Raw genomic sequence first — 57,671 nt, forward strand, 5'->3', positions numbered from 1 at the left:
GCTCTTCGGTGAACTTCGACTTCTTCATGGCAAAACCACCTCTCTGCTTGGGGTTAGTTTCGCCGAATTTCTCTACTTTTGGCTGGCTCAAAAAGCTGGAAGGTGGTCACTGGCACGGGAATTCCTCGGCGACGTGTCAGATGATGAGTTGCTGCATCTGATCCATTATCTAAAAGTGCTTGAGGAGGTGCCGAATATCCGTGCAGTCGATAAACGAGGATGGCGCGATCTGCTATCGCAGCGAGGAAACGAGCATCCCGGCTTTTTGAAAGCGTAGAGTGAGAAACTATCAGTGTCAGCTAAGCGTGCTTTCATTGAGCCAAATCACCGTGTCAGTTCTTGAATGGCCACGACGGCTCGATTCCCAGTTGGTGCTATTCACTCAAACCGGATGGCGGGAGGGTGGATAAGGGCTGGCCGCCGTGAGTCCTAGCTTCGTCCTAGGGTGCGGATGGTATGGGCCACAGTAGGCGTCGTACCTGATTCTTTTCCTAGACTTTGACGCGCCAACCGAGTGTCTGCGGTCAACGAATTCGACCAGACTCTCGTCGCCCGGCCAGACAAGCGCAAAGCGGGTTGAGGGACACCAATGGGCGGTCAAACGCCACGACTGAAGAACCGGACGGTTGCAGGGTCCGGCATGGAAGGTGCTACTGGGATCATTTTTGCAGATAACGGGGTTGATAACCCTAGCAATGAATCCCTGCCCATGCGGCTGGGCCGGCGACAGCAGCGGCCGTTGTCGGTGTTCGACCGAAAACATACGTCGCTATCGCGCACGCATCTCCGGGCCCTTGCTGGACCGCATTGACCTGCATCTGCAGGTGCCACGTCTGGCGCCGAGTGAATTGCGTGGAGATGCTCCTGCGGGTGAAAGCAGCGCCGAAGTGCGTGATCGGGTAGCGCGTGCAAGGACGCGTCAATTGCAGCGTGCAGGCAAGGCCAACGCACATCTTGGCCAAGCGGAAACCTTGCGGGACTGCGTGCTATCCGCTGCCGACAGCGACCTGCTGGAACAGGCGATGGAGCGATTGCAGCTGTCGGCGCGCTCGATGCACCGGATCCTGCGGGTGGCGCGGACGATTGCAGATCTTGCCGGGGAGACGGTGATTCAACGGGCGCATCTGACCGAGGCGATTGGCTATCGGCAGTTGGATCGGGGTGGTGTTGGGGGTGAGGGCTAGGTTGTTGGCGATGAGGAGAAACTGCAACCGCAGAAGCTCCCCTCTCCCCAACCCTGCCCTGCGCTGTGCGCAAGGGAGGCGGCAGAGCTTGGCTCCCTCCCTTTGGCGCAGCCAAGGGGAGGGCTGGGGAGGGGTGAGCTCTTAAAGCACCACATTCAAGACAAATCCCAAAAATCCGTTCACCATCGCCAGCAGCCCCCGCGGAGACCGGCCATGGAACGTATCGAACGCCCCTACTTCCCGATCATCTACGTGCGCGGTTATGCGATGACCCGCGATGAAATCGTCGAAACCACCTCAACGCCGTTCATGGGCTTCGAGGCCGGTTCCACCAAGATGCGTCAGGCGCAGGACGGCAGCATCGTCAAGTTCGTGTTCGAGTCGCCGTTGGTGCGCTTGATGAAGGACTACAACTACCGCGATGTCTACGAGTTCGGTGCCGAGCGCCGCGACCGCATCTCACCGCGCTGCATCGTCATCCACCGCTACTACGACCCGGCCGACCCGGCCTTCGGCGATGGCAAGACGCCATCCATTCCCGATGCCGCCGCCGCGCTGGGCAAGCGCATCGAACAACTGCGCGACAGTATCTGCGGCAACAACACGGCCATGCGCAAGGACTTCCGCGTCTATCTGGTCGCCCATTCGATGGGCGGGCTGATCTGCCGTTGCCTGCTGCAGAACCCGGACGTGGCCAGCGCCGAAGTGCGCGCGATAGTCGACAAGGCTTTCACCTATGCCACACCGCACAACGGCATCGAAGTCGGCGGCATCAACCTGCCGAATCTGCTGTCGATCAACGACATGAACAATTTCAACCGCAGCAACATGGGCAAGTACCTGAAGGTAGCCAAGGACAAGGTCAATACCTTGGGCAACTCCGGCTTTCCACCGGAGCGGCTGTTCTGCCTGATTGGCACCAACAGCCGCGACTATGCTGCGGCGCACGGGCTTTCCTCGTTTGCAGTCGGCGCGCTGAGCGATGGGCTGGTTCGTATCGCCAACGCCTACGTCGAAGGCTCGCCGCGCGCCTTCGTCAATCGCAGCCATAGCGGCTACTTCGGCATCGTCAATTCCGAGGAGGGTTACCAGAATCTGGTGCGCTTCCTGTTCGGCGACACCTGCGCCACTGCGCAGCTCGATATCAGCGCCCTGCCCTTCCCGCCGGAGATCGAAGCTGCGCGCAAACGCGGCAAGAAGATCGAGTCCTCGTACTACATCGAGGCCACCGTTGCCCCGCGCGGCGCTTACACCTATGAACTGACCTCGCGCACCCAGGCCAACCAATGCGCCATCCGCCGCGAGTACGGCGACATCTTCGACGCGCAGGGCAATCTGCTGAAGGACAAGCGCTCCACCGTGCTGTTTTCGGTATTCCTGGACAGCAGCAAGATCCAGGCCGGCAGCGAGATCGCTTTCTCCATCGACCTGGCTGTCAGCAACGCGGGCTACCAGGTGGACGGTGCCTTGTTCCTGAAAAACCATATCCCGGGCGAGTATCTGTTCCGCAATACCCTGGTGGTTTTTGCCAAACCCGGTGACGCAGGCGGTTGGCGCCTGCGCTATGTCTGGAGCGACGACCAATGGGCGGGCGGACCGAAGAATGAGGCCGAACTGGATACCGCGCGCATCAAGGCCATCGGCATCAACCAGCAGGCACCAAACATTTTCGCAATACCACTGCAGTCAGCCAAAGGCTTCAACGCCGAGCTGAAGCTCTCGCTTTCGGACTGGCGCTGAGCGCTCACACTGCATCACGGTGCTGGGCGCTCAGCTAGCGGCAGCCCCCCCCTCATCAGGCCAGCGCCGCGGCCTGGTCCATCTCCTCGCGAAGACTGTCCATGAAGACGCTGTCATTCAAATAGGCGACGTTCAAGCGCGTCCACGGCGATACCTGCTCCGAGTCAATATTGAAAAACGCGCCTGGTGCAAGCACAACACCGCGCGACAGCAAGCGTGCTGTCAGCGCGCGGGTGTCGTCGATGCCATCGAAACGTGCCCATAGATACAGGCTTTGCTCCGGTGTTGCGTAGACAGTTGCATCCAACCGATTCAGCACCTCCAGGCCTTCGGCAGTGGCAGCACGTACCCGGTCCTGCAAACGGCCGACATGGCGCAGGAAATTGCCTTCGCGCAGGATCGCCTCAAGCACGCGTTCGCCGTACTCGCTGCTGCCGATGTGCAGCAGCATCTTCAGGTCTGCCAGCTCTTCGATGTGCGCGTTCTCACCGGCGATGAAACCACTGCGCAATGCTGCCGAAACCGACTTCGAGAAGCTTCCCACGTACAGCGTGTTCCTGAACTGCGACAACGAGGACAGGCGAAACGCCGAGTTCGGCTTGAAATCGGCCATGGCGTCATTCTCGACAATCAACACGTTGTGCGCAGCCGCCAGCTCCAGCAGGCGTTTTCCGACTTCTGGCGATACATCCGTTCCGGTCGGGTTGTGCGCGGTGCTCTGCATGAAGAAAACGCGCGCTTTGCTGGTCTGCAACGCCGCCTCGAACTCCGCCAGATCGGGACCATCCACCCGCCGTGTGATTGCAATCGTATTCGCGCCCTGCAGTTGCAGCTTACCGAACAAAGGGTAGTAGCCAGGCTGCTCCACCAACACCGTGTCACCTGGCGCCACGTAGCGCCGGATGATCAGATCAAGCGCATGATTGGCACCAAACGTGGTCACCAGCTGGCGCGGCCCGAGCTCCATGCCATGCATGGCCAAGCGCCGGATCAACTGCTGCCGCAGCGGCAAATAGCCGTAGCGATTGCCATAGCGGAACAAGCTGCCTATCCCAGTGCGCGCGACCTGTCGATGAAAGCGGTCAAGCCGCATGTAGGTCAGCCAATCAGCCGGCGGAAAGCCCTCGGCCAGATGTGACCGACCCGGCTCGCGAATCGCCTGCTGGCGCATCATCCACAAGGTGTCGATGACCCTGCTGTACCCCACAGGCTCTTCATCGACGTCGCGCTCTGGCGGCGCTTCAACACCGCGCACAAAAAAGCCCTTTCCGTGCTGTGCCTCAACCAGTGCTCGCTCACCAAGCAGGTCGAACGCTGATATCACCGTGTTCTTCGAGTAGCCATTCAATCGTGCGTACTCGCGCAATGACGGCAACTTGTCTCCTGGCTTCAGCACGCCGGCCAGTATCTGACGACCGATGTCCATGGCAACTTTTTCCGCTAATGAAATCTTCCGTGGTTCAGAGCGCATAGGAATCCATACAAATTTCTTCGGGCGCTCACTGTATCTACGCCTCAGTACGTGCCGTAAAGAGCATAAATGGACATTTTGATATGAATTGGCAGATACGCATCGGCACCGTGTCTGTTCGAAAAAACTGTACCTTTCGCCCGCATTCGCGGGAGCACATTGTTTGCTTTGCTTTGCGCAATCCTTGTCGTCACGCACTTGGGCGAAGCACGCCACGGTAAACACAATTCATGCACACGCCATGCACGTGCCACGATCAGAGCCGGCGCTACCAATGACATCGATCCTGCGCAAACCAGCGGATGGCGCCGAGCCACGCATGCGATCAGCAGCAGGCACATCAAGCAGCGTCACCGCGCCCTGCCTTGATCACAGCGGTACCGGCTTGCCAATCGCGTTCGTCGACGGACTACTGGTGAATGACCGGGACCTGCGCATATCGATGGTGGAGCACAAACCAGGACAGGCCAGCCTCATCCAGCGCATTGCCATCCTCGCGCGCGCCGCGGGTGGCTTCCACACCTTTGGCGCCGGGACCTTGATACGGGCGCGCATCCAGTTCACTGCAATCGACGACGTCTACAGTGCTCGCCTGCAGGTGATGGAGCTGCGCAACCAGCTGATTGGACTGCTCAACAGCATGAACCCGACGCTATTGGCGGGTGGCGGCGGCTGCAGGGATATCGAAGCACACCTGCGTCAAACCAGCGGAACCGCTGCGCAGCTTGAGATAGATGTGATCGTTGAAGTTCCTGATCGGTCCGACACCCGGGCCGTGGAAGGCGTCATCTGCACATTGATGCCGCTTGTGGAGCAACTGACACATGGTGCAAGAGGGCACGCCTCAATCAGTGACCTTGTCGATCGTCAATTGCTTTGTGCGCAGGTCACTTTTGACGCAGGCAGCTTCTCGCTCGCGCCCGCCCCTGCCTGCGCGCTCGCCGGGCGTATCGTCGACCTGCACAACTACACCTGCATCAATGCAGACCGGGTCAACGCTTGCAACGCAGCGATTCTGGCAGCGGCAAATGCCGTGCATGGGATAGCGCGAAGTACCGGGGGCGACGCGGAACACCAGCAGCATGCGTGGAAAGCACACGCTGACCACGGCGCACCGCTGGCTATCTGGTATCGCGATCATCGTGGCCATCTGGCCGGCAGGGTTGCGCTTCCGTTGCAGGTCGAGCACGCAGGCATCCTCTCCATTGCGGCAACCGATCATGCCGGACGCAATGCCCCAAACGCAGTCATGCGCACTCATCTCCTCAATCACGCTGTCGCCGCAGTCGCTTTGGTCCAGAGTCTGGCCTGTCTGCATGCAAACGCTACGGATTTCATTGCACAGAACAACCCTGCACAGCATGCACACGATCTGGCGTTGATGGTGGGCGCCCGCGCCAGTGAGATCGAGCACGTGGTGCAAACCCTGGTGTCGACAGGCAGCGTCCGCTGCGACAGCGCGACCACTGCACTTGAGCAGGCCCGTGGACGATGATGGACGTTCGGGATGACTCGCCCGCCGATCACATCCGCATCGTCGAAGTCGGCGCACACAGGGGGCTGGAACAACAGGCCAAGGTGTTGCCGGCTGTCGTGCGGGCGAATCTGATCGAGCTGCTGGAATCGGCCGGCATCAGCGAAGTCGAGCTTGGCGCATTCACATCACCGCGGCAAGTGCCACAGATGGCCGATACAGCGGCGGTATGCACACTGTTGGGGCCGGCACCACTCAGTCGCATCCGCTCGGTGCTGGTCTCCGACATGAGGGGACTGGAGATGGCAATCGCCAATGGCTGCCGCGATATCACCATCGCTTCAGCTGCATCGGATGCTTATTGCCGCGCAAATCTCAACTGCAACGTCACCGAGAGCCTGCGCCGCGCCGATGAGATCACCGAGCACGCCTTGACGTTGGGCATCCAGGTGCGGGCCACGCTGGCCACGGTTATCCACTGCCCGTTCAGCGGAGCCATACCAACAGCCGACGTCATCCGTGCCGTCCGCATGTTCTACAACATGGGCTGCCGTGAGATCAGCTTATGCGACACCACCGGCGTCGGTACGCCCGCCTCTGTTGGTGTGCTGCTGCGCGCCTGTGCCACCGAAGTTCCAATGCACCGTTTGGGCGCGCATTTCCATGACACCTACGGCCTGGCCATCGCCAATGTCATCGAAGCGCTGGAGCACGGTGTGCGCACATTCGATGGAGCGATCTCCGGGCTTGGCGGTGACCGCCATGCCCCAGGCGCAGCAGGCAGTGTGGCCACTGAGGATCTGGCCTATCTGTTCTCGGAGCTTGGGGTCAACTGCAATGCTGATCTCGACGGACTGCTGCTGGCTGCCGACTACATCGACTGTGTACTTGAGCGCAGAACCGAGTCGCGCGTCGGCCGGGCGCTACGGGCGAGAAGAAGCCAATGTCAGAGCACTGCCAGAACCTGGATGGGATGAGCGACTCCGGTTGTTCCAACGGCGGCTCGGCAAGCGGCCAGCTCGCCGGTCGCCATGGTAGCCGGTGCTGGCCCGTGGTCAGGCGGATGCATGGCGCTTCGGCGTAAACACGGTAGCTCCAGATCAGCCCACATACTCACTCAGTTGCAACTGACAACCGACGCGCCGGGGCAGCGCCTGCTTGCGACGGTGCCAGGTCAGCCACACAACTGACATGCCGTCAGCGATGAAAGTATGATGTGGAGGTCAGCGAGCATAGCGGCCAGCCGACCACCCAACGCCGGCGCTTGGCGCCGTGGAGCCCCCCATGCCGCTGCTGTCGAATCCTTGGCCCTGCTGGCGGAAGCCGCAGCGCCATGCGCCTGCACTTCCCCAAACCACGCCGGCCAGCATGTCACGGCTGCTTGCTGCCAGCGGCTGCCAGCACTGATGACTGCGCCCAGCTCACGCCTGATTGATGCCTTCCTCAGCCTGTACGGTGAGTTGAAACGGCACCTGCGGCGGCGCACCGGCGACAGCAGCCGTGCCGAAGAGATAATGCAGGAGACCTACCTGCGCCTGCTCGAGACCGACAACCGCCAGCAACAGGAGCAGATCCGCGACCAGCGCGCTTTCATTTTCCGTGTCGCCGGCAATCTCGCCATCGACGTCGCCCGCCGCGAGCAGCGCGCAAGTGGCAGTGGCGAGCCCGATTCGCAGCAGGCCGACCCTGTTGCCAACCCGGAGCGCAACGCCATTGCCCACGACCGCCTCCGGCAGCTCGATGGCGCGTTGCGCGAGCTGCCGCCCAATGCCCGCCTGGCCTTGCTGTTGTTCCGTGTCGATGGCCTGTCGCATGCGCTGATCGCGCGCCGTCTTGGCGTATCGGAGAGCATGGTGGCCAAATACCTGGCCCAGGCGCTGCGGCATTGCCGCGACCGCCTGGGGCCATCGTGAGGATGTCGATGGAAGATGATCGCTGCCGCCACTGCAACTTCGGCCTTGGCGAAACGTCTTATAGCTAGACACCCCTCTCTCCCAGCGCAGCCCCCCGCCACGCCACGATGTTCGACCGCTTCCGAATCCGCAACAACGCGCTCAACGACGAATCCATCCAATGGGTGGTCCGCCTGGGTGCGCGTCCATCTGCGGCTGACAGGGCCGCGTTCGAACGCTGGTGCCGACGCTCCCCGGCCCATGCCGAAGCCGCGCGGCAGGCATTCGCACTGCTCGACGGCGTCGGCCACACCGCGCTTGCGGCCGAGCACCGCCATTGGGTGCAGGTGCTGGCACCGGCGCCACGACGGATCAGCCGTCGCGCGGTATTGGCCGGCGGGTTGTCGGCGGCGGCGCTGGCGGGCGTGGCCGGTACGGACATGTTGGGTCCGGCCAGCGGCGTCTTCGCCGACCACAGCACCCGCATCGGCCAGCGGCGGCAGGCATCGCTTGGCGACGGCTCGACCGCCTGGCTCAACAGCGAGAGCGCGTTCTCGCAGACATTTTCCAATATCCACCGCACGGTATCGGTGGCCGCCGGTGAACTGTTGTTCGATGTCGCACCCGACCCGCAGCGGCCCTTCGTGATCGATGGCCGGGATGGCAGCGTACATTGCAGCGTCGGTCGCTTTGCCTTGCACCGCCAAGCACGCAGCAGCACGCTGACCGTGGTCTCCGGCCTGGCCGAACTGCGCAACCGAGCCGGCGCCAGTATCGAAATGATCCCCAATCAGCGCGTTGCCTTCAGCGCCGACGTACTTGGCAAGGCTGAGAACGTTGACGCGGGTGCATTGACGGCCTGGGTGCGCGGCAAGCTGATCTTCAACCAGCAGAGCGTGGCTGCCATTGCAGGCGAGCTGCAGCGCTATGTGCCGGGACGTATCGTCGTGATTGGCGAGCGATTGCAGCAACTGCAGCTCACCGGCGTGTTCGAGCTGGACGACCTCGATGCACTGCTGCGCAACATCGCCGCGCTGGCCGGGGCGGAACTGATCCGTCTGCCGCTGCTGACCGTGATCCGCTGAGCCACTGAGCCACTGAGCCAACGGCAAGTGCTGTAACCCTGCATCAGCCGCGACACGCAGGAACACGAAGCGCCAGGAAAAATTTTTGCTGCTGACGCTGCAAGTTTCGCCCGCGACGGTCGTCTATAGGAATGAGACTTATTCTCATAAAGTCAACGCCGGTACATCCGCGCGTCCTCTTCCTAATCGCCCGTCGGATCCATGAGCCCTTCCAGCCCTCCTCGTCGTTCTTCGCGACTGCCCGCCCTGCTCGCCGTCAGCATCGCCCTGGCACTCAACGCACCGTTGCATGCCGCCGCACAGAGCAGCAGCACCAGTGGCCCCAGCCAAAGCATCGCATTCGATCTCCCCACACAGCCCCTGGACAGCGCATTGACGCGTCTTGCTGACCAAGGTGGCGTGCGTATCCTGTTTGTCTCCAGCGATGTTGATGGCCTGCAGGGCACAGCCATCAAGGGCCAATTCAGTGCTGCGCAGGCGCTTGACCAACTGCTGGCTGGCAGCGGACTGGTGTGGCAATGGCGCGAGCCCGGCACCGCCGTGGTGACGCGCAGCGGCGCCGCTGCCACTGGCGCAAGCACCCCGATCGTCACCGGCGCCCTGAGTGTGACCGGCCAGCAAGGCATCGAGGCCACCGGCGCGCAACGCGATCTGCGTGGTCAGGACGAGGTCTACGATCTGGACTTGTCCACGGCGTACCTCGGCCGCACCGAAATCGAGCGCTACAAGGGCGCAACGCCCTCGGATCTGCTCAACGGCATCGCCGGCGTCTTCAGTGGCGATGCCCGCAACAGCGGCGCGCTCGATGTGAACATCCGTGGCGTGCAGGGGCCGGGACGCGTGCCGGTCACCATCGATGGTACCGAACAGGCGGTTACCGCCTGGCGCGGCTACAACGGCATCGGCAACCGCAACTACGTCGATCCCAACCTGATCGGCGGCATGCAGATCTTCAAGGGCCCATCGCTGACCCGCAACGTCACCACCGGCATCGGTGGCGGCGTGGTGATCAAGACACTGGACGTTGACGACGTGGTGCCGGAAGGCGAGTCGTTCGGCGGCGAGTTCAAGATCGAAGGCAGCAGCAATGCGGTGGCACCACGTTTGCCGGGCCGGTTGTACACCGGCATGAACCACCGCGACGTGCCGGAACTGGCCACCGGCAGCCCGGCCAATGACCCGACCCTGCGCGTGCAACCGCATACCGGTGGCGGCGGTTACAACGTCTTCGATGGCGAGGATCACGCCTATCGGCTGGCGTTGGGCTGGAAGTCGGACACGCTGAGCCTGTTCGGCGCCTACGCTTACCGCGACCGTGGCAACTACTTCGCCGGCAAGCGCGGCGCCGGCTACTACTCGCAGCCGGTAGAGAACATCGGCGCCGGTGACTACATCATCACCATGGCCAACCGCCTGCGCCCGGGCGACGAGGTAACCAACACCTCCAGCCAGATGGAATCGTGGCTGTTCAAAGCCACCTGGAATCCGACACCCGACCAGGTGCTGCGCTTCGGTTACCGCGACACGCTCTCGCACTACGGCGAGATCATGCCCTCACGCATCAACCGTACCGCGCTCGGCCTGCCGCAGTGGTCGCTGAGCCGGGTCGATTCCACCGCCTACAACCTGGAATACAAGTGGCAGCCGCTGGACAGCCGCTGGATCGACCTGTACGCCAACCTGTGGCGCACCGATACCGACAGCAACGCGAACACAGCAGGCAGCTACCCAAATTACTGGAATGCGGTGACCCAGCCGATCGTCATGAACGGCGCGCTGGATGATTCCACCAATACCCGCAACGGCCTGACCCTGAGCAATCTGTTCCGGCTCAGCGATACGCTGGACCTGACTGTCGGCGGTGACTTCCAGCACGAGAAGCTGCGCTCGCATGATGCCTACATCGGTCCCTCGGCGGCGTGGCGCATGTTCCCGCGCGCCGGCCGCCGCGAGGAATGGAACGCCAACTTCAACTTTGAATGGCGACCTGCAGATTTCCTCAAGATCAATGCCGGTGCCCGCTACTCCTCGTACTGGGCTTACGACGATTTCCTCGCTGACCATCCAAACAAGTTCCTGGCCTCGGTATCCGGCTATCAGGCCACCTACCAGACCATGTCTGCGGAGGAGCGCAGCAATGCCGAGGCACAGAACCGCAATATCTACCAACTGTGCATGGCGATGCCGTTTTACTGCCAGATCTTCAACATTCCGGTGGGGATAAGCGAAGCGGACTTCGTCGCCGCCAACATCAAATATGCTGCCAAACAGAAAACCATCGAATGGCTCCCTGACGCCCAAGGTAGATTCCACCGCGCAGACAACCCCTGCAGCAACGGCGCGCTGGCCGGCGTAGCCGATCTGTTCGAGGGCGGAAACTGCAGGATCGGCAACACCGCCAACCCGATCGCTTCCAGGTACGCCGTGGCAAAGAAGCGACGTGATGGCGGCTGGGCACCGTCGCTTACCGTTACCGGTCTGTTCTCGGACTACAGCCGCGCCTATCTCAGCTACAACGAGGCACTGCGCTACCCCAATATGTTCGAGAGCGTCATCGCCTTCGGTGCCAGCGTCAGCCCATTCCGCGACCTGAAACCCGAACATACCTACAGCTACGAGCTGGGTTATATCCAGGAGCTCGGGCATCTGTTGGGCGATGACACGATTGCCGACGTCAAGCTCAGCTATTACCACCGCCGCACCGATGACCTGATCGAGCGCGACAACAACTTCCTGTTCCGCAACATCGACAAACAGCTCGTGCAGGGCGTGGAGTTCCAGGGCCGTTATGACAATGGCCGCTTTTTCACCGACCTCGCCGTTGCGCATACGTTGAAGAACGAGGTCTGCGATGAACACACCGCCATCACCATCGACCCCAACGTCATCGGCACACCTACCTGTGTCGACCAGGGCTTCATCGGCAGTTGGCTGCTGACCCAGGCCTCGCCGGAGACCTCGGCCAATTGGTCGCTGGGCGGGCGCTTCCTGGACAAGCGGCTGGAACTAGGCACGCGTGTTGTCTATTACCAGCGCCGCAAACCCAACCGCGACCTGGAGGCATTTGCCGCGGTCACCAACCAGAACCTTGCCGTGTTCAACGTGCCGTTCTCCTGGGATACCACTTGGCTGTTCGACGCCTATGCCAGCTACCGCGTCAACGACACCGTACAGCTTGAACTGATCGGCACCAACCTCAGCGACCGCTACTACGCCGACCCGGCCACCCGTTCGCTGCTGCCCGCCCCTGGCCGCACGCTGAAGCTGAGCGTGACCGCGCGCTTCTGATCATCCCGTAGCAACAAGGAGTCCGCCGCAACCCAAACCATCACTGCAGTTCTGCTTTTTCCTTCATTACATCAAGAGAAACATGATCATGAAAATGCACAAGCGCATCTCCCAACTCGCCCTCGCCCTGACTGTGGTTTCCGTGGCGGGCACCGCCGCGGCTGCCAACATCGTCGGCACCCAGTCCACGGGGACCGGTGCGTCGTACATCACGGTCGGTGCGTCACAGGTACCGTTCGGTCCGCATACCGCCGGCATCTCCGGCGTGGGCATTTCCAGCTATGCCGGCGGCGCCAAGGTCGACTTCCAGGGCCTGACGCCGTCCAGTGCCGCCACCGTGCTGCACCCGGGCACGGACAAGGGCATGACCGTCTACAAGCTGCACGACCCGATCACCACCGGTACCCCGGGTGATCCGAACAACCCGGCGCACGCAGGCCTGGGCAGTTTCAACTTCGTCAAGGTCGGCACCGGCGATGTGTGGTTCGGCGAATGGTCGACCAATGGCAATACCGGCAGCCCCACCTACCAGAATCGTCAGGTCTATTACGTCGGTGACAAGACCGGCTATACCGCCGCCACCGGCACTGCGGTTGGTTACACGCTGACCGGTCTGCACCAGTACGGCGCCAACACCAACCTGACCGGCAGCCTGACCGCCAACTTCAGCAGCCGCACCTTCCACGGCGATCTGTCGATCGGCGCAACGCAGATCCGTCTGGGCAGCAGTGGCAGCCAGATCGCGTTCGACACCAACGGTCATTTTGATGCAGCCAACGCCGGTCAATGGGTGATCCCAGGCAACTTCGTATACGCCACTGGTGCGGTGAAGGGGGACTTCTTCGGTGCGGGCGCGGCTGCCGTCGCCGGCATCGTCGATTTCGGCAATCCCGCCCTCAACATCGCCTGGGGCGGCACCAAGAACTGACGGATAAGCCTTTCCGTCAACCGCTGTAATTCGACTGCTACCGGCAAGGACCAGCCAGTGTCCGCCAATCCTTGCCTCCCTCGATGGCCATTGCATGCTTTCTTGTTCTTCAACCGGTCGCCGACGCCGGTCCCTGTTCGCACTTCCCGCCGCACTGCTGCTGGCAGGATTGTTGCTGCCCGTCGCGAGCTCCGCACAGGAGCAGGCCGATACCCGCCGCCTGCTTGACCAGCATATCGACCAACAGGCGCAGGCCCGCGAGCGCGAGCTGCTCAAGGACGAACTGGATGCCGAGCGCCCGACGCTGACCATCGATGGCGAGCGTCATGTCATCGGCCACAATGCCGACGACCTAGGCCGCGCACTGTATCTGGCACTGCAACAGCGGCAGTGGAGCCTGGCAGCAAACTTCCTCAACGAATACCTAACCCTGCCCGATCACGACAAGCTGTTGGTGCACTACGCACAGGGCGGCTTGCTGCGCATGCAGGGAAAGCACGCGCAGGCGATCGCCGAGTACCGCGCCCTGCTCGCCTTGCAGCCGGACTTCATGCCGGCGCAGCTGGAACTGGCCCGCACCTTGTTTGAAGACCAGCAGGATCGTGAAGCCGAGGCGCTGTTCGCCGACGTCGGTACCAGCATTGACGCCAATGACCCGAAAACCGAGGGCGTGCGCACCACCATTGCCAGCTTCCGCCAGGCCCTGGCCCAGCGCGAGCGCTGGAGCGGCTCCTACGCGGCCGGACCCAGCTGGACCGACAACGCCAACCGCACCTCGGCCAGTCGCACTTGTCTATTGCTGCTGATCACCGGCGATTGCCTGATCGAACGCAAGTTACCCGAGGCCATCACCGCCACCGGCATCGACTACGACGCCACCCTCAACAAACGCCACGCACTGCGTGGCCATCACGGCGTCTACCTGCGCGCAATCGCTTTTGGACAGAACTACCGCGACAACAGCGCCTACAACGAACTCAATGCCGCGCTGCAAGCTGGCTACAGCTTCCGCAGTGCGCGCCACACGGTGGCGCTGGCACCTTCGTTCGATTACTACGCGCTGGGCAATAGCGCCTTGTTTGGCGCGCCGGGCGTGCATGCGGAATGGAGCTGGACGCCAGGGAGGCTGTCGATGCTGAAGCTGGAGGCAGATTGGAAGGACTTTCGCTATCGCCAGCGCGACTACGCACTCAATCTCGACGGCGTGCAGCGCACCGCCTCCGCCACCTACTTCCGTAGCCTTGGCAGTCATTGGATGGCCTTCGGCGGCATCGATGCACTGGACAGCGAATCGCGCGACCGCAGCAACAGCTACCGCTCGACAGGTGCGCGTATTGGCGCATCACTGCAGTGGCCGGAAGGCTTCAGCCACACCTTGTTCGCCTCCTATCGCCGCCGTAGTTACGACCTCTACAGCCCAATGCTCGGCGTCCGCCGCGATGACGACGAACGCAACTACACGCTGATCATCAAGGCCAATCGCCTGGCCTTCGCTGGCTTCACGCCCTTGCTGAGCCTTCGCTACAACGTCGTCTCCAGCAATGTCGACTGGCTCTACAGCTATGACCGCAGCACCGCCAGCCTGAAGCTGGAGCGCAGTTTCTGACCCCACCACTTCCTGCACTTCCGGGAATTGCATATGAACGACAACAGCACCGTCATCTCGCGCAGCCAGCAACTCAAGGCGGCAACCCACAACACCCATGACAGCCTGGACAAGCGGGTGATGGCCGCAGACATCTTCGCCAATCGCGACAACTTCGCGCGTTTCCTGCGCGTGCAGTACCGCTTCCACCGCGATATTGATGCGCTCTACGCCCATCAAGGGCTGCTGGCCTTGATTCCCGACCTTGCCGAACGCCGGCGTCTGCCGAAGATCGCACTCGATCTGCAGGATCTGGGCAGCGATATTCCAACGCACAGCGCGCCGCTGGTGGACGCTGATATCGCCCTGCCCAATGCCCTGGGTTGGCTATATGTTGCCGAAGGCTCCAACCTCGGTGGCACCGTGCTGTTCAAGCTTGCACGCGACCGACTGCAGCTGCATGCCGACTTCGGTGCACGTCACCTCGCCGCGCACGCCGACGGCGCCGCGCGCCACTGGCGCAGCTTCACCGCCGCGCTAGATGCGGCGCCACTGGTGCCCGAGCATGAAGCCTTGGTGGTGGAAGGCGCACGCAGGGCCTTCCAGAGCGTACGCGGCTACGTCGAAGACGAGCTCCATACCGACCCGGTGCCGGTGCCCTGATGCGTTGGCTATGGTTCTGCGCAGGCTGCTGGATGCTGGCACTTGGGATCATCGGCGCGCTACTGCCGGTGATGCCGACCACCATCTTCCTGATTCTGGCGCTGGCCTGCTTCGCGCGTTCCTCACCACGGCTGGAACGCTATCTGCTGCAACACCCGCGCTACGGCTACAGCCTGCGGCTATGGCGCGAGCAGGGCGCAGTCAGCAGCAAGGGCAAGGCGTTCGCTGCACTCGGCATGGCCGTGGGTTACCTGGTTTTCTTCTGCACAGCGCACCCCGGCTGGAAACTTGCGCTGGGCGTCGGCCTGTTCTTCATTGTCAGCGCCGGCTACGTGCTGTCGCGTCCCGCACCGCGTGCGCTCATCCACTGAGGATATCGATCATGTCCCTGACAACACCGAGCGGTCTGCCGCTGCCGAACCGCAACATCCATTCGGCGATACTGCGCGGCGCCGGCATCCGGGTGACCTCGGCGCGGATTGCCACCTTGCGGCTGGCGCCGTTGGTGTTGGCCGCACACGGACGCCTCAGCCCGCAGCTGTTGCATGCCGCGGCCCTGGAGCAGGGAGACATGCATGTCTCCACCAGCGCCTTCTACAACACCTTGTCGGCGCTTGGCGCAGCTGGTCTGCTGCCATCAATCCAGCAAACAGACCTATCGCTGGCAGCTGACAGCGCGACCATCGAGGAGCACCCATGACGACCCACCTGCCCAGCAATCTCAGCCCGTGGCAGATGTTCCTGCATGCCGACTGGGTGGTACAGGCGGTGATGATCGGCCTGGCCATCGCCTCGCTGGCAACGTGGACGGTATTGGTGGCCAAGCGCCGGCAGCTGCAGCACGAGGCGCGCAGCATGCAGAACGCACGCAGCGCGCTCGCGTTGGCGGAGAACCTGCCTGCAGCATTGGCGACGCAGGGACAGGAAAGCAGCATCGCTTTAGCCTTGCTGGCCGAGGCACAGGACGAGTTGCAACGCTCGCCGAGCGCTGGCAATACCGATGGCATCAAGGAACGGGTCGGTTCGCGCCTGCAGCGCACCGAACTTGCGCATGCACGCCAGCTGCGCAGTGGCACCGGGCTGCTGGCGACCATTGGCGCCACCGCGCCCTTCGTCGGCCTGTTCGGCACCGTATGGGGCATCATGAACAGCTTTGTCGGCATCGCCCAGGCCAACACCACCAATCTGGCCGTGGTCGCACCCGGTATCGCCGAGGCCTTGCTGGCCACCGCGCTTGGGCTGGTCGCGGCAATTCCCGCGGTGGTCATCTACAACCAGCTGAGCCGGCAGCTTGCAGCGCTGCGTGGCGACAGCGGCGACCTGTCAGCCAGCGTGCAGCAGCTGGTCTCGCGCGACCTGGACCGCCGTGCCTTCAAGCCCTCCGGAACGCCTTGAGCATGGCGATGAGGACCGACGAGCAGGACGATATCCCCGATGAGAATCACGAGATCAACGTCACGCCTTTCATCGACGTGATGCTGGTGCTGCTGATCATCTTCATGGTCGCCGCGCCATTGGCCACCGTGGACGTCGCCGTCGATCTGCCGGCATCAACGGCGCAGCCGCAACCGCGAGCCGATGAGCCGGTATACCTGACCGTGCAGCAGGACCTGTCGCTGCGCTTGAACCAGGACCCGGTTGCTGCACCGGCCCTGGCCGCGGCACTGGATGCACTCACTGCCGGCAACCGCGAGCAACGCATCTTCGTGCGCGCCGACAAGGATGTCGCTTACGGCGACTTGATGGACACCTTGAACAGCCTGCGTGCTGCCGGTTACCTGAAGGTGGCCTTGGTCGGGCTGGAGCAGGCCACGCCGTGAACTGGACACCGCTCGCGGCCGAGGGCCCACGCTGGGGTCGCAGCCTGTGCATCGTGCTTGGCGTGCATGCACTGGCGGTGGGCGGCGCGACGGTCTGGTCATCGTGGTCGCCGCCACCTGCGCTGCCCTCGCCTCCGCAAGCAGTGATGGTGGAGCTTGCGCCACTGCCGAGCGCACCACCGGTGCCGCCAACCGATCTGGCACCGGGACCGCTGCAACAGGAACAGCAGCCGCAGCCCGCGCAGGCAGCGGCGACACCGACGGCGGCAGTTCCGCCGCCCTCGCCCATCCAACCGGCAGATGCAGCGCTGCCACCGCCAGCCGCCGAGCGACAGCAACAACGACCTGCCTCAGTGGAAACTGCCGAGGTGCTGCAATCAACTGCGCCACCCAGCGTGCAGGCCCCCAGCGGCACCCGCTATGCCGCCCGGCAATCTTCGGCCGGTGCTGACACACCGTCACAGGCCAACTGGCAGGCGTTGGTGCTTGCACACCTGCAGCGCTACAAGCGGTATCCGCGCGCAGCACAGCGGCGTCGCAGCGAGGGCGTGAGCCTGGTCGAGTACGCGGTGGACCGCAGCGGCGGCGTGCAGTGGGCACGGCTTGCCCGCAGCAGCGGCAATGCCTTGCTGGACGGCGAGGCGCTGGCTGCCGTGCAGCGCGCCAGTCCGTTACCGTCGCCACCGGATGAAGTGCAAGGCGATCCGGTGCAGATCACCACGCCAGTGGAGTTCTTCATTCGCTGAAGCTAGCCGCTTGGACGCCATGCGCTCGTTCGCTTGCTGGATGAGCAACATGCGTCCTTGCTGGCAATTGCGTGCAGCGAGAACGACAAGGCCCGCCCGGATCTACAGCCGAGCGGGCCTTGTCATTGCATGCGGCGTTCTCAAGTACACCGCACTGTGTCAGAACCGATAGTTGAAACTCGCCTTCAGCGTGCGGCCCGGCGCCAGCATGGACGAGCGGGTCAGCGGATCGATGTAGTACAGGTTGCCCAGGTTGGTCCCCACCACTTCAACCGTCGCACGGTCATTGACGCGCCACGTTGCGTACGCGTCGTAAGTGGTGATGCGCCCCCACTGCAGCGGCGTGTTGAGGTAGTAGGAAATCGTCGCCGACTGGCTACCGTAGTTATCCTTGAACACACTTTCCTGCGGCGCGTGGTGGACGATGCGGCTGCCCAGCTCCAGCTTTCCGTCGAACAAGCGCGTCCCCACCGTCCAGTTGAAGGTGTAGCGCGGGATTGCCATGGTTACCAGGTAGCCACCGACGAAGCCGGTTTCCACACAGTTGGAGACACCGCCGGTGTTGTCCAACAGCATCGCGGTGTGCTCGTCGCAGACGCGGTTTTCCAGATTCCAGGCACCGCTGATATCGGTGAAGAAGCGGCCGTTGTCAAAGCGACCCTGCACCTCGACGCCACGAATGGTCTGCTCGTCGATATTGGAGAAGGTCAGCTGCGGGCTGCGCTCGATCACGTCGCGGGTGCGGTGGTGGTAATAGGCGATCTTCAGGTCCGCCAGCGGGTTGCCATCCAGCAACTGGCCGAAATCCTGCACCCACGACACCTCGGTGTTGAAAGCATGCTCCGGCTTCAGTCCGTAGCTGTCCTGGACGCTGGAGAAGCCAATGGTGCTTTCAAACAAGGCAGGAAAGCGGCGCACCTGACTGTGGCGCAGGTAGACGCGGCTGTGTTCGCTGAACTCATAGGTCGCCGCGAACGACGGCACCCAACCAGCGCCACGCTGCCTGCGTGCGGTGTTGTCTACCGTGGCGAAGGGAATCAGCTCACCATTGACGCTCTGGCCGGGATAGGGGCCATCAGACCAGCACTTGCGGCCGCCGCTGAGCTCGACGTTGCTGAAGTCGATGGCGCCGTTGATGCAGGGATTCCCGGCGCGGGTGTAACGGCCCTGGCCATCGTGCTGCCACAGCATTTCATTGTTGGCGGTATAGGTGGTGCGGCTGCGGACTTCGTCGAGGGCGGGATTCAGCAGCTCGGCGACAAACTGCTCGCGCGTGTAACCAAATAATTCCTCGTAGAAGGGCCACTGGCTTTCCATGATGTCCGTCATCTGGGCGACCGAGGTGTCGATCTCGGCCTGGGTGTAGTGCTCCAGCGTATTCCACTTCATCACCCGACCCGAGGTCTCCTGGCTGCTGGTCGGCAACACGCCGGCCCGCTGCTGGCGCGCGAGGAACTGATCGTACGACTGCCAGTTCTGGTAGCGCACACCCGCGCTGAGCAGCAGTTTGTCGATCGGCCGCCATTCAAACAAGGCGCTAAGATCGTACTCACGGCGCCAGCCAGCGCGCGGCTTGCCGCGCCAATAGCCGGTGATCTCCGGATCGTTGTAGGCGTCCTTGGAGCTGAGGGTTTCCTTCTGCAGGTTGCCGCCGACTGTCAGGTCCAGGCGGCCGCTCAGCTGCACCTTGTTGTCGAACGAGAAGCCGGTGCGCGCGTTCTTGCTGTTGGCTATCGCGGTGTTGCGGAAGTGGTCCGGGGTCACATAGACCTTATCGACGTCGTTGTACCAGTTCATCCGATCGTTGGGCAGACCGCCGCTGCTATAGGTCGCGCTGTCGGTATCGGTGCGCCAGAGGTTGGCGCGCAGGTCCACCCAGTCCAGCCCCGGGCGCCACTTGTATTCCAGGTTCACCGAGCGCGCATCCACCTGGCTCAGCGGCCACTGCGGGATGCCATCGGTGACGGTGCTGGCCCACTGGATGCGCGAAGGCATGATCTCGCCATAGCGCGACTGCGTGTCACGCACGTTGAGCTGCAGCACCTGGCTGTCGCTCAAGCGCCAGGTGCCCTTGACCAGCCACGATTCCATGCGGCTGGAGGAATTGAGGATCTCCGACCCCGGCACATAGACCTTGGCCAGGTAGGGCACGTAGTCCCAGCTGTTGGTCGGTTCGTTGTCATAGAACGAACTGCCATGCTTGCCGGCGAAGTGGTTGCCCTTCTCGCGGAAGGCGTAGGCCGCCATCAGGTCGAAGTTCTCCTTGCGCAGACCCAGCGCCAGGCGCCAGGCCTGGTCACTTCCGAAGCTGCCGCTGCCACTGGTGCGCGGATGCTGGTACAGGGTCGGGTCGTAGAAATTGACCTGGCTGGCGGGGAAACCCGGCACGCTGCCCAGCGGCTTGCCGGTCAACAGGGTCGGCAACTTCGGATCGATGGCGTTGTCGCTGGCCTCCAGCTTCAACTCGCCGCCGAAGCTCTCGCCCTCCAGCAGGATGTCGTCGACGTCCAGCGTCTTGATCTGCACCGCGCCGCCCACCGAGGTGTTGGCACCACGCAGCATCGCCGGGCCCTTGATGACCTGCATGCCGCCGATCAGGCTGGGATCGATGTAGTTGCGGTTATTGGCGCCCATGTAGCCGCGCCAGACCGTCAGCGCCTGCTCGGTGCCATCGATGGTCAGCGGGACCCGGCCCGGGCCCTGGATGCCGCGGATGTTCGGGTCCAGCGCGCCGCTGTTGCGGGCGTCGCCGCTGTAGACGTTGACCATGCCCTTGAAGATGTCGGCCGGTGCAGCGCCCTTGTAGCGTTCGATCTGCTCGCGCCCGGCGTAGACGGTGGACAGGTCCAGATCGTAGACATCGTCGTAGCCGCGTTCATCGCGTTCGATGCCGGTGGGATCGGCCGAGCGCTCACCACCGACACGCAGCGTGCCGATCACCACGGCGTCACCGTCAGTGCTGGTCACGCGCTGGATGCTCCACGCACCCGGGCTGACTTCGCGTGCCACCAGATCCGTGCCCTGCAACAGCCGCGCAAGCGCTGCGCGCACCGTGTAGTGGCCCTGCAATGCGGGCGCAGCGCGACCGGCAACCAGTGCCGGGTCATAGCTCAGCGAAACACCGGCGGCGGTCGCGGTGTCATTCAATGCCCGCGCCAGCGGCGCGGCCGGGAGGTTGAAGCTCACATTGCCTTCGCTGGCTGCAGATGTGCCGCTCTGGGCGAAGGCCGGCTGCGGCAATGGCAGCGAAAGCGCGACCAGGCAGGCCAGGGCCAGCGAGGTGCGGACAACAGGGGGACGCGAAGACATGGCGGGGTCCGTGACAGAAAGGAATAGAAAGGGTTCACTTCCTTGCCCGGCCAACCGGCAAAAAGGGACATCCCCGGCTCAGGCGGGGTCGACCATCACCCATAGGCGGCTGCGGTAGCGCACGCGCAACGGGAAACCCGCCTGCAGCAGCGAGAGCACGGTATCGGTGTCGTCCAGCTGGAACACGCCGGACACCAGCAGGCCGGCGATCTCCGGATCACAGCGCACGACGCCGCTGCGGTAACGCGCCAGCTCGGACAACAATTCCCCCAGCGGCATGGCCTCGGCATGCAGCACGCCCTGCACCCAGGCCAGGCTGTTGCGCTGTAGCGCGCTGACCGCGCTGATGCCAGTCGCGTTGAAGACCGCCTGTTGGCCTGCGCTCACCAGTTGAGCGACATCGCCGCGATCATCGAGCTGGATCCGCACCGCGCCCTGCTCCACCGCCACGCGCGCATGGTCATCCCACATGCGCACGGCGAAGCGCGCGCCCAGAGCAGACAGATGCGCGTTACGCAGCTGCACCAGCAACGGCCGCGCTGGAACGCGATCATCCGTCGCTTCCTGCAGCAACACTTCACCGCGCAGCAGCTGCACTTGCCGCAAATGTTCATTGAAGGTGAGTGCAATTCGCGTATCGGTATTGAGCTGCAGTTCGCTGCCGTCTGCCAGGCGCAGCGCGCGCCTCTCACCGATGCCGGTGCTGCCATCGGCAACAAGGTGTTGCCAAGGCTCGCGCTGCCACGCCAGCCGCGCCAACGGCGCACCAAGCATCATTCCCACGATTGCCGCCAACGCCACGCGGCGCCCCTGCAGCGTACCGCGGGCCTGACGCAACGGCGCACTGCCTACCGCACCGGGCACATCGTCGAGCAGACCAGTCAAGCGCTCCGCGCGGTGCCAGGCACGCGCATGCATGTCGTTGCTGGACAGCCAGTGCTGCCAGGCCGCGCGTTCCTTGGCATCGAGGTCGCCTTCGCGGAAACGCAACAGCCACTCGGCCGCTTCGTGCAACACGGGCGTGGGAATGGGCGCATCGATCCTGGCCAATGGCTCCTGCATACCAGTCAGTCCATGGCCTCAAGGCAGGCCGCCAGCGCCAGCACGATGTCGCGCTTGATGGTGCGCTCGGTGACACCCATGCGCTCAGCGATCACCACATAGGTAAGCCCATCCAACTGCGATAGCAGGAAGGCCTCCCGTGCCCGCGCCGGCAGTGCATCCAGCATGCGGTCGATGCGCAGCAGCGCCTCCAGCGCGATCTGCCGCTGTTCCTCGTCAGGTACGAAGCACTCGGGCAGGCTTGCCAACACCTCCAGCCACGCCCGCTCCAGCGCGCGCCGCTGCCACAGATTGATGACCAATCCATTGGCGATGCGGGTCAGGTAGGCACGCGGTTGCTCCAGCGCCGGCAACTGCGGCTTCTGCAGCAGGCGCATGAAGGTGTCCTGCGCCAGATCCGCCGCCGCCTCGTCCGCAGACATGCGCCGCCGCAGCCACTGCAGCAGCCAGCCATGGTGGGCGACATACAGGCCCTGCAGGGCATCAGGCGCCGATGCCGGCGAAGCGTTGACCATGGGTAAGTGTTGCGAATAGGAATCACTATCATCCAACAAACAGCAACTTGCACGCAACTCCTGCTCTTGCCGGAAACAACCGCTCCAGGCAAACAGGCGCAGTGACATGCGGCAGGAACGCAGGCAAGGCGATCGACGGGATGGCTTCAACCATGGTGGACATGCCGCCAGCAGCATCAAGCTGCTCCCCGATTGCTCCCACCTGCACGCCACAGATATGCGTCGGTACGACTCCCACTGAAGCACAGCGCGCCCTGCCAGATCGCGCGACTCAGATTGAATTGAGCATCACTGTCCAGACAGCGGCCATTTGCGAGTGACTCCAGAGAAGCAAAGCCACCTCAAGCGCATCAACGTCAGACCAACGAAGTGCGCTGAGCCCCCCTGGAAAGAAAAAAACCCCAGATTTCTCTGAGGTTTCAGTGCGTCCTGGGACTGACCCGGACTTCAATCTGGCGCCCCGGAGGGATTCACAAAAACAACCCATCCATATGATTATTTTGCGTTTTCATCGCCAACTAGAATCACAATGCCCCCATATATGCCCCCGCGCAATCTCGTGTCAACGATTGCAATCCGTAACGCACAATTCTTGCTGAACCGGCCATAAGCAACCAGCATTCCCTAAACCGCATTGGCCGGTGAATAAGCTGCACAGCGCCGATATGCGCGCCTCTTTGACTAGCGGGCCAACTTAGTAGCTCCTTCTCCCTGTCGACGCTAACTCGAACAACACAATACTAAGAGCACGCGCAAATTCTTGTGTAGTTCGAAACCTATTGCCATAACAATCTGGCCACGCACTATCAACGAAGCAAACTGCCATGCCCAGCCTCACCCGACCTGCAGCTACCGGCCGGAACCAGGCGCAGAGCGTACTCTCGTTGCCAAAATGCATTGGATGAGTCCCGCCCCTCGGGAACGACTCGACGCCCCTACACTACGCGCCCCTACCCACCCTTGAAAGCCAGATATACATCCCCAAGCTTGAGTTTGGGATGGCGTGCCGCAACCGGTTCGAGCTTGTTTCGGTCGCAATATCTGCGACAGACAAGCGGGAGGCTATTCCGCATGGGCACCGGAAAACACAAATACATCCACGTCGACTGGGTCGATCGGGTAAAGGGACACGCATGGCACGGGAACACGTAGGGCATAAGGATATCGTCAACTTCGCCGAGGACCGCGTGAACCTGCCGCGCGACAGTGCGAATGAGTTTCGCGCGCAGGCGCGTAGGCTACGCGAGCGCTTGGAAACGTATCTTGCCGAGCACCCCGATTTCACTCTAAAAAGAATGATGCTGTCCGGCAGCCTCGCCAAGGGCACCGCGCTACGCTCGCTCAACGACATCGATGTCGCCTGCTACATCAGCGGTGCCGACGCGCCGCAAGATGTCAGCAAATTGTTGGACTATCTGGCCGAGCGGCTGCGCAAGGCGTTTCCCAACTTCAAGCCAGAACAGGTGAAGCCGCAAACCTACTCGGTCACGGTCTCTTTCGCAGGAACGGGACTGGATGTCGACGTCGTCCCGATCCTCTACAACGGCGATCCGGATTGGTATGGCAACCTAGTCAGCCAAGAAGACGGCTCCTTCCTACGCACCAGCATCCCTAGGCATTTGGAGTTCGCGAAGAAGCGCAAAATCGCCCAACAGACGCATTTCGTCCAGGTGGTCCGACTCGCCAAATTTTGGGCGAAGCGCCAGAAGACGGAGAACTCCGGATTCCGATTCAAGTCCTTCATGATAGAGATGGTGATGGCGAAGCTTTGCGACGACGGTCTGGACTTCTCAGACTATCCCGAAGCAATGCAACACTTCTTCACCTACCTGGCGCGTAGCGATCTTCGCGAGCAGATTGCCTTCAACGACTACTACCCGCTGTCGAGCATCGGCACCTTCGCCGAGCCAGTGAGAATTATTGATCCTGTCAACCAAGCCAACAACGTAGCGAAGCTTTATTCCCGACAGCAGGCCGACGCGATCGTGGATGCTGCGCTGGATGCAGGCGATGCGATCGATGCGGCACTCGCTGCCCCCAACAAGCAGGAGACCGTCCGCTACTGGCAGAAGGTCTTCGGTCCCTCGTTCCAGGTCTGAGGATCCCATGAACAGCTATACGGTCTCGCAAACCAACACCTTCACCGTCACCCATGCTCGCCATATGGCAGCCAAGGTAGCCGCTGACTTGAAGCGCATGCAACGCTTGTATGGCGAGCCCAGCGATGTCGACATCACGACCTACGAAACCGAGGTCGTGGAGCTCTTGAAAGCGGGCTATCTCGGCACGGTGACTTACGGCTACAAGCGCGACGGCCAATGGATCGAACCTACGCTGCGATACTCGGCCAAGGATCTAGCCGGCACCGATGGATATGGCGACGACCCTGGCAAGGTTCGGCCCGGCAAGAACGTGGCGAACGCGACGTTTTATAGCTACCTGACCTACTCGTCGACCTGGTCCAGCCTCAACTCGACACAGCAGGACGCTTTCAAGAAGTCCCTTCCGTTCCAGCGCGGGGGCGCGCCCGAGCCCACCGTTAATGGCTTCTTGGCACCTGATTTGACCTACACCGCCGGTGGCAAGGCACTCGACCGTTCTAGCGTCCGGAGCTACTGATGAAACCCACTCTCGATGAACTATTCGATCAGCGCCAGACCTATCCTGACACCGATGCTCGGACGCGGCTTAATCGCCTGATCGGGCTGGAAGAACAAAAGTCTCGCCTGGCGAAGATCCTCGGTCTTTTGGTCCATCCAGCAGGATTAGAAGCTTGGTCGAAAAAACATCACCCGGGTGCGACTGCCTTGCTCGACACCGTCCTGCGCCGTCCGCCGCTGGTCATCCTTGCCGGCGACGTGGGCTCGGGGAAGACCGAGTTGGCGGAAACGATCGGTGATTCCGTGGCGCGCCAGGAAAAGATCGATATCACTCTGTTTCCGCTCAGCCTGGCCACCCGTGGCAAGGGTCAGGTGGGCGAAATGACGCAGTTGCTGACGGCAGCAATCGATTACACGCTCGCCGAAGCCAAAAAACTGCAAACCGTTCGCGGCGCTAAAAGCAATGGCGGCATAATCCTGTTCGTCGACGAAGCAGATGCGCTCGCCCAGTCGCGCGAGTCCTCACAGATGCACCATGAAGATCGCGCCGGAGTCAACGCCTTCATCCGCGGCATCGATCGTCTGGCACAAGCGAAGGTGCCTGCCGCCGTCATCATTTGTACTAACCGGTTGAACGCGCTGGATCCCGCTGTGCGACGCCGTGCGGCGGATATTCTCACCTTCGCACGTCCCGACGAAGCGCAGCGCCGCCACGTGCTGTATGAGCGGCTTGAACCGCTCGGCCTTTCGAAGGCACAGATGGATGGCCTCGTCGCTGCCACTGGTGCAGGCAACGGCCACGATGTCGGGTTCACCTTCTCTGATCTCACACAGCGTCTGATCCCGTCGATCGTGCTCGATGCCTATCCCGAGCGAGCCGTCGATGGCAAACAGGCGATCGAGATTGCGCAACAGATGGCGCCGACGCCTGCATTTCGCGATCATGCCTGAGGGCATAACATGACCCAGGCAAACACGGCACGGCGCGAGGGCGACGACTTCCAGGCAAGGCAGTTCTGGCTGCGAGCCGGTCGTCTACTCGATAGCGAGAGCCCAATCGTCCGCGTAGGGTTCGAGTCCGGCCCTCGAAGCTACGACGATATCTGGATCGAGTATGACCGCGGTCGCGGTCCGCGCACGCTCAATGGGAAGACGCTGCTGCGCGAGCACATCCAGTGCAAGTGGCATACAACGCCCGGAAGCTACGGCTACCAACAGCTCATCGATCCTCTTTTCATCAACGCTGAAAAGAGGTCATTATTGCAGCGCGCACACAGTGCTCATCTCACGCACGGCACTTCCGAAGACCCCGTTCAGTTCACGCTGTTAACGAACTGGCAGCCGGACCGGAACGATCCGTTACGAGCCATCATGGGCACCCGGTCCGGCGCTATTCGGGTGGAGCGATTGTTCGACACCAAGACGGACAACAGCAAGACAGGGACCGTCCGCAAGGAGTGGCGGGAGCATCTGTCGCTTGATGATGAGGCCTTGCGACAGTTCGCCGGGGTGCTGGCGTTCCGCGCGGCCAATGATTCGCTGGATGATTGTCGTGACCAGTTGGACACATTGTTCGGTCTCGTCGGCCTGCGTCGCATTCCTGCGCACGAAAGTGCATTCCCATATGACGACGTCGTCTACAAGTGGCTTGGCCAAGGTCGATTGGAGTTTGACCGCGCCAGTTTCCGGCGCGTATGCGAAGAGGAGGGCCTGTTTGCCCATGGAGGGACACCTCGCCCTATCGTCTACGGCGTCAAATCCTTCAGCCATCCGGTAGATCGCCTTGAAGATCGGTGCACCCGCGTATTGGATTTCGTGCCTGACTTCGATGAGCGATACATCCGCGACGAGGCAGAGTGGTCGAACACACTTTATCCCGAGCTCAAAAGATTCCTGCTACAAGCCGCCCAGGAAAGCGATAGGCCGCGTCTGGCACTGGATGTGCACGCGACCTTGGCGTTTGCGGCCGGCTCCGTGCTCAATACGAAAATCGGCCGGGTCATTGAGATGGAACAACGCTCGCCGGCGCGCCAGATCTGGGCGGCGGATGATGCCGATTGGGATCACGCCTGGCCGAAGCTTGAACTGACCGAAATCGTCATCGATGCAACGGCACCTGAAATCGCGATTGCCGTCGCCGCGACGCACGACATCGCCGCGGATGCGAAGTCCTACATCGAGCGCTCCCTTCCCCTCGTCGGCCGACTGTTAGTACTCAGGCCTTCCGGAGGCTCAGGACCGGCTTCAGTGCTCAATGGGCGGCACGCCTTCGAGCTGGCGCGCTCATTGGCCGCGCAGGTCAAAGCCAACGGAAGCGCTGCATCCGGGAAGACCACGCACTTATTTATTGCCGCACCCAACGCACTCACCTTCTACCTCGGACAACATCAACTGCTAATGGGTCCTGTGCGTTTCTACGAGTTCGACTTCGACGGAGCCCGGGGGCGGTCCTACAAGCCCTCCCTGACCCTGCCAGTGGTTTGAACGTTGGCTGCGTCGATAGGGGGGCGCAGCTGAATTTGCCAATCGAGCACTGACACATGTCTATTTACATCCGGTCGCAAAGTGTCCGACTCAGTTCGCATGACGTCTTGAGGATAAGAGTGGCTGCTCACGAATCAATCTACTTCTCGACTTTTGGGGATTCTCGTTCTTCAAAGGCCGAGCGATGACCTCGTGAAGCAAATCGTCAAACCGTTGTCCGCGCTCGCCTCCCGACATCTAAGAATCAGCTGGCCACAGCACTACTTCGCCAGGAAAAATGTCTCGAACATATGGTGCTGCTCGGCGCCTGAAAAGGTCGAGGATTGGCAAGAATAAATCGCTCACAGCACACACGCAGGCCGAGCCGCGAAGCGGCTTCGGCTTAATGAATTTTAGGCATCAGCCGAAGATGGCCAGCAAGGGGGGAATATATATTGCCAGCTGGGCTCCAATCGCACGAGCGTGTGCAGATTTTTGTGTAAACGGGATTCGGATTACAGCTGAGGGAGCCGCCCCTCAAACTGGATGGTAAATCGGTTCAGGGCTGCCTTCCAATCACGGATGGGTAAGGTCCATCGTTTGCTGATGTTGCGCAACGCGAGGTAGAGCAGTTTGACGAGAGCTTCGTCGCTCGGAAACGCGCCGCGGTGCTTGGTTAGTTTTCGTAGCCCCATGTTCACCAACTCGATTGCGTTGGTTGTATAGATGACCTTACGGATCTCGGGTGGATAGTCGAAAAATGGGGTTAACCGTGTCCAGTTACGCCGCCAAGACTGGCCAATCGGCAGGTACTCCTTGTCCCAGCGTGCCTCGAACTCGGTGAGCCGTTGCTCAGCTTCCTCGGCGGTGGCGCAGGTGTAGATGCGCTTGAGGTCGGCCGCCACTTCTAGTCGCCGCTTCCACGACACATAGTTCAAGCTGTGCCTGACCATATGCACGATGCATAGTTGCACCGTGGTGTACGGAAACACTGCCTCGATAGCCTCAGGGAAGCCCTTCAGGCCGTCGACACAGGCGATGAAGATGTCTGGCACGCCGCGATTACGTAGCTCCGTCACCACTTGCAACCAGAACTTCGCACCCTCTGTTTGGGCCAGCCACAGGCCCAGAACTTCCTTTTCACCGCTCATCGTTATGCCGATGGCCAGGTAGACCGCCTTGACTCGAACTGCACCGTCTCGAACTTTGACGTGGATGCAGTCCAAGTACACGATCGGATAGACCTGATCGAGCGGGCGCGCCTGCCACGCCTTGACCTCATCCACCACTGCGTCTGTGACCGATGAGATTAAGCTCGGCGACACCTCGGCCCCGTACATCTCCTCCAGGTGTGCCTGGATCTCGCGCACGGTCATCCCTCGTGCGTACAGTGACAGGATCTTGTCGTCGAACCCACTCCAACGGGTCTGGTGCTTCGGAATTAGCCTGGGCTCGAAGGTGCCTTGGCGATCGCGTGGCACCTCGATAGGCAGCTCGCCAAACTCACCCTTGAGCGTCTTGCGACTGCGGCCGTTGCGAGTGTTGTCAGCACCGTTGGCCACCGGGTCGTGTTTCTCATGCCCCAAGTGCTCGGTCATCTCTGCATCGAGCGCCTTCTCAACCAGCAGCTTGGTCAACTGCTTTAGCAGGCCGTTCTCGCCGATCAGGTCCTCAGGTCTCTTGTAGTTAGCCAACAAGCTGCTCAGCAACTCATTGGGTACTTCATGTTTGCGTGAACTCATGGTATCTCCAGGTCAGATGGCAGTTTCCTGCCGGTGACTCGTTTACACAAAATCTAGGACAGGCCCGGCTGTCGGGTGAGCACTTCAGTGTGGACGGGACGTTGATCCAGGCCTGGGCCGGGCACAAGAGTTTCGTGCGCAAGGATAGGGATGAGGAGGACGGCGGTTATTTCAGGGGCCGCACGCGTAGCAATGAGACGCACGCCTCCACCACCGATCCGGATGCGCGGCTGTATCGCAACGGCAACACGGCCAGCGAACTGCGCTATATCGGGCACACCCTAAGCGACAACCGGCATGGGTTGATTGCCAATGCGCGGGTGACGCGGGCCGATGGATATGCCGAGCGCGAGGCGGCCAAGGCGATGCTGGGCGATGCGCGCCAGGCAGCGGCCGAGGACGCAGAGGTGACGGCGGGCGCGGACAAGGGTTATGACGCGGCTGAGTTCATCGAGGCGCTGAAGGCGATGAAGGTGGTGCCGCATGTGGCGCAGAACACGTCCGGTCGCCGCTCGGCGGTGCCCGATGAGATTGCGGCCAGCGATGGCTATGTGCTGTCCCAGCGCAAACGCAAGCTGATCGAGCAAGGCTTTGGCTGGGCCAAATCAATTGGCCGTATCCGACAGGCGATGGTGCGCGGGTTGGAGAAGGTGGACCAGATGTTCGTGTTGAACATGGTCGGTTACAACCTGGTGCGAATGCGGAGCTTGGGACAGGTGCGCCCGCAGTCCGGGGCAACGGCGTGAAAATGTAGATTCAAGCCCGTTTTTCGCCCCGTGCCGGGCCTCGAATACGCCGGCTTCCGGTGTGCTGACCGGGCGCTTGGCCAGTGAGGCTTCAATCGCCCGCAATGCGCCGTTTTGCGATCGGTATTTCAGCAGCCTGCTAGTGATCCGGGTGGCCGAGAGACTTGGGGCGTGAGTATTCGTAAGAGTCCGCAGCGGCAGTGATCTATTTCTCTTTCTCGATCGACTTTTGTGGGGCGAACTGAATCGCCACCTCAGAGGAGGGGCGATTTGACCCTGTTCGGCAGTTTCGATCAAAGGGAAACTGTTGCTGGCTAGTGAGCCCGAGTTCGAATATGTTTGATTGCAGAGGTACCATGAAAATTGGAGCCTCTGGTCGACCATGGACTCTCAGTCTCATCCCGTGCACTTTGATTGACTATGATCAGTACGATGCGTTTGGACTATGCCTCCTTGGAATTGCTGCGCCAGCACCACCCGGCCTGGCGGTTATTGCGTGCTGATCATGCGGCGCTGTTGGCCAGTTTCCTGCATCGAGTTTTCGTAGCGCCAAACGTGCGTAACGTCGCTCAGGCTGACCTAGTGGAGGCCCTAGAGGATCAGCTGTTTGGTCTGCGTCAACAGCTGGGCAATGACGCTTTTCCAAGGGAAGCTCTGCACTATCTCGATGACTGGGCGGCCAATGACAAGGGCTGGCTGCGCAAGTTCTATGGACCAGATTCGGATGAACCGCTGTTCGATCTGACCCCCGCTGCGGAAAAGGCGATCCTGTGGCTGGGCTCGTTGGGCGAGCGTGGTTTTGTCGGTACCGAGTCGCGCCTGCTCACCCTTTTCGAACTGCTGCGGCAGATCAGCGAGGGTACCCAGACAGACCCGGTGGCAAGGGTGGCAGAACTTCAGCGGCGTCGGGCCGAGATCGACGCCGAGATCAATCAGGTGCTTGACGGATCCCCGCCCTTGCTGGACGACACAGCGGTGCGCGATCGCTTCCAGCAGTTTCTGCAGCTTGCGCGGGAGCTACTCGGTGATTTTCGCGAAGTCGAGCACAACTTCCGTCAGCTAGATCGAAGAGTGCGCGAGCGCATCGCGCTTTGGGAGGGAGGCAAAGGGGCATTGCTTGAAGAGGTTATGGGCGAACGCGACGTTATCGCCGAGTCCGACCAGGGGCGCAGCTTTCGGGCGTTCTGGGACTTCCTCATGTCCAGTCGCCGGCAGGAAGAACTGTCTGGGCTGTTGGACCGGGTGCTGACGCTGCCCGCAGTGAATGAGCAGCAGCCAGATGCACGGGTGCGACGCGTGCACTACGACTGGCTTGAGGCTGGTGAGCATACGCAGCGTACCGTAGCTGAACTCAGTCGTCAGCTACGCCGCTTTCTCGACGACCAAGCATGGTTGGAGAATCGTCGTATCATGGATCTGTTGCATTCGATCGAAGCCCATTCCTTGGCACTGCGAGATGCGCCAAATGCTGACATAGTCATGCATGTTGATGGAACTTCTGTCTCGGTTGAACTGCCAATGGAGCGCCCGCTGTACACAGCCGCTCTACAACCTAAGATCGTTGACGTCGTGCTAGAAGCGGACGGCGCTGACGTTGACGATGCCGCGCTCTACGCGCAGGTTTTCGTGGACAAAGCGAGACTGGTCCGCCATGTCCGCCACGCGTTGCATGGACGGAGCCAGATCACGCTGGCCGAACTCGTTCGAATGCAGCCGATGCAACAGGGACTGGCCGAGCTGATCGCTTATCTGCAACTCGCCGACGATGACTTTAAGAGCGTCGTCGACGAAAACGTGCGTGACCCAGTGGACTGGGTGGGGGTGGATGCTGAGGGACGCCCCTATCATCGCCAGGCGGGTCTGCTACGCGTGATCTTTCTGGGAGCCACATGATGGAAAATCTCTCCGCTTCGCATGCCGGTGACGGCCTTCCCGTGCTCGCGGTGAAGCTGCTTAAGGGAGTGCTCTATCAGGAGTCCGATCCTCCGCTATGGGGTAGTCTGCTCGCATTACAATCACAGGTACGTGACTATCTTTCCGTGCTGGGATTGGAGCTGATCCTGGACGAAGCCGAGGGTTACGCTTTTTTGCGTTCTCGACGTCTAGCTGACGCCGACGATGGTGCCGCCGACGCGATCCCAAGACTCGTGGCACGCCGACAGTTGTCGTTTCCCGTTAGTCTCCTGCTCGCATTGCTGCGCCGTAAGCTGGCCGAAGCCGATGCCAGAGGTGGGGATACCCGACTTGTGCTCACACTCGAGGACATCGTCGAGATGATGCGGGTGTTCCTGCCTTCATCAAGCAACGAAGCACGGTTGTTCGACCAGCTCGAGGCCCATCTTGGGAAGATCGTGGAGCTTGGCTTTCTGCGTCGTATGAAGCCAGCGGCCGGGCATGTTGGCTCGCAACCTGCGTTGTATGAGGTACGTCGTATCCTAAAGGCATTCGTGGATGCGCAGTGGTTGGCGGACTTCGATGCGCGCTTGGCCGCGTATCGGGTGCAAATTGGAGGTGGCGCAGATGAACCAAGTTGAAGAGCTTGTTTACGACGATGTTGCGCGTCCCGTGCCAGTTGAGGCGGAGCACACCCAGGGGCCCTTAGCTGGCTTCCGACTCCAGCGTCTTGAGGTGTTCAATTGGGGAACCTTCGATCAGCGGGTGTGGACGCTGGCCCTGGACGGGAGTAACACGCTGTTGACTGGCGACATCGGTTCTGGCAAATCCACGCTGGTCGATGCCGTTACCACCCTGCTGGTACCGGCCCACCGCATCGCCTACAACAAGGCCGCGGGTGCTGATAACAAGGAGCGCTCACTGCGCTCGTACGTGCTTGGTCACTACAAGTCCGAGCGGAACGAAATCACCGGTACGGCCAAGCCCGTAGCGCTGCGCGATCTCAACTGCTACTCAGTCATCCTCGGCGTGTTTCACAATGTCGGCTACAACCAGACGATCACTTTGGCACAGGTCTTCTGGATGAAAGATGGCGTGGGACAACCGGCGCGGCTCTTCGTAGGCGCCGAACAGGATTTGTCGATCGTCAACCACTTCTCCGGCTTCGGCAGCGAGATCTCAAAACTGCGGCGGAAGTTGCGAGGGCTGGGTGCCGAGGTCGAGGAAAGTTTTCCGCCCTACGGTGCGTGGTTCAAGCGTCGTTTCGGTATCGACAGCGAACAGGCGTTGGAATTGTTTCATCAGACCGTGTCGATGAAATCCGTCGGGAACCTCACCGATTTCGTGCGCGGGCACATGCTCGAACCCTCTGACGTCGCGGCGCGTATCCAAGCATTGATCGGCCATTTCGATGATCTTAACCGCGCTCATGAGGCAGTGCTTAAAGCGAAGCGCCAGGTAGAGCTGCTGGTGCCGTTGGTAAGTGATGGTGAGCGCCTTAGTGGCCTGTTGGCGGAAACCGAAGGCCTGCGTGCCAATCGTGATGCGCTTCATGCGTACTTCGCAGGGCTCAAACACGATCTTCTCGAACGCCGTCTGGTCTTGCTGGGGCAAGAGCATGCAAGGCATACAGATCAGTTGCAACGATTGGAGGAAGGCCTCATCCGCTGCCGTACGGACGAGGTGGAACTCCGACGGGCTATCCATGACAACGGCGGCGACCGCCTTGAACAACTGGATGTGCAGATCCAGAAAACCACCAATGAGCTCAGCCGCCGTCGTCAGCGGGCCGAACAATACACCAACCTTCTGCGAGAGATCGAACAGCCGCCAGCGACTGATGCCGGTGAGTTTCAGGCCCAGCGTCAGCAGCTTGGTGGCTGGATTGAGGCGGCTCGTAGCCAGGAAGCGGATCTGGATAACAGACGCACCGAACTGGCGGTACAGTTGCGTGATGGTCGCGAAGCCCATGCCCGTTTGGTTGAAGAGATCGAAAGCCTCAAGGCTCGCCGCTCCAATTTGCCCTCCGATCAGATCACACTGCGTCGCAGTTTGTGTTCGGCCTTGGAGTTGGGGGAGGAGGCTTTGCCCTTCGCGGGCGAGCTGATCCGAGTGCGAGAGGACGAACAAGCATGGGAGGGCGCGGCCGAGCGCCTGCTGCGTGGTTTTGGCCTGTCGTTGCTGGTACCAGACGCACACTATTCGCGCGTCGCCGATTGGGTTGACCGCACCCATCTGCGCGGTCGGCTCGTGTACTACCGAGTACGGGATCGCAGACAAGGTGGCCTGCCTTCGCCACACCCACACGCACTGGTTCGTAAGCTGGAGATTCATCAGGAGACAAGCTTTTACGACTGGCTGGAACAGGAGTTGCACCGTCGGTTCGACATTGCGTGCTGCGAAACACCCGAGCAGTTCCGTCGAGAAGTTCGTGCTATCACCCGTACCGGGCAGGTGAAGATGGCGGGCGAACGACACGAGAAAGATGACCGGCATCGACTAGATGATCGGAGTCGCTACGTGTTGGGTTGGAGCAATGCCTCCAAGGTCCGAACGTTGGAGGAGGAGCGCAGAGTGGTCGAGCGTACAGTGGCAGAGACCGCTAGTAATTTGTCCAATCAGCAGAAAAGGCAAGATGAGCTAAAGGCGCGCCAGACGACGCTCGGAAAGCTGGAGGTATACGATGAGTGGCGGGAAATCGACTGGCGCGGACTGGCCACGGATCTGGCCAACCTTGAGGACGAGAAGCAAGCGCTGGCAAACTCGTCAGACCAGCTGCAACGGCTTAGCGAACAACTCGAGGAAGTGCTGGCGCAAATCGCACGCGACGAACATGAACGGAAGGATCATGAAGGAAAGTTGGGCGGTGTGGAGCAGAAGCAGACCGATGCCCGGGACCTACAGCAGCAGAGTAGGCAAGTTCTGGGTGCCCCCGACGGTTCACTGCATGCCGAACGTTTCCAAGCGCTGGCCGAGCTGCGGGACACAGCGCTAGGTGAGCACCAACTCAGCGTGGAGTCTTGTGATAACCGCGAGAGCGAATTCCGCCGGTGGTTGCAGGACAAGCTAGATGCCGAAGACAAACGGATCGCCCGGTTGCGGGAGAAGATTGTCAACGTGATGGGCGACTTCCGACGTGAGTATCCGTTGGACACGGCGGAATTCGACGCAAGTATCCAAGCCCTCGATGAGTACGGAAAGATGCTTCAGGCGCTACAGGCTGACGATTTGCCACGTTTCGAAGCCCGATTTAAAGAACTGCTCAATGAGAATACTATCCGTGAGATCGCCAACTTTCAGTCGCAGCTGTTTCGCGAGCGTGAGACGATCAAGGACCGCATCAATCGTATAAATGGCTCACTGGTCCAAATCGACTACAACCCGGGGCGGTACATCTTGTTGGAGCCGCAGACCAGCTTGGACGCTGACATCCGTGATTTCCAGTCTAATCTGCGCGGCTGCACCGATGACGTGTTGAGTACCGGCCAAGACGACCAGTACTCGGAGACCAAGTTTCTGCAAGTGAAGGCCATCATCGACCGCTTCCGTGGGCGCGAGGGCCTATCAGAGCAGGATCGGCGCTGGACAGCAAAAGTCACCGACGTGCGCAACTGGTTCCTGTTCGGTGCCAGCGAGCGCTGGCACGAGGACGATGCAGAGCACGAACACTACTCCGACTCAGGCGGAAAGTCCGGCGGGCAGAAGGAGAAGCTGGCTTACACTATCCTTGCCGCCAGCCTGGCCTATCAGTTCGGGCTGGAATGGGGTGAAGAACGCTCGCGCTCCTTCCGTTTTGTGGTGATCGATGAGGCGTTCGGGCGCGGCTCCGATGAATCGGCACAGTACGGGCTGGCCTTGTTTGCCAAGCTCAACCTGCAGTTACTGATCGTTACTCCGCTGCAAAAAATTCACGTGATCGAGCCATTCGTGTCTAGTGTTGGTTTTGTCCACAACGAGGCCGGCCGTGCATCGAAGTTGCGCAATCTTTCAATTGCCGAGTACCGCGCTGAGAAAGCGCGGATAGCCGGATGAGCTGGACATCAGCGACGGACTTGGTCGCACAGGTTGGCAAGGCGTGGGATCGCGGCGCATTGCTGGCTCCCTTGGCTGGTGGTGAGTCGCCGTTTCCATTGCGGCTGAGGCTGCGCGGCCCGACTTCGGTGGACTTGGTCGATCGCTTTGAAGACGTGCGGGTCTGGGTGGCCGAACTGCACGCTCTGCGGAACATCCGCATCGAGACGCGCCAGTTCAGCCACCGCGTACGCGGAAAAGCCGTTCTTCCGGTTGAAGCTTGGGTCGATACGTTGAGCGATGCGCTCCTGCTGATCGATCGCCAGGATGAAGCTGCCGCGTTCGAGGTGCAGGTTCAACAGGCCCGGGACCGCCAGCCGAGTTTGCTCGGTTGGTTATACAAATGGCCGTTGCGCGCGTTGGCCTTGGGCAGTGATTGGTCGCGCTTGCTGGATGTCGTCGCTTGGATGCTGAAGCATCCGCGTCCAGGCATCTATCTGCGCCAGGTGGATATTCCCGGCGTCCATAGCAAGTTCATCGAGAATCATCGTAGCGTTCTAGTCGAGCTGTTCGATATCGCCCTTCCAGAGAGTGCCATCGATGCATCGGTTAGCGGCGTCGCTGGCTTTCATCGGCGCTACGGCTTCGTTGCCAAACCAGAGCGAGTGCGCTTCCGGTTGCTCGACCCGGCGCTTTCGCTGTTGCCGGGCGTGATCGGAGGCGATATCACCTTAGATGCTGACAGTTTTCGGGCCCTGCGCTGCGGTGCTACGCAGGTGTTCATCACCGAGAACGAAACCAATTTTCTAGCCTTTCCTCCGGTCAACGGGAGCATAGTCTTGTTCGGCGCCGGGTATGGGTTTGATGGGCTGGACGGAAACACTTGGCTTCGGCAGTGCCAGCTGTACTACTGGGGCGACATTGATACACATGGCTTTGCAATTCTTGATCAGCTGCGCGCCCGCTTTCCCGATGTACAGGCATTTCTGATGGATCGGGTCACACTGAAGGAATTCAAAGCGGTATGGGGGCGCGAAAAAGATCAAGTGACACGCGACCTACTTAGGCTGCGCAATGAGGAGCGCAGCTTGTACGACGATCTGCGTGACCAACGAATTCGCGAAAATCTACGATTGGAACAGGAGTTCATCGGTTTCGAACATTTGCATAACGCACTGGAGGCGCTATGTTGAGGCGACACAAGGCCTATTTCCCCTGTTGTGAGCTTGAGTAAGCCTGTCGCCTTGAGGGGCATTGGTGCTTTTAGTCGTCGATTCAGATGCTGTTTTCGCTAAGGCTGGAGTGCGGGAATAGCGTTTCGTCGTCGCCTAGATGTGAAGGAGCGTTCCAATTCTTCATTGATTAGATTCGATGCGGGCTGAAATGTGTACGAACCGCCGCGTTGGTCGAAATGTTCTATTTAAAGGTCGATCTGGCTAGGAACGCACTAGGCAGGCGTTAGTCGAAGTCCACTTTTGCTGAAGGGCTCTATCCGGCCCAGAGTAAATCTACTCGGGCCTATCTGGTTCGATTCGTAAAATCGATACGCCCACGTCGCTGGCGACCTGCCGTATTACATCTTCGCCCGGTATCGGGCATGTGCAGGTTTTTGTGTAACTCTAAACCCGTTGCCACAAAAATCTGCACATGCCCAGCGATGGGCTCGGCGGCCGTACCAGTGTCCGCTCCTGGCCGCGCAGGAACGATGACGCTGTGAACTATTGCACGCAGTTTCAGCGCACTTGGAATCCTGGTAGCAGAGGGCATACACTACCCACGGCGCCCGCCTTGCTTGCACACGAGCAAAAACCGGCCGTATCCCCTGATCGATTCTTCTTCTGGCCAGCTGCCGGGAACTTAAACGTGTGCGCCTGACCCGGATCGGCTTGGCCATCGAGGACGAGTCATGACCATAAAGCAATATGCGTTTCACCTCCATGGACACCTTCGGGCGCAGGCTTTCGCCTCGCTCACCCGCAGCCAGGTCCATGAGCTGTTGGCGGCAGCCGCCGGATTTGCTACCCATGCAGCCTTCCTTCACCAAGCCGTCTGGTGCGATGTGGACTGGCGCGACACCGGTCTCACGCCGCATAAGGACCGGATCATCCAGCGATGTCTGGACTTTGGCATGTCACCCGATGAGGCGGAGCGCACAGCCCAAGGCCTGACTAGTTTCCTCGATACATCCGGCTATGCGCCGATTCGCTTCGAGGAGCTGATTGATGCGCTTGCGAGCGAAGAAGACGACTGGCTGGATACTGACAAGCCAGGCTCGGCGGTCGTCGCCAGATGGGTGTCTACCGACTTAGTCCATCGCATGTCGCAAGGCTTTGGTGCATTGCTAAGCGAGCTTCCCTTGCTGCTAAGGGGATTGGAGGCGGCCACCTCACGCGGCATAGGTGCTGCACATCTAGCGACCGCCTACATACTTGAGGCATATGGACGGCTGCCAGAGAAGGATGACCGCCGCTTCGGTCGCGAACTGCGTAGGCATGGTCAGTGGTCGGTCGAGCCAGTGCGCTTCGCCGAAATCGCCGCAGGTACAGACAGATTTGTTCAGGTTGTGGCCAAACATCGATACCACCTTCTGGCTGCGGCAAGGGGCGGGGTTAGGCATGCGTTGCTGCTCACCGCAGAACGTTACGGCGATCCTGGTGCGCTTGAACTTGAGCCATCGGATGAAATGGATCCGTACGCCATGGTTGACTTGGCCGATACGCACGGTCGACCCGAACTGGCCTATCAATGGCTAACTGTGCTCGCACGCGACGGCAATGTATCTGCCATGCGCACGCTTATCGAAGACCGGGAAGAGTCCCCCTTCCGAGCTTGGGTCTGGATGCACCTATCGCGGATGCTGGATCAGGACCTGAGCCAAGACAGACATGAAGCGATCAACGATGACGGAACACCTTATGACGATGATGTCGGCGGACCAATGTATGTCGGGGGTTTTGACAGAATCAGATTGGTACCCATCTCAGGAACGGAAAATAGGCGCGCTGAAGAAGAGGCTGCTCAACTGTTCGCGGTAATCGAAGAGCGCTACGAACTAACCTGATCAAATGGGTTTATGGGCGGGCTCCATCAAAAGGGGGCTCGTCCAACCCTTCGCATAGAGGTTCGCTATGCGAAGGCCTTGCCAAAGAGAAGTATTGAGACCGCCAATCAGCGCAGGGCACCTCTGTTCTGCTGTGAAGCGGTCCAGCGCCATCTTCACGTCAAGACCTGATCCGGAGCAATGCCTCCGGAAAGCCCACGAAGATCAAACCCGCGCTTCCTTGATCAACCTTCGGCGACAGCTGTGCACTACCTTGAACTCGTAAGAACTGTTATCACGCTGGTGGTTGTTGCGACTGATAAAGCTGAAGCACTGGGCCGAATTGACGTGACTGGAGGCATTTGACGGCTTCAACTTCTAAGGCGGAGCCGCTCCGCAATCTCTTCCAGAGAGACAGAGGGCTGCAAGGATGCAGCAAATGCCCGGGCGACCTTCTAAAGGTTTCCACTTTTTTGGCCGATAATACGACCGGCGGGAACCGAGCTAAGGCCCGTATTGTGCCGCTGGGTCGGACAATCAACAAGGATGTATTGTGCGCATGCGTAACAAAACAGCTGGAAACGCTGGGGTACCAGCGGGGAATGTGTTCACGCTAGCGGTAGCCGGTACGGTCAGTGCAGGCAAGACAACGGTGCTCAATGCACTACTTGGGCGTGAGCTACTGCACTCAAGCAATGAGCCGGCTACGGCCAGCCACACCGTTCTTCGTCACCGGCCCCACGCACCTCGCGTGGTCTGCGGTAGTTACAGCCGCAATGGCGCACTGGTCGACTTCCACCGTGGCATGAATGCCGCGCTTTACCGGCGATGGAATGCGCACGCCCAGGTGGCACGCATCCATGTATCCGGCAATCTTGGGTATGTAGCCGGTGCTCGCGGCAAGCTGGATCTGCACGACCTTCCCGGGGCCAATAACAGCCTGGACAGCGAGCACTGGCACCTTGCGACTGGAGCCCTGGCCACCGTGCCATGGCAACTGCTCTGCTTCGTGCTGGACGCCACCGCACCGGGTACTACCGACGAGCATGCGCTTCTACAGCACGTCCACGCCATTTCCGCTTCACGCCCCCAGGGCAGGTTGTTGTTCCTCCTTAACAAGGTTGATGAAGTGGACCCCAACAGTGATGGGCCGCTGGAAACCGTAGTTCACAATGCCCGACAGCGGCTGTCACGGTTGGGGTTTGATGCCCCCTGGGTAGTGCCCACCATGGCGCGGGTTGGGCTAGTGGCACGGATGAAGATGGCTGGCGCTGCCGTGTCTGCGCGCCAGTCCATGCACTACCAGACTATGGTGCCGCTACTCCCGGCGAGTGCACAGGCCCTGGCGGCCGCTGCCCACGTGCCGGAGCGCGCGCGCTCGCGTCTGCTGCAGCAGGTGCAGGCTCCGCACTGGAACGCCTTTCATGAAAGCCCGCCACTTCGGCAACTTCCCCGTTCCCTGCTTGCCGCTTCGGTCATTGCCAGCGGTATCAGCGCGACGGAAGACATCATTCACCACTGCCTTGCCCACCCGTGAGTGCCATGACCCAAGTAGACATCATCCACAATCCTTTCACTGTTGAAACCACCTTCCTGATTGATGGGGTGGAGCTGACAGACGGTGCGCGCCTACACCGCTGCACTAGGCTGCGCATGCAGCTTTGGGTGGACCAGCTGTTCCAAGACCTGAAGACCATGTTCAACGGATACGACACCTTCAATGTGAGCTTCACCGGCGTAGAGCCGGACTTCCGCGACTTGGAAGCAGCCGCACAGTCCGCGCGCGATGCCAACATGAAGGTCAACCTGAGATGGGTGCCGGCAGCGCCCGCAGAGGCAAGGCAGGCCGAGGTTGAGAACCTTCGCGCGCAGGTATTGGAACACCCGGGGTATGTGTCGGTGCTGAAAGACGACGCCGCGTCCCGGGCGGCGTTGCACGACTTGGGCAACAACGACTTTGACGTGTACGTCGTTGCCACTATGTCCTCTGGCAAGTCCACGCTGATTAACGCCATGCTCGGGCGCGACCTGCTGCCGGCAGGCAATGAGGCCACCACCGCCACAATTACGCGCATTTACCACGACGAAAACATCGCCGCCGGGCAGTTCCGTGGCAGGCGCTTTGACGCCTCCAACGAGTTACTGGACGAGTGCGAGGATCTGGATCTGGCCACTATGCGTGCTTGGAACAAGGACCCGGAAACCAGCCTGGTGGAAGTGCACGGGCCCATTCAGACCGCCCATCGCCAAGGCCACGCACGGCTTGTGCTTACCGACACGCCAGGGCCGAACAATGGCAGCGACGAGGCCCATGGCGTCACCACCATGCGCTACATCCAGGACACCACCCGCAACCCTTTGATTCTTTACGTCCTGAACGCAACCCAGCGTGGCATTACCGATGACTCGCGGCTGTTGAAGCTAGTTGCCCAGACTATTGCAGATGGCGGCCGTCAGGCCAGTGATCGTTTCATTTTCGTGCTAAACAAGATGGACGCTCTGGATGTGGAAGCCGGTGACGACGTGGCCGGAATGCTGGCGCGTACGCGCCTATATCTGCAGGAACATGGCATCCACAACCCACAGATATTCCCTCTGTCTGCCTATGCATCCCGGTTGATACGCTTCCCGGAAGCAGTGTTGTCCAGCAAGGAACGCATCGCCAAAGCATCGTTCTTAGATTGGTTCCAGAGCGAGCCCAGCATGGACCTGGCACAGTACGCCCCGCTACGCGTGCGTGAGCACGGTCCGGCCGACACCTCCAATGCCACAGCGCTGGAACGCCGCAGCGGGCTGCCTGCGCTGGAGGGAACGGTGGGTGCCTACGTCGAGAAGTACCACCTGCCGGAACGGTTCAAGCGAAGCCATGATGCTATGGCGCGTCTAGTGGACGAGGTCATCAACCGGCACAAAGGCATTGAGGAGCTGGAAGCCGGCAACGTGCAAGCCTTGGCCGCTGAAGTTGAAAAGCTACGGACACGCTACGAGCAGAGCGTGGATGGTCAGGCGCTGGCAGAACAGCTAGGCCGTGACCACCACGAGCTGACGATAGACGCGGAGAAAGCGCTGGTGCGCATTTCTGGCAAGCTGAACGCTTACAACCGCGAGGACATCGACAGGTTCCAAGGCAAAGTCAGCCCTGCGCAGGCGCGGCAGTTGGCCAAGGAATGGGGGGAGCTCATGAGCTTTCGCTTTAAAGAAATCCTTGGCGCGTACCAGCTTGCGTTTGAGGCCGAGCAAGATGCGCTTAAGAAGGACCTGCAGGAGCGTTACCAAGCGCTAGTTTCGGATAGCGTGGGAGATGTCGATGAGGTGCAATTCCCGGCGTTGGCGCGACTGATTCGCAGTGCGGGCAACCTATCGTTCGCTCCCAAGGTGACTCGCGACTATGTGAAAACACGCCCAGTGAAGACGGGCACGCGCGAAGTGATGGACCGCAAGCTGTTCAATCCGGTTAGCTGGTTCAAGGCCAAGACCGTGGACGTGTACGGCGAGGAGGAGTTTGTGGACTTAGCAGAATTCTACAAGAGCGAGCAGCAGGAGCCGCAGGCACACTTCAAGGGCCTGCAGGAGAAGGCCCGAGCCGCCATGGTCAGGGAAGGGCAGAAGCTGCGCGATGTATTTGTTGAACACGTACGCACCGAGCTCCAGCCGCGCGTGGCCGAGCTGTTTGACCAAGCCCAGGCCCGCATTGAAGACCGCGACCTGCGCGCAGCCGCACTGGCCGAGGCCACCGAACTTCGCGGCTGGAGCGAGGCCATCCGCCAGCGGCTTGCCACAACCCTGGCTGTACATGAGGCGCATGCATGAACACCACGGATCTGCGCACGGGCGAAGGCTGGTTAAACCTAATGGCCGATGTGGCCACGCCATTGGAAGCACTGGAAGCGACACTGCAGGCATGGCAGGCCGAAGAAGCTGTACTGGTGCCGTATGCCGCAACTGAGATGATCCCGGCACCCATGCCTGAAAAGGCTCACTGGACGGCGAAGTACTTCTTCCTCCAGGTCAGCCACGCCAGACGAAACTTCAGCGCCGAGCGTGCCCAGCACCTGCTGCGGGTACGTTCTCACCTGGAGCAATTGGGAGCCGCTGGCTTTGTGAAGCAGGTGGGTATTACGCCGCTGGCGAAAGACGAAGCCAACGCGGCCGCTGCGGCAGCAGCATTTTCGCCCTCGCCCAGCTTGGCGAGGGCGCTGGCTGCGAATGATGCCGGCATCATCCGGGCAGCGCTGGTGCTGGAGCTGGCAGATGCCAGGCTGAGTGGCGCATACCTGCGGACCGCCATGGCGTGTGCAGCAGATCAGAATTCAGCTGTATTTGTACCGTTCGAGGAAGGGCGGTTCAAGGCATCGTTGAATAGCAATCGAGGTACCTGGTGTGCCGAGTATCACGATGACCAAGTGGTGTTCCTTGACGCTAATTTCAGCATCGAGCGCTTCCTGCATGTGGTGGATATTCGCGAGCACTTGCGTCAGCAGGGAGCGGCGGGGTTTGTGCCGGTGGTCACGGCCCCGCTGGCGACAACCTTGCCTGCGTGGGCGGGTAGTATGGACACAGCGCGGTCTGCGCGGCATAGCGACGCACTCCGGGGAGACGCTCACACGGACACTAGGCCTAGCTGGGCAGAGCGCATTGCCAGACTCCTGGCGGCAGGGGTTGCGGCACTTGCGGCATATATCCGTGGGGAGCGCCGATGAACCTGCATTCTACCGCCTCGGTTGCATACACCGGCGTAGCCTTGCGCGAGCGCGCAGTGGCGGCGCTTGAAAGTGCGCGCATGCAGATCAACCGCACCTACCTTTCCGAGCTTGATCAATATGAGGTGCTGCTGCTGCCGCAGGACCAGAAGCAGCTCAGTGCTGCCACCGACGTGCGTCTATACCGATTGTGCCGGCTGGTGCATGAAAATCGCCAATCGGTACTCGAAAGCTTAACAGCGGCCTACACTGCGCTGGGAGCATCAGGCTACACGGTTATGCTGTACTTGGATTCTGACGGTGAAAAGACCGATGTGTTCATCGGCACACGTGGGGAGCCAGCCCGTTTTGAAGGCGACAGTGCTGGTGCGCTATTGCAGGAGGCATTTCGGGGGCATTTCGCAGGTAGTGCCATGGAATCACTTAGCGCCGGTGAAGTGGAGCAGACGCTACAGAACCTCGTGTCGCCACGCGCCGGCAGCAGTGGCTATGTTTCAGCGGTGACCGGCGTGCCTTCGCTGGCGACCGAAGACGTGCAGCGCTTTGCGCAGGGTCTGGAGCGCTTTCTGGACGCCGCCGAGCGCCGCCGCTACCGCGCCCTGATTCTCGCCGAGCCCCTGGAAAGCCGCCAGTTGGAGAACATCCGCGCAGGTTACGAACAGGTAGCCACCCAACTGGCGCCACTGCAGAAAATGAGCTGGAGCTTTGGTGATCAGGACAGCTACAGCGTTGGCATCACGCTGAGCCGCAGCGTGGGCGAAACGCTGGGCCAGAGCATGGGCCTGACGGAGACGACTGGGCGAAGCGATACCGTCAGCAGCAGCACAACTCACACCACCGGCACAAGCAGTGGCACTCAAACAGCAACCACTAGTTCGAAGGTTGCCGGTGTAGTCACTGGTATCAGCGCGGCTGGTATAGCGCTAGCTGCTCCTACGGGAGGCATTTCTGTGCCCGCTACTATGATGCTGGGATCGGTGGTCCGGGAGGCATTCTCTGGCAGCGAATCGCAGGGAACCAGCACGTCTGATTCCACCGGCACGAGTAACAGCGTCAGTTTGTCCAGCGGGAAGTCAAAATCCAGCACCACCTCCCGCACGTCCAGCGATACTGTTACCGATGGCCGGTCGGACACCACCACCGAAGGTTCTTCCCGCCAGTTGACCTTGGAGTTCAACGATAAGGGCATTGAGCAGCTGCTGCTCCGCATCAACCAGCATCTTGCTCGGGTGGAGGAAGCACGCACCTATGGGGGATGGAGTGCATCGGCGTATTTCGTTGCTGATAGCAAGGCTGGTACCGAAGCGCTGTCCAGCATTTTCCTCAGCCTGGTACGCGGCAAAAACAGCAGCCAGGAGGACTTCGCTGTCACCACGTGGTGCGATGATGCGCGCACACGGGTGCTAGCTTGGCTTGGCCAGCTCACCCACCCCATGCTCCGAAGGCAGCTGCCTGGCCACGGCGCCGCGCACCTGACCACGCCTGCAACGTTGTTGTCCGGGCGTGAGGTGGCACTGCAACTGAGCCTGCCGCGCCGTTCCACATCAACGGTCAGCGTGGTGGAAACCCAGGCCTTCGGCCGCCGCATCCAGCATGTGAACGGCACCGTGCGTGCACCGCAGGCTTGCACCGTGGCCTTGGGGAGAATGCGCCACCTATGGGAGAACCTAGCGCAGCCGGTGGCACTGGACATAGACCAATTGTGCCGCCATATGTTCATCTGTGGCTCCACAGGCTCCGGCAAAAGCAACGCGATCTACAACCTGCTCAAGCAGACCCACTCCGCCGGTGTGCCATTTCTGGTAATTGAGCCTGCAAAGGGCGAGTACAAGCATGTGCTTGGCCATTGGCCGGGGGTACGTGTACTGGGCACCAACCCCATGCAGGCGGAGTTGCTGCGGATCAACCCATTTGCATTCCCTGATCAGATCCACGTGCTGGAGCATGTGGATCGGATGGTGGAGATATTTAACGTATGTTGGCCCATGTATGCCGCCATGCCGGCCGTATTGAAGGACGCCATACTGCAGGCCTACTCGCATTGCGGGTGGGACCTGGATGCCTCATGCAACACGCTTGCACCAAGGGTTTTCCCAGGGTTTGCCGATCTGATGGAATCGCTGCAGCGGGTGATTGCTTCGTCGGACTATGCAGAGGAAGCCAAGTCCAACTACAAGGGCGCCCTGGGTACTCGTGTTCACTCGCTGTGCAATGGTTTAAACGCGCGGCTGTTCGGCACGGATGCGCTGGACGACAGCGCGCTGTTTGACGGCTCCGTGGTGGTGGACCTGAGCAGAGTTGGGTCCAGTGAAACCCGCGCCCTAGTCATGGGCATGCTAGTCATGCGACTCAGCGAACACCGCATGGCCACCGGCGGCATGAACCAGGCGCTACGCCATGTCACGGTGTTGGAAGAGGCCCACAACCTGCTGCCCTGCAGTGTGGCCAGCGGACCGGAAGGTGGCAGCATCGCGGGTAAGTCGGTCGAGATGCTGGCCGCCGCCATTGCCGAAATGCGCACCTATGGCGAGGGCTTCATTATTGCCGACCAGTCTCCACATGCCGTGGACATGGCCGCCATTCGCAATACCAACATTAAGGTGGTGCTGCGCCTCCCAGAGGAGACCGACCGCCGCCTGATAGGTGGTTCCATTGGTCTGAACGAGGGCCAGATGGCGGAGATCGCACGCCTTCCCTGCGGGGCAGCGGTCATTCACCAAAATGATTGGCTAGAGCCTGTGCTGTGCCAGATGGACCATCTGGCAACAGAATCGGCGCCATTCGTCCCGACCAAAACTGAGAGCACGAGAGTAGATGCCGGGCAATGGCGCACCCAGTTGGCCAATCTTCTGCTCGCCCGGCGCGTTCCACGAGCGCCGCGGGTGGACGTGCGTCTTCTGCGGCAAGGACTGACGGACATGCCGCTTTCCAGCCGGGTACGGTTGGCACTGGAAGCCATGCTGCAGGCACGTATTGAAGGCGCCCCAATGCCTGGCGATGCAGCAGAGGGATTTGATCAGTTAGCAGCGCTGCTGGTGGACGCTTGGGGCTGCCGCCGCGAGGTAGTGGCCATAGGGCGCAACGCGGTGGAGCTGCAGGCTATGCGCAGTCACCTGCAACGTGTTGTCAGCGAGTTGGCGCCGGAAGCGGGGCCGCAGATACGACTGGCAGTGGAGCAGTGCATGATGCGAGATATATATTCCACCGACCAGTCAAAAAAAGCACTCTATGCCGAATGGCACAGCTACATGACGGAAGAGACAGCATGATCGACCAGAGCGTGATAGGCCGCGATGGCGGCAGGAACGAGATTCCTTGGGGCAATGGCCAGATGGAGCGCTCCGAGGTGCAGATCGACACTCGCAGCTTGGACACGCCAGTGCATGTCACCCAGGAAACCCGTGGGGATCTCCCACCCGTTTCTGAGGACACCCGGACTGAGCTGATAGACAGCGGCTGGCCGGAATCGTTGGTGAATGACATTGGGAGCGAGGCTGAAGCCAACATCTACAAGAATGCCGGCCTTGAGGCGAAGGAAATCAACGGAAAGCCAGCGCTTGTGCGCACGGATATCGACCTTGAGCAGAGGGACTTCTTCGGCACCACGAACCTGGAGCGCATGGAGGCCGGGCTTGCGCCACTTGACAAGAACGGCAGGCCCATCGATCTGCATCATATCGGTCAAAGGCAGGATTCCTGTTTGGCGGAACTGACCAAGGCTGAGCACTGTGGCAGCGGGAACGACAACGTGCTCCACAACAAACGGCAGGAATCCATGATCAATCGTGATGGATTTGCGAAGGAACGCGCTGAGCACTGGAAAGCGCGCGCAGCCGACTTCAACGCAGGAAAATAAACATGACCCATACTTTCGACCAGCTTGAGGCCGCGCTCAATGCAAGCCAGGCCACTACCCGCCCGGCGCCGACCGAAGTGATTGACCGAGCCGAACAGCAATTGGGGCTTGACTTTGGCACCACGTACCGTGAATACCTGCGTCGTTTTGGCGTGATTGTTTACGGCAGCACCGAGGTCTATGGCCTCGGTGTACCTGACGACTACTACCTCAGTATCTTGGCGGCCTACGATGAACTGGCCCAGGATGCGAGCTACCCACTGGGCGCGTTGCCGTTGGTTGATGAAGGAGATGGCCATTACTACCTTTACGACACCACCGCCAAGGACATCGTGCTTTGGGCGATGCCTAAAGGCGGCCTTGTGCGGCGTATCTCAGAAGACCTAGATGCATTTCTACTGAAACGTCTAATTCAAGACCAGGACGTGTAAGGCTCTTCACCCAACTCCCGAAAAGGTCTCTCTGAATCTTTATAAGAAAATACGTGTCGTCTCGGCAACTATAGGCGACACGCTTGATGACTTGATCTTGCTGGTGGTTTCCTTCCACGGAGTTCGTCCAGAAAGCCAACGGCAGTCGAGAAGGCCAAGCGAATCGATGCGACGGTCGGTCCTCAATCACTAAATTTATAGGTTCACAGTCGATCATTTGCAGCGGGCTTACGTGTTGCAACTTAGCGGGATCTACCCATCACCTCCTACATACAAACAAAAATTCTCTAGGAGCATACATGACAGGAAGTCAATGGGGCCTGCTGGCTCCGGAACAGCTATCCAGCACACGCCGCACACGCACCTTGGGCTTGGGGGCATCCGTGCGTCAGTTCAACGAACTAGCCGTTCCGGGCATAGGCGGCGTGCGGTACGGACGACAAGTGCTATTCACCGCACTCAGCATGGCAGTGGCCAAACGGGTAGAACATTGGAACGTTCGGGTTACCCACATTGAAATAGCCAACGCGATCGAAGCGGTAGCTTGCATCATTGGCTACAGAGAAAACGGGTGGACTGCAAACCCACGTCTGCGAGGACGGAATAAGTTGCCAGACGACGCTACATCGCCCAGCTTCAAGAGCGCACGCAAGCGCAACTTCCATGTGGCGCAGCCAATGCGCATGTCCACTGCCCAGGCCCTACCATCACTGGGACTGGCTGATACGCAGAGCGCTCGCTTCAATGCATTCGAATGCAATGACAACGTCGACGTATTCCTCTCTCTCTCTTTGGAAGGCCTGACCGTAGGCAACAACAGTGTGCTAGATCACCTGAGCTATTGGGTGTGTGGCAGCCAGTTAAAATGGGGACGACGTCCCCCCAAGATTGAGTAGCGAGACGGTTTGGAGTCCAATCCTCAATGACAAGGAGATTGGACGTGAAGAAACGTTTTTCCGAAGAACAGATCATCGGCTTCCTGCGCGAGGCCGAGGCGGGCATGCCGATCAAGGACCTGTGCCGCCAACATGGCTTCAGTGAGGCTTCGTACTACCTGTGGCGCAGCAAGTTCGGCGGTATGAGCGTGCCCGACGCCAAGCGGCTAAAGGACCTGGAAGCGGAGAACACACGCCTGAAGAAGCTGCTGGCCGAGCAGATGTTCGAGAACGACGTCATCAAGGATGCGTTGCGAAAAAAGTGGTGACCGCACCGGCACGCAGGTTGCTGGTGCGGAACATGGTCGAGAAAGGTCTGAGCGAGCGGCGTGCATTAGTGGTTGCACGCATGAGCGCCAGCGCACTGCGCTACGAGCCCAGGCCGGATCGCAACGCTGAGCTGCGCGAGCAGATCGCCGTACTGGCACACCGGCATCGACGTTACGGCGTGGGCATGATCCATCTGAAGTTGCGACAGAGTGGATTCGTCGTGAACTACAAGCGCGTGGAGCGCCTGTATCAGGAAGCGGGCCTGCAGGTGCGTCGCAGGAAGCGCAAGAAAGTGCCTGTCGGTGAGCGTCAGCCCTTGCTGCGCCCGTCCGCCGCCAATCAGGTGTGGTCGATGGATTTCGTATTCGACCGCACTGGGGAAGGCCGAGTAATCAAGTGCCTGACCATCGTTGATGACGCCACTCACGAGGCCGTGGCCATCGAGGTGGAACGGGCTATTTCCGGGCAAGGCGTTGCCAGGGTGCTGGACAGATTGGCCGTTCAGCGCGGTTTGCCGCAGGTGATCAGGACAGACAACGGCAAGGAGTTTTGCGGAAAAGCGATGGTGGCGTGGGCTCACGAGAAGGGAATTGCCCTGCGCCTGATCCAGCCGGGCAAGCCGAACCAAAACGCTTACGTTGAGTCCTTCAACGGGCGGCTACGCGATGAATGTTTGAACGAGCACTGGTTCCCGACGTTGCTCCATGCCAGGACCAGTATCGAAAGCTGGCGGCGCGACTACAACGAAGAAAGGCCTAAACGATCACTTGGCGGGCTGACGCCCGCCCAACACGGCGCGCAGTTGGCTGGCAAGAGAGATAACATCAGCACCGGACTCTAAACCCGCCCACTACTCAGGACGGGGGGACGTCGGGGAAGCAACGGCTTAACAAAAGCGCTTAATCCGCTAAGGCCTTTGCCCCCCTCTGCAAGTGCGTGGCTGAAGAATTCACTGTTGCAAGGTCTAGCACTCAACCCAGTCCTGCGCCAACGCCGCCAAAACGCATGGCAATGGATCACTCGCCTGCGAAGTCAGCCAGATACTGTGGAGTCGCTGGCGGACGCGAAGGCGCCAGCAGAACTGGATCAGCAGCACTGGCATGATCTGCGCGCGGCTGCACAGTTGGTGGCTGTACGTGAAGCGGCGATAGAGGTGTTGAACTCCGTAGAGCAGGTACTTGAAGCTCGTAAGGTTCGCTCACTGTCACTTACTCAGAAACTCCCGGACCCTGTGACTGTAGCCCTCAAAGCACTCGGAGCGCAGGCGCGAACATTCCTGACGCTGCGTCACCACGATGAGGATGCCAACCTGTTTTGCAGCGAATGCCAGGCTGGCGACGTCAACGCCCTACGCGCGCTGCTGCAGCGCGACGATCAAGTACTCCGTTTGGTGGACGACTGTGCCCGGCCGGGTCCCGCCTATACCGGTCATCCACCCGTCGCTCTTCTGAGTGCCGAGAAAGAAGCCGATGGGGAAGCTGAAGCCGACGACCGCACAGTGGCCGTACCGGTGGGTGTGTCCTACCGCGTCAGAAATCTCTACTTGCTACAGATGGATTTGGACGACACATCGGAACGCCAAACGGCTGAAGACTCGGAGAGGAAAGCCGTATGAGCGGCGTGAAACACACGCCTAAGTCATTGCTGGGCCACTTTGCACCGCCAGAGGGCTTTGCAGGGATGTTCGGCTGGGTCTGTGGCTTCTCGGCCGATGTCCGATTCCTCAACGAAGCAACGGATCGATTCATGGGCCAGAGTGTCTATCAGCGTATGCGCGCTGGGGAAATTCGGCTGGCACTCATGCTCGACCCAGGCCAGCCCGCACTATTGCCCACAGCTGTTCCGGGCTTGACCCACTTGCCGTTGCGCAATTCGGCCAAACGCCCGTTCCGCTTGTTACATGCCAAAGTCGCTTTACTGGGCTTCCGTCATGAACAGAATGCGAGCCGATGGTGTGTTCGGCTCGTGGTTTCTACCGGTAACTGGACGCAACAGACGGTGGAAGATAGCCTGGACCTGGCTTGCGAAGTGCAGGTTTTCAGCGAACAGCTTGGTCCGAACTGCGCTCAAGAGTGTGCTGATATCAAAGCCGCCACGAATCTCTTTGATGAACTACGAGACCTGCACGATACCCGCCTGCTGGATACCGGCATTCCGCTGTCTGGCGGCGACGCGTCTCTGGCTTTGGCTGCGTGGCTGCAAGCGTGCGGGAAGTCGCGCAACAATCCAGACAAGTTGTCACCGCGATTCATCGACAGCCGCAGACAACCACTATTCAACCAGATCCTCGATCTGGCACAGATACGCGGACCCAATAGCTATGTGGCGATGGGGTCTGGCTTCTACGAAGGTCAGCCCGGCGGCACGGAAACATGTGCCACTACCCGACCAGCAGTTCCAGTGGCCGTAGTGAACCGCCTGAAGTCTGCCAATCTGCTAAAGCGGAACGGTCAGGTGGAGCTGTACGTAAATCCATCGGCCTGCCAGTCCATCGCGGGCTCCGTGGCCTATCTGCTCGAGCAGACCGGCCACGCGATCGCGGTGCATGCGGCTGTACCGCCCAAAGCACTCTATGGAGAAAACAGCCGACGCACGTTGCATGCCAAGTTCCTGTTTGCGGCTCGCTTAAACGAAAGAACCAAGGCCTGCATTAACGCGTGGCTCTACCTGGGTTCAGGCAATTTCACCCCCGCTGGGATGATGCAGCGAATGTCGCGAAGGGGCGGCAATCTGGAAGCAGGCGTGGTCCTTTTCCCGGATGACCTCTACTGGAGCGGCCGTCGCAAGGACCAGGCAATGATTCGAGACCGCTTGCCAATTGGCGGACCACAACTGGATGCTAACGCGCCGGCTCTATCTCCCGGTGAGGCATGGCAGCCCCCCGAGGCTGAGAATTTCTCTGGCCCCCTCGCGCTCCTGCACTGGCGGGTAGAAGGCATTCTTGCTGTAGGCCCGGATGTCGAACGGCTGCAAACACTGCCTGAAGATATTGAGATATTGGACGAATCCGGAGTGGCATGTCTCCGGATTCCCGAAGGCTATGCCTGGACCGGCTCCCCCCCAAGAATGGTACGGCAGCGCTGGAGCGATGCGGGCAAAGTCCGAGAGGCTTGGGTGCCAGTGATCGACGAGTATGGTCGCGTCTCCGCAACGCCGCTAGAGGGCATTGAGCTTGTCGATGCAGAACAGCAACTGCTCGCTTTCCCGACCATACCGGAACCCGAGATGGAGGAGTTCGAAGTCGACGAGGACGCCGCAGACATCGGACCGGGTAACTCATCCAAGCGCAAGCGCACCATCCGTCGCGTGGTATCGCTGGGTACGGCGATTCGCCAAATGATGGGCTTGCTCGAACGCATTGCTTCGCAACAGATTGAGATATCTACCTTGGATTGGCCACGATGGTGCGTGCGTCTGGAGCAGACCCTATGCCAAACACATGACAGCGCGGCTGTGGCACAGTTCGTGGCAATGGGGCTCAACCCGCTCTCGCCACTGCGCGCGGCGCCTTTCCGCCCTCAATTCGCAGAAGACCCCGCCAGTGAGGCAGGTGCGATTTACGAAGCCGCGCTTGACCGGGTGGAACGGGCATGGAAGACCCAAGGACTTACTGCATTGGATGGCAGGGCATGACTGGGGCGTTGGATTGGAATGATGTGGTTCAGCATGCGAAGTTGCTACTGAAAAGTCAGCTGGTGCAAGAAAAGGGCGCTCTGCCACTGAACGATGGGCAGCGCGCCAGCCTGCTCGGGCTCTGCAAGCGGCTCACGAGGAACGGCGTCATCTTGGCCGATGAAGTCGGCATGGGAAAGACACGCATTGCGGTGGCCTTGGCGCTTTGCGTGGTTCGCGCCGGCGGACGTGTTGCAATCGTTGCTCCATCGGGGCTGGGTGGACAATGGCAGCGAGAGTTGTCGCCCGCAAAATTGCACACGCCGGACCTACTGCGCACCTATCTGCAGTATCTCGAGGCTTGGACACCCGGCACCACTGCCAAGCCATGGTTCAGGGAGCCTGTCGTACTGCTCTCGCATGGTTTCAACCGCTGGCCCCAGGGGCGCCTGCCAGATTGGCGCTGGTCGCTGCTGCCGGAAGTGCTGGCACGCTACCAAAAGGACGTGCTGGGTAACGATCTGCCCTATGGATACCGTGGGTGCACAGTGCTCGACGACTTGGAGACGCGCGCTGCGGGGGCGTCCATCGCTGGCTATCTACGCGAGCTGCCGCGTCGCTCGTCGGCTCGGCACATCATCGATAACGTGAGCGAATCCATTCCTGTCTGGAAGCGGTCAGCAGAACCAGAACATCATGGAAGCCAAGGCACGCTGCGCAAACACCTGGACCGCATCACGGGACTGGGCCTGGGCATTTTCGATCTGGTTGTCATCGACGAAGCGCACAAAAGTCGAGGAGATGACAGCCTATTAAGTTCCTTGCTGGCTAACGTGCTGGTGGAGAACGTTGGCTCGCGGCGGCTCGCAATGAGTGCAACTCCGGTAGAGCTTGATGCCGTGCAATGGCAGCAAAGCTTGAAACGGATTCACGTCGAGCAGGAGAGCGTGCCTGCAACCATCGACGCGTATGTGAGGTGCGTGGAGGCATTGCGTCGCTCGCCGCACGACCCGAAGGTGGAGGCCGCCTATGTGGCAGCTGCGGCCAACTACAAGGGCGCCTTAGATCCTTATGTGCTCCGTCGCGACAAGCGTGAGGATACGGCCGTTCGCTCGTTCGTTAAACATACGCACCTACCCACCAACGCCTATCGCGATGTCGCAAAGCTGCCGGTGCGTTTGGAATCGATGTCTACGTGCTGGAAGCAGGCGGTTTGTGCGGCTGAGGCCCTTTCATTTGTCAGTGATATGCGCCATGACAGCGACGGCAAGCTCCAGCGTTTGACTATGGGCAACGGCCATGGTGTCGCCCGGCTGATTGACGAGGTTCTGGACAAGGAGGAACAAGACACGCCTGAGCCTGTGGACTCACCCCGCAACAACCACGAAGAGAAGCGGAAATGCCGCGCAGGCTGGTGGAAAGAACAGATGAAACGTGCCCTCCGGCCAGATGTGTCGGGCGAAGACGTGCTGTACTCGCACCCGGCGCTCATCGAGGCAATGACCTTCATCGAATCAGTTGCTACTGACGAGAAGGTGCTTGTGTTCGCACGCTATCGCGAGCCGATGCAGGCCCTGATGAAGCTGCTCAACGCACGCGCAATGCTGCGCTCACTAGAACATGGCACTGTATGGCCGCAGAGAGCCATACCAGAGGATGAAGTATATGCAGTGCGGGTCGCACATCGGCAGCTGTATGGTCGCGAGGCCGATCTTGCCGCACTAGATGATCAATTCCGAAAGGCCTACCGGGAGTTGGAGAGCAGCCGCCAGCGGTTCCGTAATGGACTAGTGGCGAAGCTGCAGCAGGGGCTTACCTCACTGGATGCCAAGCTACAGACCAACTATGGCCAGTTGCTTGCACTGCTGCTGGAGTCCTCATTACCGGCAGCGAATGCGACGACCGGGCACAGCAGTTTGGCAATCGTGGCGCGTGCGCTATCCGATCATCTAGGTGATAAAGCGGACTCTGCGACGCCAGCAGAACTGACAGGGACGTTGCTAGAGCTCGCACAGGCGGCGGCCAACCTCGACACAGCCACCGATGCAGCGGACGACATTGCCCAAAGTGATGCCCGGTCGCCCCGGGGTTGGGCTGCGATCCTGAAGCAGCTCGACAACGACTACTCACACGCCAGCGGACCCTTTGCGCGTCAGCTGCACGGCGGAATCGAGCCAGGCACCCGTCGACTGCTCCAACTTGCATTTAACAGACCCAACGCCTTCCCGCGCATCTTAATCGCTCAGTCCATGGTCGGACGCGAAGGGCTGAATCTTCATGAATCATGCCGTACCGTCGTCCTGTTGCACTTGGAATGGAATCCAGCCGTGGTGGAACAGCAGATCGGCCGCGTAGATCGACTCGGCAGCCTGTGGGAACAGAAGTTGGAAATAGCTATTAGGGAAGGCGTTCAGGCGAGCGAAGTGCCTCGAATTCGTGTACGCCAAGTTGTCTTCGAAGGTACATACGATGAAGGGCATTGGCGTGTTCTGGAGAAGCGATGGGATATGCTCCGCGCACAGCTTCATGGGGACATTCTACCGATGCATGAAAACACCGAATCTGATCACCAAGCACTGCGTGATCGGATACTCATAGCTGCGCCGCGATTTTCGCCTATGGCGTCAGATTCAGAGGTGCCTACAGAGAACTAAGAGCATTTTAGCAGTGGCTCTCTGCGACGCGGATACCCATTGTCGACAGAGCGCCCCCAAAGGCTCAGATCACTCCTTACATCAGGGTTCAGCTCAAAAGTAGACATTTGGCCATTCAACTGACCTGCAGCCAGTAGGCGGCACCTCTATCCATGTGGCGCAAACAAGAAGGCTGTCGCTTCTGGCCGGCGCCTGAGTTGCGGCGATTGAAGGCAAGCCATAAGCCCGCGCTCTCAATTCCGTCGCCATGAAAACTCACGACACCACGAGCCGGAAGTCCCGACTCTGTTTTGGCATTAGCTGCGGGATCGACGTCCCCCCGCTTTCAGTAGCGGGCCGATCTAGAGTCCGGCTTTACTGTAGCCGAACCTCGGCCAGGTGTTTCGCGTAGGCTGCAGGCGTCAGTCCGCCCAGGGCCTTCTTGGGTCTCTCCTCGTTGTATTCCCGCCGCCAGGTTTCGATGACCGTCCGGGCGTGCAGCAGGTGGGTGAACCAGTGTTCGTTGAGGCACTCGTCGCGGAAGCGGCCGTTGAATGACTCGACGTAGGCGTTCTGGTTGGGCTTGCCCGGTTCGATCAGGCGTAGATCCACGCCTCGCTCATGGGCCCAGGTGACCATCGCTTTGCCGCAGAACTCCTTGCCGTTGTCGGTGCGGATAACCCGTGGCAGGCCGCGGCTTAGCGCAAGCCGCTCCAGCACGCGCGTCAGGGATTGCCCGGAAATTGCTCGTTCGACTTCAATGGCGACCGCTTCGTGGGTGGCGTCATCGACAATGGTCAGGCACTTGATCACGCGGCCCTCGGCCGTGCGGTCAAACACGAAGTCCATGGACCACACCTGATTGGCCTCGATGGGCCGCAGCAACGGCTGCCGCTCGCCGACGGGCACCTTCTTCCGCTTCCGACGCCGAACCTGCAGCTTCGCTTCCTGGTACAGCCTTTCGACGCGCTTGTAGTTCACGCACAGCCCCGCCTGCCTAAGCTTGAGGTAGATCATCCCGACGCCGTAGCGCTTGTGCCGCTGCGCCAGCGCCAGGATGCGGTCCCGCAGCTCGACGTTGCGGTCCGGCTGAGGCTCGTAGCGGAGTGCGCTTGCGCTCATCTGCACCACCGCCAGCGCCCGGCGCTCGCTCAGTCCCTTGGCAACCATGTAGCGCACCTGCTCGCGTCGAGCCGGTGCGCTCACCACTTTTTTCGCAGAACGTCCTTGATGACCTCGTTCTCCAGGACCTGCTCGGCCAGCAGCTTCTTCAGCCGGGCGTTCTCCGTCTCCAGCTCCTTCAGCCGCTTGGCGTCGGGCACGCTCATGCCGCCGAACTTGCTCCGCCACAGGTAGTACGAGGCTTCGCTGAAGCCGTGCTTGCGGCACAGCTCCTTGACCGGCACCCCGGCCTCGGCCTCACGCAGGAAGCCAATGATCTGCTCTTCGGAAAAACGCTTCTTCACGTCCAATCTCCTTCTGGTTGGGGATTGGACTCCAAATCGCCGTGCTACTCAAAAGCGGGGGGACGTCGGGATTTCAAGTCCCAGTCTGCTGGAAACACCAAGCCCATTTGTCCAGAATACAAGGGAGTAGAACCACAGAAGGAATTGTTAAGTTGAGTCGCTCAAAAGCCTCCTCCAGGCTTCCATCCTCGCCACTACGCTCATCAGAGCGCGCCCTGGTTACAACGGTCGTTGCGCCGCGCCGGCGCCCCAGCAGCAGATACAACAGCAGCCAAGACCTGCCCGATCTCAACTGCATGTTCGACCGATTGCTCAACCAGATCCATAGCAAGCACATCAATCGACAGAATGATCCACGCCCATTCGAAGTCTTATGGAAGAAGACATGCGCAGAGCTTAGAGAACGAAAGAATGCAACTGCGTATGCACAGTGGAAGCAGCAGTCAATCATCAAGAATTCAAGCGACTACGAAGCACTTAGCAATGAACTCGCCCAGACGTGGGCGGACAC

Annotated in this window: 42 protein-coding genes and 2 pseudogenes (1 of these 44 running past the window's edge); 38 read left to right on the forward strand and 6 right to left on the reverse strand. The window is 60.5% G+C overall.

Features of this window, described 5'->3' with window-relative positions:
- The 3 genes and pseudogenes from ACVOL0_RS04555 to ACVOL0_RS04565 all read left to right on the forward strand — a co-directional run.
- A partial coding sequence (locus ACVOL0_RS04555; RefSeq protein ID WP_481548074.1) for a hypothetical protein occupies nt 1-277 on the forward strand: 277 nt, incomplete at its 5' end.
- Nucleotides 278-683: 406 nt separating this feature from the next.
- A pseudogene (locus ACVOL0_RS04560) lies at nt 684-1,184 on the forward strand (magnesium chelatase subunit ChlI family protein); the annotation flags it as partial.
- A gap of 213 nt (nt 1,185-1,397) precedes the next feature.
- Complete coding sequence (locus ACVOL0_RS04565) at nt 1,398-2,924, forward strand: esterase/lipase family protein (RefSeq protein ID WP_481548075.1); 1,527 nt, start codon at nt 1,398-1,400, stop codon at nt 2,922-2,924.
- 55 nt (nt 2,925-2,979) lie between these two features.
- Here ACVOL0_RS04565 and ACVOL0_RS04570 read toward each other — a convergent pair whose 3' ends face one another.
- Nucleotides 2,980-4,395 carry an aminotransferase-like domain-containing protein gene (locus ACVOL0_RS04570; RefSeq protein ID WP_481548112.1) on the reverse strand — a complete coding sequence of 472 codons (1,416 nt, stop codon included), beginning with the start codon at nt 4,393-4,395 and terminating at the stop codon, nt 2,980-2,982.
- Between the two features lie 274 nt (nt 4,396-4,669).
- On the opposite strand from ACVOL0_RS04570, the gene ACVOL0_RS04575 reads away from it, so the two are divergent.
- From ACVOL0_RS04575 to ACVOL0_RS04635, 13 genes are all read left to right on the forward strand, one after another.
- Entirely contained in the window at nt 4,670-5,890 is a 1,221-nt protein-coding gene (locus tag ACVOL0_RS04575; protein WP_481548076.1) for a hypothetical protein, read from the forward strand.
- A complete protein-coding gene (locus ACVOL0_RS04580) occupies nt 5,887-6,846 on the forward strand; it encodes a hydroxymethylglutaryl-CoA lyase (RefSeq protein WP_481548077.1) in 960 nt (319 codons plus the stop codon). Before ACVOL0_RS04575 ends, ACVOL0_RS04580 begins: the two co-directional genes overlap by 4 nt.
- 429 nt (nt 6,847-7,275) lie before the next feature.
- The gene (locus tag ACVOL0_RS04585; RefSeq protein ID WP_481548078.1) at nt 7,276-7,782 is read left to right on the forward strand and encodes an RNA polymerase sigma factor; all 507 of its coding nucleotides are present in this window, start codon (nt 7,276-7,278) and stop codon (nt 7,780-7,782) included.
- Nucleotides 7,783-7,889: 107 nt separating this feature from the next.
- Nucleotides 7,890-8,846 carry a FecR family protein gene (locus tag ACVOL0_RS04590; protein WP_481548079.1) on the forward strand — a complete coding sequence of 319 codons (957 nt, stop codon included), beginning with the start codon at nt 7,890-7,892 and terminating at the stop codon, nt 8,844-8,846.
- Nucleotides 8,847-9,047: 201 nt separating this feature from the next.
- Nucleotides 9,048-12,134, forward strand: coding sequence for a TonB-dependent receptor (locus tag ACVOL0_RS04595; RefSeq protein WP_481548080.1), 3,087 nt, complete (start codon nt 9,048-9,050; stop codon nt 12,132-12,134).
- An 88-nt stretch (nt 12,135-12,222) separates the two neighbouring features.
- Nucleotides 12,223-13,062 (forward strand): HupA family protein, encoded by an 840-nt coding sequence (locus ACVOL0_RS04600; protein WP_481548081.1) that lies wholly within the window; start codon nt 12,223-12,225, stop codon nt 13,060-13,062.
- Between the two features lie 172 nt (nt 13,063-13,234).
- Entirely contained in the window at nt 13,235-14,668 is a 1,434-nt protein-coding gene (locus ACVOL0_RS04605; RefSeq protein ID WP_481548082.1) for a surface lipoprotein assembly modifier, read from the forward strand.
- A gap of 33 nt (nt 14,669-14,701) precedes the next feature.
- The gene (locus tag ACVOL0_RS04610) at nt 14,702-15,310 is read left to right on the forward strand and encodes a biliverdin-producing heme oxygenase (protein ID WP_481548083.1); all 609 of its coding nucleotides are present in this window, start codon (nt 14,702-14,704) and stop codon (nt 15,308-15,310) included.
- Nucleotides 15,310-15,681: a YbaN family protein gene (locus tag ACVOL0_RS04615; RefSeq protein WP_481548084.1), complete on the forward strand. Its 372-nt coding sequence runs from the start codon at nt 15,310-15,312 to the stop codon at nt 15,679-15,681. Before ACVOL0_RS04610 ends, ACVOL0_RS04615 begins: the two co-directional genes overlap by 1 nt.
- Before the next feature lie 11 nt (nt 15,682-15,692).
- Complete coding sequence (locus ACVOL0_RS04620; protein ID WP_481548085.1) at nt 15,693-16,010, forward strand: hypothetical protein; 318 nt, start codon at nt 15,693-15,695, stop codon at nt 16,008-16,010.
- Nucleotides 16,007-16,705, forward strand: a complete 699-nt coding sequence (gene exbB / locus ACVOL0_RS04625; protein WP_481548086.1) for a tonB-system energizer ExbB — start codon at nt 16,007-16,009, stop codon at nt 16,703-16,705. Before ACVOL0_RS04620 ends, exbB begins: the two co-directional genes overlap by 4 nt.
- Nucleotides 16,706-16,707: 2 nt before the next feature.
- Nucleotides 16,708-17,130, forward strand: coding sequence for a TonB system transport protein ExbD (gene exbD, locus ACVOL0_RS04630; protein WP_481548087.1), 423 nt, complete (start codon nt 16,708-16,710; stop codon nt 17,128-17,130).
- Nucleotides 17,127-17,876 (forward strand): energy transducer TonB family protein, encoded by a 750-nt coding sequence (locus tag ACVOL0_RS04635; protein WP_481548088.1) that lies wholly within the window; start codon nt 17,127-17,129, stop codon nt 17,874-17,876. The genes exbD and ACVOL0_RS04635 overlap by 4 nt, the downstream gene beginning before the upstream one ends.
- Nucleotides 17,877-18,035: 159 nt before the next feature.
- Here the strand turns inward: ACVOL0_RS04635 and ACVOL0_RS04640 are convergent, their stop codons facing one another.
- From ACVOL0_RS04640 to ACVOL0_RS04650, 3 genes are all read right to left on the reverse strand, one after another.
- Entirely contained in the window at nt 18,036-21,185 is a 3,150-nt protein-coding gene (locus ACVOL0_RS04640) for a TonB-dependent receptor (protein ID WP_481548089.1), read from the reverse strand.
- A gap of 78 nt (nt 21,186-21,263) precedes the next feature.
- Entirely contained in the window at nt 21,264-22,247 is a 984-nt protein-coding gene (locus ACVOL0_RS04645; protein ID WP_481548090.1) for a FecR domain-containing protein, read from the reverse strand.
- 5 nt (nt 22,248-22,252) lie between these two features.
- Nucleotides 22,253-22,762: a sigma-70 family RNA polymerase sigma factor gene (locus ACVOL0_RS04650; RefSeq protein WP_481548091.1), complete on the reverse strand. Its 510-nt coding sequence runs from the start codon at nt 22,760-22,762 to the stop codon at nt 22,253-22,255.
- Nucleotides 22,763-23,895: 1,133 nt separating this feature from the next.
- Here ACVOL0_RS04650 and ACVOL0_RS04655 point away from each other — a divergent pair.
- Genes ACVOL0_RS04655 through ACVOL0_RS04670 form a run of 4 tightly spaced genes read left to right on the forward strand, consistent with a single transcriptional unit; the run spans nt 23,896 to nt 27,846 of the window.
- Nucleotides 23,896-24,861, forward strand: a complete 966-nt coding sequence (locus ACVOL0_RS04655; protein WP_481529602.1) for a CBASS oligonucleotide cyclase — start codon at nt 23,896-23,898, stop codon at nt 24,859-24,861.
- Between the two features lie 7 nt (nt 24,862-24,868).
- A complete protein-coding gene (locus tag ACVOL0_RS04660) occupies nt 24,869-25,381 on the forward strand; it encodes an HORMA-1 domain-containing protein (protein WP_481529603.1) in 513 nt (170 codons plus the stop codon).
- On the forward strand, nt 25,381-26,313 hold the full coding sequence (locus ACVOL0_RS04665; protein ID WP_481529604.1) for an AAA family ATPase: 933 nt from the start codon (nt 25,381-25,383) through the stop codon (nt 26,311-26,313). Before ACVOL0_RS04660 ends, ACVOL0_RS04665 begins: the two co-directional genes overlap by 1 nt.
- A 9-nt stretch (nt 26,314-26,322) precedes the next feature.
- A complete protein-coding gene (locus tag ACVOL0_RS04670; protein WP_481529605.1) occupies nt 26,323-27,846 on the forward strand; it encodes an SAVED domain-containing protein in 1,524 nt (507 codons plus the stop codon).
- A gap of 494 nt (nt 27,847-28,340) precedes the next feature.
- Here ACVOL0_RS04670 and ACVOL0_RS04675 read toward each other — a convergent pair whose 3' ends face one another.
- The gene (locus ACVOL0_RS04675; RefSeq protein WP_481529606.1) at nt 28,341-29,567 is read right to left on the reverse strand and encodes an IS256 family transposase; all 1,227 of its coding nucleotides are present in this window, start codon (nt 29,565-29,567) and stop codon (nt 28,341-28,343) included.
- A gap of 68 nt (nt 29,568-29,635) precedes the next feature.
- Here ACVOL0_RS04675 and ACVOL0_RS04680 point away from each other — a divergent pair.
- From ACVOL0_RS04680 to ACVOL0_RS04760, 17 genes and pseudogenes are all read left to right on the forward strand, one after another.
- Nucleotides 29,636-30,313, forward strand: a pseudogene (locus ACVOL0_RS04680) (IS5 family transposase); the annotation flags it as partial.
- Nucleotides 30,314-30,733: 420 nt separating this feature from the next.
- The gene (locus ACVOL0_RS04685) at nt 30,734-32,206 is read left to right on the forward strand and encodes a DUF3375 domain-containing protein (protein WP_481548092.1); all 1,473 of its coding nucleotides are present in this window, start codon (nt 30,734-30,736) and stop codon (nt 32,204-32,206) included.
- Nucleotides 32,203-32,847, forward strand: coding sequence for a DUF4194 domain-containing protein (locus tag ACVOL0_RS04690; RefSeq protein ID WP_481548093.1), 645 nt, complete (start codon nt 32,203-32,205; stop codon nt 32,845-32,847). The genes ACVOL0_RS04685 and ACVOL0_RS04690 overlap by 4 nt, the downstream gene beginning before the upstream one ends.
- Nucleotides 32,834-36,238, forward strand: coding sequence for an ATP-binding protein (locus ACVOL0_RS04695; protein ID WP_481548094.1), 3,405 nt, complete (start codon nt 32,834-32,836; stop codon nt 36,236-36,238). Before ACVOL0_RS04690 ends, ACVOL0_RS04695 begins: the two co-directional genes overlap by 14 nt.
- Nucleotides 36,235-37,410, forward strand: coding sequence for a Wadjet anti-phage system protein JetD domain-containing protein (locus ACVOL0_RS04700; RefSeq protein WP_481529610.1), 1,176 nt, complete (start codon nt 36,235-36,237; stop codon nt 37,408-37,410). The genes ACVOL0_RS04695 and ACVOL0_RS04700 overlap by 4 nt, the downstream gene beginning before the upstream one ends.
- Nucleotides 37,411-38,123: 713 nt before the next feature.
- Nucleotides 38,124-39,278 (forward strand): hypothetical protein, encoded by a 1,155-nt coding sequence (locus ACVOL0_RS04705; RefSeq protein ID WP_481529611.1) that lies wholly within the window; start codon nt 38,124-38,126, stop codon nt 39,276-39,278.
- A gap of 538 nt (nt 39,279-39,816) precedes the next feature.
- Entirely contained in the window at nt 39,817-40,794 is a 978-nt protein-coding gene (locus ACVOL0_RS04710; protein ID WP_481548095.1) for a dynamin family protein, read from the forward strand.
- Between the two features lie 5 nt (nt 40,795-40,799).
- Nucleotides 40,800-43,067: a dynamin family protein gene (locus tag ACVOL0_RS04715; protein ID WP_481548096.1), complete on the forward strand. Its 2,268-nt coding sequence runs from the start codon at nt 40,800-40,802 to the stop codon at nt 43,065-43,067.
- The gene (locus tag ACVOL0_RS04720; protein ID WP_481548097.1) at nt 43,064-43,957 is read left to right on the forward strand and encodes a hypothetical protein; all 894 of its coding nucleotides are present in this window, start codon (nt 43,064-43,066) and stop codon (nt 43,955-43,957) included. The genes ACVOL0_RS04715 and ACVOL0_RS04720 overlap by 4 nt, the downstream gene beginning before the upstream one ends.
- Nucleotides 43,954-47,226 carry an ATP-binding protein gene (locus ACVOL0_RS04725; protein ID WP_481548098.1) on the forward strand — a complete coding sequence of 1,091 codons (3,273 nt, stop codon included), beginning with the start codon at nt 43,954-43,956 and terminating at the stop codon, nt 47,224-47,226. Before ACVOL0_RS04720 ends, ACVOL0_RS04725 begins: the two co-directional genes overlap by 4 nt.
- Nucleotides 47,223-47,813 (forward strand): HNH/ENDO VII family nuclease, encoded by a 591-nt coding sequence (locus ACVOL0_RS04730; protein ID WP_481548099.1) that lies wholly within the window; start codon nt 47,223-47,225, stop codon nt 47,811-47,813. The genes ACVOL0_RS04725 and ACVOL0_RS04730 overlap by 4 nt, the downstream gene beginning before the upstream one ends.
- A gap of 2 nt (nt 47,814-47,815) precedes the next feature.
- Nucleotides 47,816-48,244 (forward strand): SMI1/KNR4 family protein, encoded by a 429-nt coding sequence (locus tag ACVOL0_RS04735; protein WP_481529166.1) that lies wholly within the window; start codon nt 47,816-47,818, stop codon nt 48,242-48,244.
- Nucleotides 48,245-48,543: 299 nt separating this feature from the next.
- A complete protein-coding gene (locus ACVOL0_RS04740; protein ID WP_481548100.1) occupies nt 48,544-49,140 on the forward strand; it encodes a hypothetical protein in 597 nt (198 codons plus the stop codon).
- Nucleotides 49,141-49,166: 26 nt separating this feature from the next.
- A protein-coding gene (locus tag ACVOL0_RS04745; protein WP_481548101.1) for an IS3 family transposase occupies nt 49,167-50,290 on the forward strand; the annotation gives its coding sequence in 2 pieces (ribosomal slippage) (nt 49,167-49,443 and nt 49,443-50,290; 1,125 coding nt in all).
- Nucleotides 50,291-50,404: 114 nt separating this feature from the next.
- Complete coding sequence (locus tag ACVOL0_RS04750; RefSeq protein WP_481548102.1) at nt 50,405-51,064, forward strand: hypothetical protein; 660 nt, start codon at nt 50,405-50,407, stop codon at nt 51,062-51,064.
- On the forward strand, nt 51,061-53,082 hold the full coding sequence (locus ACVOL0_RS04755; RefSeq protein ID WP_481548103.1) for a hypothetical protein: 2,022 nt from the start codon (nt 51,061-51,063) through the stop codon (nt 53,080-53,082). Before ACVOL0_RS04750 ends, ACVOL0_RS04755 begins: the two co-directional genes overlap by 4 nt.
- Nucleotides 53,079-55,715 carry a helicase-related protein gene (locus ACVOL0_RS04760; RefSeq protein ID WP_481548104.1) on the forward strand — a complete coding sequence of 879 codons (2,637 nt, stop codon included), beginning with the start codon at nt 53,079-53,081 and terminating at the stop codon, nt 55,713-55,715. The genes ACVOL0_RS04755 and ACVOL0_RS04760 overlap by 4 nt, the downstream gene beginning before the upstream one ends.
- Before the next feature lie 354 nt (nt 55,716-56,069).
- Here ACVOL0_RS04760 and ACVOL0_RS04765 read toward each other — a convergent pair.
- Nucleotides 56,070-57,160, reverse strand: a protein-coding gene (locus tag ACVOL0_RS04765; RefSeq protein ID WP_481548105.1) for an IS3 family transposase whose coding sequence is annotated in 2 segments (ribosomal slippage) — nt 56,070-56,902 and nt 56,902-57,160 — 1,092 coding nt in all. Because the reading frame shifts where the segments join, the coding sequence is not laid out codon by codon here.
- A 152-nt stretch (nt 57,161-57,312) separates the two neighbouring features.
- Here ACVOL0_RS04765 and ACVOL0_RS04770 point away from each other — a divergent pair.
- Nucleotides 57,313-57,671 carry the 5' end (the start) of a hypothetical protein gene (locus ACVOL0_RS04770; protein WP_481548106.1) on the forward strand. Its footprint extends 625 nt past the window's final position, so only the first 359 of its 984 coding nucleotides appear in the window; its start codon is at nt 57,313-57,315; its stop codon lies beyond the right edge, outside the window.

This window comes from Stenotrophomonas sp. STEN021, assembly GCF_056760175.1.

Coding starts and splice junctions, on each gene's coding strand:
- ACVOL0_RS04755 (WP_481548103.1), top strand. CDS start 51,061: ATGAGCGGCGTGAAACACACGCCTAAGTCATTGCTGGGCCACTTTGCA.
- ACVOL0_RS04580 (WP_481548077.1), top strand. CDS start 5,887: ATGATGGACGTTCGGGATGACTCGCCCGCCGATCACATCCGCATCGTC.
- ACVOL0_RS04685 (WP_481548092.1), top strand. CDS start 30,734: ATGATCAGTACGATGCGTTTGGACTATGCCTCCTTGGAATTGCTGCGC.
- exbB (WP_481548086.1), top strand. CDS start 16,007: ATGACGACCCACCTGCCCAGCAATCTCAGCCCGTGGCAGATGTTCCTG.
- ACVOL0_RS04700 (WP_481529610.1), top strand. CDS start 36,235: ATGAGCTGGACATCAGCGACGGACTTGGTCGCACAGGTTGGCAAGGCG.
- exbD (WP_481548087.1), top strand. CDS start 16,708: ATGGCGATGAGGACCGACGAGCAGGACGATATCCCCGATGAGAATCAC.
- ACVOL0_RS04620 (WP_481548085.1), top strand. CDS start 15,693: ATGTCCCTGACAACACCGAGCGGTCTGCCGCTGCCGAACCGCAACATC.
- ACVOL0_RS04665 (WP_481529604.1), top strand. CDS start 25,381: ATGAAACCCACTCTCGATGAACTATTCGATCAGCGCCAGACCTATCCT.
- ACVOL0_RS04715 (WP_481548096.1), top strand. CDS start 40,800: ATGACCCAAGTAGACATCATCCACAATCCTTTCACTGTTGAAACCACC.
- ACVOL0_RS04575 (WP_481548076.1), top strand. CDS start 4,670: ATGACATCGATCCTGCGCAAACCAGCGGATGGCGCCGAGCCACGCATG.
- ACVOL0_RS04585 (WP_481548078.1), top strand. CDS start 7,276: ATGACTGCGCCCAGCTCACGCCTGATTGATGCCTTCCTCAGCCTGTAC.
- ACVOL0_RS04595 (WP_481548080.1), top strand. CDS start 9,048: ATGAGCCCTTCCAGCCCTCCTCGTCGTTCTTCGCGACTGCCCGCCCTG.
- ACVOL0_RS04645 (WP_481548090.1), bottom strand. CDS start 22,247: ATGCAGGAGCCATTGGCCAGGATCGATGCGCCCATTCCCACGCCCGTG.
- ACVOL0_RS04725 (WP_481548098.1), top strand. CDS start 43,954: ATGAACCTGCATTCTACCGCCTCGGTTGCATACACCGGCGTAGCCTTG.
- ACVOL0_RS04760 (WP_481548104.1), top strand. CDS start 53,079: ATGACTGGGGCGTTGGATTGGAATGATGTGGTTCAGCATGCGAAGTTG.
- ACVOL0_RS04570 (WP_481548112.1), bottom strand. CDS start 4,395: ATGCGCTCTGAACCACGGAAGATTTCATTAGCGGAAAAAGTTGCCATG.
- ACVOL0_RS04730 (WP_481548099.1), top strand. CDS start 47,223: ATGATCGACCAGAGCGTGATAGGCCGCGATGGCGGCAGGAACGAGATT.
- ACVOL0_RS04735 (WP_481529166.1), top strand. CDS start 47,816: ATGACCCATACTTTCGACCAGCTTGAGGCCGCGCTCAATGCAAGCCAG.
- ACVOL0_RS04690 (WP_481548093.1), top strand. CDS start 32,203: ATGATGGAAAATCTCTCCGCTTCGCATGCCGGTGACGGCCTTCCCGTG.
- ACVOL0_RS04600 (WP_481548081.1), top strand. CDS start 12,223: ATGAAAATGCACAAGCGCATCTCCCAACTCGCCCTCGCCCTGACTGTG.
- ACVOL0_RS04675 (WP_481529606.1), bottom strand. CDS start 29,567: ATGAGTTCACGCAAACATGAAGTACCCAATGAGTTGCTGAGCAGCTTG.
- ACVOL0_RS04740 (WP_481548100.1), top strand. CDS start 48,544: ATGACAGGAAGTCAATGGGGCCTGCTGGCTCCGGAACAGCTATCCAGC.
- ACVOL0_RS04640 (WP_481548089.1), bottom strand. CDS start 21,185: ATGTCTTCGCGTCCCCCTGTTGTCCGCACCTCGCTGGCCCTGGCCTGC.
- ACVOL0_RS04590 (WP_481548079.1), top strand. CDS start 7,890: ATGTTCGACCGCTTCCGAATCCGCAACAACGCGCTCAACGACGAATCC.
- ACVOL0_RS04610 (WP_481548083.1), top strand. CDS start 14,702: ATGAACGACAACAGCACCGTCATCTCGCGCAGCCAGCAACTCAAGGCG.
- ACVOL0_RS04650 (WP_481548091.1), bottom strand. CDS start 22,762: ATGGTCAACGCTTCGCCGGCATCGGCGCCTGATGCCCTGCAGGGCCTG.
- ACVOL0_RS04670 (WP_481529605.1), top strand. CDS start 26,323: ATGACCCAGGCAAACACGGCACGGCGCGAGGGCGACGACTTCCAGGCA.
- ACVOL0_RS04695 (WP_481548094.1), top strand. CDS start 32,834: ATGAACCAAGTTGAAGAGCTTGTTTACGACGATGTTGCGCGTCCCGTG.
- ACVOL0_RS04615 (WP_481548084.1), top strand. CDS start 15,310: ATGCGTTGGCTATGGTTCTGCGCAGGCTGCTGGATGCTGGCACTTGGG.
- ACVOL0_RS04710 (WP_481548095.1), top strand. CDS start 39,817: ATGCGTAACAAAACAGCTGGAAACGCTGGGGTACCAGCGGGGAATGTG.
- ACVOL0_RS04660 (WP_481529603.1), top strand. CDS start 24,869: ATGAACAGCTATACGGTCTCGCAAACCAACACCTTCACCGTCACCCAT.
- ACVOL0_RS04655 (WP_481529602.1), top strand. CDS start 23,896: ATGGCACGGGAACACGTAGGGCATAAGGATATCGTCAACTTCGCCGAG.
- ACVOL0_RS04705 (WP_481529611.1), top strand. CDS start 38,124: ATGACCATAAAGCAATATGCGTTTCACCTCCATGGACACCTTCGGGCG.
- ACVOL0_RS04720 (WP_481548097.1), top strand. CDS start 43,064: ATGAACACCACGGATCTGCGCACGGGCGAAGGCTGGTTAAACCTAATG.
- ACVOL0_RS04565 (WP_481548075.1), top strand. CDS start 1,398: ATGGAACGTATCGAACGCCCCTACTTCCCGATCATCTACGTGCGCGGT.